Raw genomic sequence first — 57,671 nt, forward strand, 5'->3', positions numbered from 1 at the left:
TTCTCCATCACTTATTTACTCATATGTATATCATAAACCATTTACTATCTTTTTAGTTACACTCTACATTAACGAGCATTCAAGTCAACAAAGAGATGAAAAGCTTTAATTTGCTGATTTATTGAACTTCCTCTTAAAGCGCAGATTATATTTTTTTATAAAAAAAAGTGTCTTCTGTTGCTAATCCATATTTGCCTGGATTAAAGATCTGTTCGGTACTGCCTACAAAGAAAACCCCGCCAGGACGCAAGGCAGCGGCAAATTTTTGATATAATTTATCTTTTGCCTCTTCTGTAAAATAAATAAGGACATTTCGGCATACAATTAAATCATACGATTCCTGAAAAGGATCTGCTAATAAATTTTGTTTTTTAAATACAACCGATTTTTTTATTTGTTCACTAATTTCATAAAAGCTTCCGTTTTCGATGAAATATTTTTGCTTTTGCTTTGCCGGAACCTCATTTAACGCTCTTTCCACGTAAAGGCCAGCCTGTGCCTTTTTAATCGCATTTTCATCAATATCCGTAGCTAATATATCATATTTTGGGAAAGCTGAACTATTAGCAAGAATCATAGAAATCGTATACGGCTCTTCACCTGTTGAACAAGCTGCGCTCCATACTTTCAGCCTTGATTTACTTTTATTAATTAGCCCTGGGAGTATCTTTTGTTCTAATACTTCCCATCTTTTATAATTACGATAAAATTCAGATACATTGATCGTCATTCGATCCAATAATTCTTCCATTAGTTCTTTATTTTTGCAAATCGCCTGAAAATAGTCACGAAAGGACGTGAAGCCTCTTTTTACGTAAAGAGATGTTAACCTTCTTTTCATTTGTGCTTCCTTATATAAGGATAAATCAATTCCTGATGTTTTGTAAAAATTACTGACAAAATCCTCATAATCTTTTTCCATTCTTTCCCCTCACAACACAACGGTAATTTCCTTTTTTTATAGTATAAACGATAATAATAAAAAAGGGAGATATAATTCATTAAGGAAACAAGTCTAACTTTAGAAAGTTATACTTCCTTTCCTTAATGAATCCATTTATTTGTCGCTTTTTCATATTCTATCAATTCCTCATCTTTAAAAAACAAAGCAATTTCTCTGGCAGCACTTTCAAATCCATCTGATCCGTGAATGACATTTTTGCGCATTACTACTCCAAAATCACCACGAATAGTACCTGGCAGTGCTTCCAGCGGATTTGTTTTCCCCATCATTAAACGTGCTTTTGCTATCACATCTTCCCCTTGCCATACCATGGCAAAAACAGGACCAGAAGTAATAAACCCGACTAAATCAGAAAAGAATGGTTTTTCAACATGTTCTTGATAGTGTTTTTCAGCTAACTCTTGTGAGATATGCATTAGTTTAGCACCAACTAACTGAAAGCCTTTTTGTTCAAAACGTTCGATAATTTTGCCTATTAGATTCCTTTGTACACCATCTGGCTTTACCATTAAAAACGTTCTTTCCATAAACTCACTCCCTATAAGAAAAGCGCAGGCGCCTTATCCTCATGCTTGAACACCCTTCTAATATTTCCGTTTCCCAATATATTTCGCAATTTGAATTAGTGCATTTTTGGACTTGTTATTCGGCAGAGATTCAATCGATTTTAATGCCTTTTCTAAATATAAATCACTAATTTTTAAGGAGCGCTCTACCGCATCTGAATTTTTAATAAGATCAATGATTTCTTGTAGCTGTTGTTTTTCCATGTCTTCATTCACCGTTATTATTTTATCGCGAAGCGCCTTATTTTCCATCGCAAAAAGAACCGGCAATGTAATATTTCCTTGCAGTAAATCCCCTCCAGCAGGTTTTCCTAACACTTTTTCTGTTGCGACAAAATCAAGGACATCATCAATAATCTGAAAAGACATTCCCACATAATAACCAAATTGATAAAGTTTTTTCTGATACTTTTCTTCGACCCCGGAAACAATGGCACCGACTAAAGAGCTTGCAGAAATTAAAAGGGCTGTTTTTCTTTTTATTCTGCGAAAATAATCTTTGATATTTTGATCAAAACGATATTTATCTTTTATTTGCTGAATTTCTCCAATACAAACTTCTACAATAGTATTTGCCAATACTTTATGCGCAGCGGTGTTTTCCAATTCACTCATTACCTCTAATGATCTGGCAAATATATAATCTCCTGTATACATGGCGACTTTATTATCCCATTTAGCCTTTATCGTTGGTTGTCCTCTGCGCAAATCAGCGTCATCGATTACATCATCATGAACTAAAGACGCCATATGTATTAATTCAAGCGAAACAGCAGCTTTTTTTATAACAGATAAATCATAATGACCAAATTTTCCTGCCAGCAATACAAATATTGGTCTAATTCTTTTTCCCCCTGCTTGCAAAAGATGCAAGGAAGATTCACGTAATAAAGAAGAATCAGCATTGACTGTTTCTTCTAGTGTCTTTTCAATCAATTCAAGATCTGAGTTCAAAAATGAATACATCATTTTTAATTTCACAAACAACTCACCTGTCTTTTACCTTCTATACGGATTATGCTCGTACAGAAACCTTATTTTTCTTTATGTCCTATATGAACGGCTGCAACCCCTCCACTGTAAGGTTTGTATGATACGTTTATTAATCCAGCTTGTCTAAACATATTAGCAAGTTCCTTCATTCCTGGAAAATCGCGTGCTGATTCTTGCAGCCAAGAATATTCTTTATAGCTTTTGGCAAACAGCTTGCCAAATAGAGGCATCACAAACCGAAAATAAAAATAGTAGCCTTGTTTAAAAACAGGCATCGTTGGCTGAGATGTTTCTAAACACACAACCATTCCTCCTGGCTTTACCACTCTTTTCATTTCTTTTAACACTTGCAAATAGTCTGGAACATTTCGTAAACCGAAGCCAATTGTTACATAATCAAAATGATTATCAGGAAATGGAAGCTCCATCGCATTGCCATGTATTAATTGTATATTTGCATATTTTTTTGTCTTCTCTTTTCCGATACTCAGCATATTTTCACTAAAATCTAGACCGGTTACATTGCCGTTTTGGCCGACAGCATCTGCCAAGCTAATGGTCCAATCAGCAGTACCACAGCAAACATCTAAAGCAGATGAACCTTTGGACACATTCATTTTTTTCATTGTATCTTTCCGCCAAATTTTATGTTGCTGAAAGCTAATCAATGTGTTCATTTTATCATAATTACCATAAATTTTTTCAAAAACATGGTGGACTTTCTCTTCTTTTGATTGCTGTTCCTGCATGGTATTACCCTTCTTCCACATACGTTTGTTATTGTTTACATTAATAAGAAAAGTGGAGGCGCCTTGCTTAGCCCCGAAGAAAAATGTTCTTCCTTGCTCAAAAAGTGCTCTTTACTTTTAGAGCCAAGAGGTTATCTTTCACAGGGGCTAGGCGCCGGAGCTAGACAGTTATCTAACTTGAAAAATTTTATACTTTCTTATCTGCTATGAAAAGCACAGGCGCCAAGCTAGACACCTGTAGAACTTCAAAATTTTACACTTTATTATCTTTTAATATGAGCTGAACCTTATTTTTTACTAAGCTGTTAATGGATGCTGGCAGCAATTCTGCTGCTTTTTTTAATTGATCACATAGAGCAAGCAAATGCTTTTCTACTATAAAATGAACATTGGATTGCTGTTTATCTTTTGCTGTCGTATTGTCTAATAGCAATATATCAATCACATTAGACTTCCCCGTTTTTAAGTATGTATTTTTTTCTTTTATTAATTTATTGATTATTAATAAAGAACGAGAAAAAGCCTTCCACTCTTCTAATTGAAAACGGGTAAATAGTTTATCTAACAATATATACTCTACTATTTCTATACTTTTAAACAATTGAAAACTATTTTTTTGCTTTTTTTGATAAAGCATGATTTTATGTTCGTTTATTTCCTTAATAGCTTCAGCAAACATTTTGATCATAAAAGTATCCTCAGCATCAGCCAACAATTTATAATAATGGCCACTGTAATAATCTCCTGCTAATACAGTCAGCTGCCTAGTCTTTTCCATTCCTTTGCTGCTGTTATTTGTTACAAGTTCATGGGTATCAAGGGCAATTTGAATTAATATAGTCGTAGTCGCGTATATTTCTACTTCTTTATCTGACAGTTTCGATTCTTGTAAGGCCGCAACTATTAAATAAAGTTTATCCTCATCCATACTCGGTTCAGGAATATGTTGAAACAAATACGCATTAGCTATTTTTTTAAAAACTTTTTTTCTTACATTCTCCACCATTTCTTGTGTTATTGCCATGTTATCACCCTTGTTCCCCTAATAATTATATTCTATTTCTTTTTGTGTAATGCTGTTTTCGTATAGATTGTTGCTTTTAAACGCGCAGCCTGAATACACTTCGCTTTCCGCGGGCGAGCGTCGAGCCTCCTCGTCGCATACGCTCCTGCGGGGTCTCGTCTTTCTCGCATTCCCACAGGAGTCTACGTGTATGCAGACTGCTAAGAAACCTTTTCCAAATGTTTATGTAAAAAACAACAAACTTTGAGAAAACAGCCTTATATAAAGACCCGATAATTATAACATAAAAAAGTGTTTTAATTTATAATTGCTTTGAAACTGCAAAAATCCATCTAAATTAGAGGGGATCAATTAAAAAAGCTCACGTCCTGTGAGCAAAGTTGAATTCACCACACCCTGTGAAAGTCCAGAAAATAGGCTTCACTGCCTAACTTCTCTTTTTAGCTTCCTGCTTATTTTAAAAAGGATAGCACTTCTGCTCTTGCATCAGGATTAGCGGCATATTTTCCACGTACAGCAGTAGTAATTGTTTTTGTACCCGGTTTATTAACCCCTCTCATCGTCATGCACATATGCTCTGCTTCAATTACAACCATCACCCCATGAGGTTCTAGCATTTCATTAATTGTATCCGCTACTGTTGTTGTAATCCTTTCTTGCAGCTGTGGTCTTTTTGCGACCGATTCAACTGCTCTTGCTAATTTACTTAGCCCGGTCACCTTTCCGTTTCTTGGAATATACGCTACGTGAGCTAATCCATAAAAGGGAACTAAATGATGTTCACACATGCTATAAAAGGGAATATCTTTTACTAGCACCAACTCTTCATGATCTTCTCCGAAAATTGTTTGAAAATACTCTTTTGGATCTTCTTGTAATCCAGAAAAGATTTCACTGTACATTTTCGCAACCCGTGCAGGTGTATCTAGTAAACCCTCTCTATTAGGATCTTCTCCAATTGCTTCTAAAATTAATTTTACAGCATCTTCAATTTGCGCCAAGTTTACTTTAGCCATTCTTTTTCCTCCTAAAGCCTTTCATTCCGTTTTCCTCTACTCATATTAGCATAATCGACCACGTAAAACTATGAAAGGTTAACCCATAGAATAATTTTGTGTAGTCCTTTCACTTTTTATAAGGAATCTATCATTATTTCCAGTTAGCTTTCTTAAAAATACATATAATAAGGAGAGTAATCTAAAAGTGGAAGTTTGTCGACTGTTTATTTATGCTCAAGTGGTATTTTATTCGTAGGTTGTCTTTATATCCATCGGCACTAGTACATTTTTGTACATCAAAGCGAGTCAAAAAAGTAAAAGGCGCTTTAGCATTCTGTATTTTTGACCATTGAGAAAGTGGAGTATTTCCTCTTACCGCCATCTACCTTCAAACATTTTATACTTCTTATCTCTCAAACAGAAAAACCGCGAATAATCGCGGTTTTCATTTAAATACGTTGCAATAATGTATGTAATTACTTCACTGCGTCTTTAAGTGCTTTACCTGGTTTAAAAGCAGGAACTTTGCTAGCTGCAATTTCAATTTCTTCACCTGTTTGAGGATTGCGTCCTTTACGTGCTGCACGCTCACGTACCTCAAAGTTACCGAAACCGATAAGTTGTACCTTATCCCCATCTTTTAATGCATTTAAGATTGTATCGAAAACAGCATCAACTGCTTTAGTAGCATCTTTTTTTGATAATTCACTTGCTTCAGCAACTGCATTAATTAATTCTGTTTTGTTCATGCCTTTCACCTCCTCCCAAAAGTTTCAAATAAATCTTCACATTCATTTCCTATCATTATTTGTAAACAATTTTTCGGAATTATATACGTCATCCCGAACTTTTTCTTAAACATGGACTATAATAGTGCATGTATGAGAATAAATCAAGTAAAAAGCTAATACTCTACCTTTAAAAAAAGCGTTAAGTTGCTTATGTGACGCTAATTCCTTTAAAAGATTATCATAATCATTAAATCTTATCAAGAAATTTTATCTTAAATGGCGAGAAAACCCCCGTTAACCACAAAAAAGAACCCTTAATAGAGTTCTCCTAAAGTATAATAGCAATTAATCCTCCCGATCCTTCGTTAATTATTCTTTCAAGCGTTTCTTTTAACTTATATCTCGCATTTTCTGGCATTAAAGAAAGCTTTGCTTGTATACCTTCCCGTACGATGGAACTCAAGCTTCTTCCAAATATATCAGAATTCCAAATGGATAATGGATCATCTTCAAAGTCTTGCATTAAGTATCTAACAAGCTCTTCACTTTGTTTCTCTGAGCCTATAATTGGAGCAAATTCTGATTCTACATCCACTTTTATCATATGAATGGATGGAGCTACAGCTTTCAGTCTTACACCAAAACGGGATCCTTGTCGAATAATTTCCGGCTCATCTAAGCTCATATCAACTAAAGAAGGCGCTGCAATTCCGTAGCCTGTTTGCTTTACCATTTTTAATGCATCTGAAATTTGATCATATTCTGTTTTCGCATGAGCAAAATCTTGCATCAGTTCTAATAAATGATCTTTCCCTCTTATTTCTACACCAACAATCTCCTTTAAGATTTCATCATATAGTTCATCAGGTGCAAAAAGATCAATTTCTGCCACCCCTTGCCCCATTTCAATACCAGCTAATCCAGCTTTGTCAATAAACTCATAATCACTAAATTGCTGAACCACTCGATCTACATCTCTTAATCTTTTAATATCTTTTACTGTTTCTTTCACCGCATCTTGATAGTTATCGCGCAGCCAGTGATTTTCTCGCAGCACCATTACCCAACTTGGTAAATTTACATTTACTTCTAATACCGGGAATTCAAAAAGAGCCTCTCTCATTACATTTAAGACATCAGACTCTCTCATACTTTCCACACTCATCGCAATCACCGGGATATCATATTTTTCCGTCAGTTCCGCTCTCAGCGCTTCTGTATTTGGATGAAATGGTTGCGCACTATTAATGATCATAATAAACGGCTTACCAACCTCTTTTAATTCCTCTATTACACGACTTTCTGCTTCTAAATAATTACTTCTTGGAATATCTCCAATCGTACCGTCTGTTGTAATGACAACGCCAATTGTACTATGTTCTTGAATAACCTTTCTTGTACCAATTTCAGCTGCTTCATGGAATGGAATAGGCTCTTCATACCATGGTGTATTAATCATTCTCGGACCATTTTCATCCTCATAACCCTGTGCTCCAGGAACAGTATATCCAACACAATCGACAAGTCTTATGTTAACGTCTAATCCTTCATCAACGGTTACGGAGGCAGCTTGGTTTGGAACGAACTTCGGTTCTGTTGTCATGATTGTTTTTCCTGCAGCACTTTGTGGCAGCTCATCTTTGGTACGTGTACGGTCTCCTTCATTTTCCATATTAGGGATTACGACAAGTTCCATAAATTTTTTTATAAAAGTTGATTTTCCAGTTCGAACAGCACCTACTACTCCTAAATAAATATCGCCGCCCGTTCTTTCGGCAATATCTTTAAAAATATTGACCTTTTCCAAGTGATCCCCTCCTGAACTTTCCCTAGCATATGGGATGGTAAAATACTATATGACAATATATATTTATGACGTTGTCCTATCTCTTTATGACTGATTTTATAAAATTCCCTCCTCCTACATATATTTTCATTCCGTATTCCGTTAACGAAAGATCGTCATACTTATCATGTAAAGTTTTCGTTTATCATTCAAACCGGCAATGATCCGTTTTTTTACATGTCATTATTTTTGTGGCTGTTTTCGTATAGATTGTTGCTTTTAAAATCGCAGCCTGAATACACTTCGCTTTCCGCGGGCGAGCGTCGAGCCTCCTCGTCGCATACGCTCCTGCGGGGTCTCGTCTTTCTCGCATTCCCGCAGGAGTCTACGTGTATGCAGGCTGCTGAGTACTTCTTTCCCCATTTTTTCACATAAAAAAACAACAAACTTTGAGAAAACAGCCTTATTTATACTCAAGTTCATCAATTAGCCTTTAAGAGGTTTTTCAATATCTATCTAACTTGAGACTTATAAATTCTGGTAAAAATTAAAAAAACCTTCTCTTCAATATATTCTTGAAAAGAAAGGTTATGACATTTTCCTATAAAATCTAGAATAAAAAAATACCAAAATAAAGTAGGGGAAACTTTATTTTGGCAATCATTGACTATTGTACCCTAACCCTGTTCAATCCACCAGGTTGCTTCGTTGCATTGTATGCTGAGCCTTTTAAATCGCTTCATTAAAATGCCTATTTTCTTTGAAAAAATACAGTTTTTTTTTACGTTCATTCTATGTACTGGGAGGCAAGGATGTTTAAAAATCTTCCATCTCATGCGTTTTGCCTCTTTCCATTAAACTGTCAACTGCATCCTTTGCATTTCCGCCATTAAAGAGCACATTATACAAGGCAGTAGTGATCGGCATTTCAACTTGATATTTCTGTGAAAGCTGGTAGGCAGCTTTTGTTGTCCGGATTCCTTCGACAACCATTCCCATATTCTCTAATACTTCCTCAAGGGCACAGCCTTTTCCTAAAAGGTTTCCTGCCCTCCAGTTTCTTGAATGAACACTTGTACAAGTTACGATTAAATCACCAATTCCTGTTAATCCAGCAAATGTTAATGGGTTAGCACCCATTTTCGTTCCAAGCCTCGCCATTTCAGCTAACCCTCTTGTAATCAAAGCAGCTTTTGCATTGTCGCCATATCCTAAACCATCTGTAATACCTGCGCAAACAGCGATAATATTTTTTAATGCTCCGCCTATTTCTACGCCAATAATGTCAGGATTCGTATATACTCTAAAATTTGAATTAATAAATAAGTCTTGGACTTTTTCTGCTTCTTCCATGTTTTTAGACGAAACAGTAACAGTAGTTGGATGACGTAAACTAACTTCCTCTGCGTGACTTGGACCAGAAAGTACGACAATGCTTTTTATCAAGTCAGCAGGAATTTCTTCTTCCATAATTTCAGAAATTCGCAGCAATGTCTCAGGCTCAATCCCTTTGCTGACATGAATAAATGTTAGTGGTTTCTTAATAAAGCTTAGCATTTGTCCGATTACTTCACGTATTGCTTTTGTAGGTACAGATAATACAATATAGGAAACATCTTTTAACGCTGCTTCTATAGAAGTAAAGCCATGTACTTCTAGTGGAAGAATAATACCTGGCAAATACTTTTTATTTTCATGATGTTGATTTATTCCATCTATTGTTTGCTGATTTTTCCCCCATATTTGGACCGTATGTCCATTATCGGCAAGTACTAATGATAATGCGGTTCCCCAACTACCTGCACCTATCATTGCAATTTTATTTTTCCCGTCAGCCATTTTTAACACCTCTTTTTATTTTCGTTCTCTAGCAAAGATTTTAATTGGTGTCCCTTCAAAACCAAAAGCATCCCTTATTCGATTTTCTAAGAAACGTTCATAAGAGAAATGAAGCAGTTCTGGGTCATTTACAAAAACAACAAATGTTGGAGGGCCAACAGCTACTTGTGTTGCATAATAAATTTTTAATCGCTTTCCTTTGTCTGTTGGAGTTGGATTCATTGCAACCGCATCCATAATGACATCATTTAATACACTTGTTTCGACGCGGCGTGAATGATTTTCACTAGCCAAATTTATCATTGGAATAAGTGTATGAATACGTTTTTTCGTTTTTGCAGATAAAAATACAATTGGAGCATAATCTAAAAATAAGAAATGTTCGCGAATATTTTGTTCAAATGCTTTCATTGTTTTTTCATCTTTTTCGACTGCATCCCATTTATTGACAACAATAATAACCGCTCTACCTGCTTCATGAGCATAGCCAGCAATCTTTTTATCTTGCTCAATAATTCCTTCTTCACCATCGATTACAACTAATACAACATCCGATCTTTCAATGGCTCTTAATGCACGAAGCACACTGTATTTTTCAGTACTTTCGTACACCTTGCCTTTTTTTCTCATTCCTGCAGTGTCAATAATGACATAAGGATCTCCGTTCACTGTTACTTGAGAGTCAATTGCATCCCTTGTCGTTCCCGCAATATTACTTACTATCACTCGCTCTTCACCAAGAATAGCATTTACTAATGAAGATTTCCCAACATTTGGTCTTCCAATTAAAGAAAACTTGATGACGTCATCACCATATTCCTTTGTTTCTCTTTTCGGAAAATTCTTTGCTGCTTCATCTAATAAATCACCTAATCCTAAGCCATGAGAACCTGAAATAGGTACTGGTTCACCAAAACCTAACGAATAGAAATCATAAATCTGCTCTCTCATTTCAGGATTATCAATCTTATTAACAGCAAGTACAACAGGTTTTTTCGCACGATATAAAATCTTTGCTACTTCTTCATCTGCAGAGGTTACCCCTTCTCGACCATTTGTGATAAAGATAATTACATCCGCTTCCTCAATAGCAATTTCTGCCTGCAGTCTGATTTGATCTAAAAATGGCTCATCGCCTATATCAATTCCACCTGTATCAATTAAATTAAAGTCATGATTTAACCATTCTGCCGAGCTATATATACGATCCCTTGTTACTCCCGGAATATCTTCTACTATCGAAATACGTTCTCCAACAATTCTATTAAAAATAGTGGATTTGCCTACATTCGGCCTTCCAACTATTGCAATTACCGGTTTTGCCATCCTTTTCAACCCTTTCTTTTATGCTAAAATTCCTATAATACCTATTGTCAAAAGTAGAAATTAGCTCCATCCATATATCCGATTAGTTCAAACCAACAATAGGGGATGGAAGAATACCCCTGTTGGATGTTTCACTTTATCAAACGCTTAAAGGTGTCCCCCAATGGGCATCCTCCAACTTTCTGATTAGAAAGTTGGATTAGATCCCGTATACTAGGACACCCTCTAACTTATTTATTTTAACAAAGTGCTATATGACTAGCAAGAATAAACAGAATAAAAGAACAGACTTTTAATGTATTCATGATAGTTTTTGCTTTTCTTTTTCCATCATATAAATATGCTGTTCCCATTTTGCAAGATACTCTTTCACGATGTACAACGTGATAATGGAAGTAATGCTAATTAGTAAACAATCAAAAAAATGCAACGTTCCAATTGAATAAAAAACATGATACGGCTTCAAAAGCAATGCAAACAATATGTCGCCATTTATACTTCCAAAAAGGATTAACATTATTTGTTTAACAGGATTGCTATATAAAACCCTTGCTAGGATCATTAAAAAAATAGCTAACATCCAGTTTTGATTAAAAAGCATCCATACAGGGTCAAGAATTGCCAATAATTGAAACGTACAATAGGCAAGCATGGTTAAAAAAACACAAATAAAAAAGGAAAATATAGCTGTTTTTCTTAAACTTGCAGCATATATAAATAGAACTCCTAAAATTATCAATAATAACCAGGAGATAGTAAAACCCCCAACATTTAATTGATAGGGAGATATAATGATAGCTAGCAATAAACAAACAGAATAAGCAAAACGATATTTATTCTCTTTTTTCATAAAAAATGTAGTAATAATCCAAAGCACCCAAGTACACCAATAAAATGATGCCCCATCCATTTTCTCACACTCCTCCTCTTCATTATGGCTCTTTCTATAAACTTTAAACGAAAATGAATAATCTTCTGTAAATTTATCATCCTAAAAGAGGACAGACTAATAGTAGGAGGTGTTAGGAATGGGAAGAGACAGACAAGAAAAGAAGTTGAAAAATAGTAAGCGAGTGGAATCAGATCGCGATCAAGCATTGCATTATCCAGGTGCAACTAAAATGCAAAGCCCAGAAGAAGCCAGGGATTTAAACGATAATAAATAAACTTGTTTATAGCAAATTGAAACTTTGATAAACCGGGTGTGATCTTCCCCTTAAAAAAGAGAGAGCAAGCAATTCGTTCATTGCCGCTCTCTCTTTTTACATAGATTATTTCTTTAGTTTTTTAAGCTGCTCCCCAATCATATCTCCTAATTGGAAACCTTTTGACTCTTCAGGCAACTCATAAACCTCTTCATCATCTTGTTCTTTTTCTGTCAATTCTTTAATGCTTAATGAAAGACGCTGTTCTTGTTCGTTAACATCTAACACTTTCACTTGAACTTCCTGACCCTCTTTTAATACTTCATGGGGTGTACCAATATGTTTATGGGCAATTTGTGAGATATGCACAAGTCCTTCCACACCAGGGAATACTTCAATAAATGCACCATAAGATACTATTCGTTTAACTGTTCCATCAAGGATGCTTCCCACTGCTGCTTTTTGGGCAATTTGTGCCCATGGTCCTGGCAATGTATCCTTTATCGATAACGAAATGCGATCATTATTTCGATCAACACTTAATACTTTTACATTTACTTCTTGCCCTTCTGATACAACATCAGAAGGATTGGATATATGTTCATATGATAATTGAGAGATATGAACTAATCCATCAATTCCACCTAAATCGACAAATGCACCAAAATCGGTAATTCTTTGAACTACACCTGAAATCGTTTGACCGACTTCTAATGAATCAAGTAAATTTTGTTTTTGTTTGCTTTTCTCTTCTTCAATTACAGCGCGATGGGAAAGAATTAAACGATTTTTATCTTTTTCTAATTCTACAATTTTAAAAGAGATCGTTTGTCCTTTATAGTCAGAAAAATCTTCTACATAATGTGCCTCTACTAAGGAAGCAGGAACAAATCCTCGTACACCAAGATCTACTACTAACCCGCCCTTTACTACATCTTTTACTTCTGCTTCAAATATTTCACCAGATTGAAACTTTTCTTCTAAACTATCCCAAGCTTTTTCCGCATCTACTTTTCTCTTAGATAAAACAAGTGCTTCTTCTTCTACTTTGATAACTTGAAGTTCAAGTTCATCCCCTTCAGAAACAACATCACTCGCTTTTTCAATATGCAGACTAGATAGCTCACTGATCGGGATTAGTCCATCCAATTTACTATTTTGAATTGCAACAATTACTTGTTTTTCTTCCACTTTTGTAACTTGTCCAATTACGTTTTGTCCTACCTCAAAATTATTTACAACAATATCATTTAATTCTTCAGACATATGTACTCCTCCTTATGCTTCACTAAACTAAAAGTTTAAAACAATCTAGTCAGGTTTCAAACCTAAAATGGTTTATCGACAAATATTTGTTTTCTTAGCCGCTCTCCTTCTTCAGATGCCATTTACTCAATAACAAACTTGCTCATTACAAGGTTTCGGCAGGATGATGGGACAAGCATTTTCGATCATCCTTTCTATTTGCAGCTTTATACTTTGTCAATAATCTGACTAATATGTTCAAAACATAATTGTTTAGAATTTCAAATTATTTGAATACTGCAAAATATATTTCTTTTATTTAACTTCTTATAAATAGCTGCTTTTGTCAAGTAAGAAAACTTCATTAGGAATAGATGCCGAAAAAGAATTCACAAAATGTTGAAATATCATTTTCGTTGCTATTCCTATGTTGTTTTACATCAATGTGTAATTTTTTCCACAGTAAGTTCCATTATGCGGTTTACTACATCTGTAATGGAAAGAGAAGTTGTATCAATTTCCGTTGCATCTGATGCTTTTTTTAATGGAGCAACTTCCCGTTCTGAATCTAATTTATCTCTTGTTGCAATTTCTTGCTTTAATAATTCTAAATCAGAGGAATAACCTTTATTAATATTTTCCGTATGACGGCGAATTGCCCGTTCTTCAACGGATGCTAACAAAAATACTTTTACTTCAGCAGTTGGAATAACATGTGTTCCAATATCTCTGCCATCCATTACCACGCCGCCGTTTACTGCAAACAACTGCTGGCGTCGAACCATTTCTTCTCGCACTAATTTATGCTTTGCAACAGCTGAAACAGAGTTTGTTACAGTACTTGTCCTAATTTCGTCTGTTACATTATTATTATCTAAAAAAATCAATTGTCCTTTATCACTTGGAAACAGTTCAATCACGGTATTCTCCAGCATTTTTATTAATGCTTGTTCATCTTCAAGATGAAGTTGATTCGTAATTGCTTTATAAGTTAGGGCCCGATACATCGCACCAGTATCAATATAAATATAACCAAGCTTTTCCGCTACTATTTTAGCAACCGTACTTTTCCCAGCAGCAGCTGGTCCATCAATTGCAATACTAATTTTTTTACTCATAAATCCTCCTGAATTATTGGTTTCATTAGAAAAATATAAGGACTTGACAGTAGTCTACCTTAAAAAATTTTATGCTTTCTTTTAAAACCAATAAACGATTAATAATAGCTTAGAATGACGAAATGTATTCTAACACTCTCTATTTTAACATATTTTCATCCCTTTTTTCGATAAGAAAAGAAAACGTCTTTCTCTGTAAAAGATAGTAGTTGAGAAATTTTTTAATCATATAATAGAGAAAAAGACGAGGCAAATACTTTACAAAAGTTATTTGCTCGCCTGATTTGCATGATGGAACATACTTCGAATAAGGACTATTTAAATTAGGCTATGTTAAAGCTCATTGTTGTTTTTGGCACTATGTTGATCTTCGTTCCAAGCGTAAGACTCCTGCGGAAAATGCGAGTCAAAGGGAGACCCCACAGGCGCACAGCGCCGAGGAGGCTCCCGAACCGCCCGCGGAAAGCGAACGCCTGAAGCGGAAATCAACAGGAAAGTTTAACAGAGCCTTAAATTAAAAAGAATCACCTGATAGCAGCAGATATAATCAGTGTTGCTGGAATGTTTCCAATATTTTCGAAAAATTCGACTTTGAAACCCCTTCATATTGAGCCAATTCGTAAAGTTGAGGAAATATATTCCATGCATGAATCAACTGACTAATTGCCAAAAATAGCAATTGGATAACAATCACTTTAACTAACAACCGCTCAAACCTTTTCATTACAATCACTCCAACAAATTCTTGCTAAGAAAATTTTGTCCTTTACTTTCTTATTTTTATTATTAGAGCAATTTATGCAGTTTATTCAATTCTCGAGTCCTTTTTTCTTAAAGGATAATTGTACATCATAGCAAAAACGTAATATAAATTGCCGGTCACTTGGTGATACATCAAAAAATTGCAAGGAAACTTTATTATGCGTCTCATTATGTTCCCAAACTCTTATAACCGTTCCTTTTAATCTAGGATAATAGTATTCTCCATTTTGCAAGTGCAATACCATATACAATTCTAGAGCAGCACCTTCTTGTAAATAAGAAGTTTTCGGGACAATTAAAGCAGCTCCTCCTGCACTAATATCAGTAGTTACCGTTGTAAAAGGGGGAAAATCATTATTTAATGGATGGACGGCAATATCCAAACTTGCGTCAACCCGAACAAATTGTCTTCTCTGTATTTTTATTAATTGCTCTTTTGAAGGCATATGCAAAATAAGCATGGGAACATTTTCTTTTTTTCTTCCTAAAATTTCTGTTTGAAACATAAATACAGCACCTTCATTTGTAACAAAATTCACTTTTAATTGTGTGCCGTTTAATAAAAATGCTGTTTTATTTGTTTCTAAATGAATCGGATAATCTATATATAATTCTTTTTCACTTGTTTCTACAAGCTTGCATTTATATTGATCGGAGCTATCTGTATTAACCGGCTCTAGTATTAATGTATCTCCTATTTTTATCACGATAATTACCACTCTTTCTTTTGTAACAAATGACTTATAAACAGTTTTTCTACCATTTTTTCCTTTTATTATGGCATGTAACTTTCCTATTAAGCAATAGGATAGACTAAATATTCTGCGATAAGAGTCTTAATAATACGAAAAGGCTATAAGTATTTGATGGTAGCTTTTAATAAATCCAGCTTGTGCAAAGATTTATCCATAAAGTTCATCATATACTCATAGCCTTTTTTTCTGATTATTCCTTTTATTTATACTACTTCTTCATACACTGGTTCAGCATTTTTCAGTTTTTCTACTTTTTCTTCTATGCCGCTTTTAGCATTAATGTAAATTCTGTACGTATCGTTCCCAAGTGTACCAATAAATTCATAACAAAGGACTTCTTCATTTATGTCATTTATAATAATGGCTAATCCATCCTCCATTATTTTTACTTGTTTATTAATTTTTTTCTGTGCATCTGCTTTTGAGATAACAGGTTCTGCAATCTCTCTTTGTTTATGGGCCTGCAAATAATCCTCTGCAGCAAAACCAACAATATTTCCATTATCAAGAGCTACTTTCACTTTGGTGCTATCGGGATATATTTTTACCCCATCTATTTCTGTGACAAAAGAAAATACACCGATATTATTATATTGCATGCTTTCGAAAAGTGCGAGGTCTTTAAAATGATTGTCTTTTAAAAATTTCACCGCATTATTTCCTGCTTCATTTAAGCTTATCTTTTGTTTATTTACGTCTCTCGAAAGAATATACCAGATAGGATATCCACCTTTTTTTGTTATATCCATATTTGCTTCATGGTTTGAATCTTTGTCCAACAACGAAACACTATAGAAGCCATAATTAGAGCCTTTTCCATTTTCCGTTACTTTCGCTTCTATCTTTCCATTAAAATTTGCATACTTCTTAGCTGTTTTGACTGCTTCTTCTTTTGAAATGATGCTTCCTTCTAAATGTTTAAAATTTTCATCTTTTTTCTCCATATTTACATAGGTTGGTCCAAAAGAAGATTCTTTATAGCCTTCTACCTTTTGTTCTACTGTTTTTAAACCATCGACAATCGTATTGTCTTTTGCTTCATTCCCAGATGCTATTGCCATTTCCACATCCATCCATCGTAAATTATTTTTTAATACAATGTGTTGGACGTTTCGTAATTCATTTTGAATTTCTTCCGCTTGACCATATAAATTTTTTAATGAATTGTATTCTTTATCGGATAAAGGTTCTTTATTAAGATCTCTTACAGCTGTTCGATAGCTGAAATCGCCAATATTCGCTAGAAATTCTTCCGTTTTATTAAACGGTAGTAAAGTTAGGGGCAATTGACCTACATCACTATGCGCTTCAGAAGTTATTCTCCAAACATCTGCCAGCGCTGGCGATAATGAGTCTCTAGAATTCATCGCCAGAGTAGTTCCAATTTGATCATGCAATAAATCGATTTGATAGGTTAAGTCATGGAATGCTCGTTGATAACTGTTTTCTGCATTTATTAAAATAGCATTTTTTTCTTTATGTTCTTGATAGCCCCAAAATCCAACACCTGCAATTGCTATCACTAATAATGCGATTAATATTCCTCTTAACAATTTTTCCCACCTCTTTATTTACAGAAGATATGTTTTCCTATTTGTTTAATTTGTGGTCTCGTCCATATCCAACCGCTTGTTGCTGTATCTGGATTAAAATAATACAATGCACTACCAGTCGGATCCCACCCGTTAATCGCATCCAATACCGCTTCTTTCGCCGTTTCATTTGGAGTTAGCCAAATTTGTCCATCTGCTACTGCAGTAAATGCACGAGGTTCAAAAATAACACCAGAAACGGTATTCGGAAAAGATGCACTATTGACGCGATTTAAAATAACCGCAGCTACAGCAACTTGGCCAGTATATGGTTCTCCACGCGCTTCGCCATAGACAGCATTTGCCATTAATTGAATATCATTTTGCGAAAATCCATTTGGAACATTGGCAGCTGTTGGTTTATTTTTTGCTGCCCCTTCACCTGCACCTGCTGTTTTATTAGTTGTACCCTGTGTACCAGCTCCGCCAGTAGGCGCCTTTTTAGAAGTAGGAGTTTTTTGTTTATTTAAATCAACTCCACCATAATGGGAAAACTTTTTTCCTTGATTAATCTGATTCTTGACAAAATTCTCATTATATTTTGATGCATTTGCAAGCTTTAGTTTTGTTGTCCATCCTGCCAGTCCATCAATTGGTAAACCAAATTCATATTGGAAATTTCTTAATGCCCAATACGTCTGCCACCCAAAAACACCATCAATTTTCCCATTGTAAAAACCTAAATACTGAAGTCTCGCCTGCAGTTCAATTACATCATCGCCGACTGCTCCCTGTTGAATAACTTGATTAGAAAATGCATACGCTTTATGTTTTGCACCTTGTAACGGCGTCATCATTAGGCACAGAGAAAAAATGATGGTCATTTTTGCGAGTAATAATTTTTTATTCACGATTGTTACCCCCAGAAGTAAATACTATTAACATTAACCCTATTTTTTGTAGTAGTTGGTTTTTTATACAAAAAAAAAAAAAACAGAATGAGGCAGTTTCATTCTGTTTCTTTTATTCTTTTCTTCCCTTTATTTTTCAGAGTACTTAATAAACAAGAGGGTCGTGCATACTTTTCACAAAACATAATATCCCAAAGAATACAGACTGGTAATTTACTCCATCGGCATTTAGATTTCTCTTTTCTCTTTTCCCGTTGATCTTTGGTTGTTAATTCTTGTTAAAAAAGGAACACTCAGACATGAGATGGCAGCGATACGGAGGTCACGAAGCCCAGTACGCAGAAGAGGAACTATGACTGGACTGAAGAGACAACATAACGAAGATTTTCGACTGGTATGTTTGTTAGACTTTTGGAACACCCTCATTTAATTCACTTTTATATATTTTTGAAAATGTTCTTTACTTAATTCCCTTGCCATTCTTACTTTCCGCAACCCTATCCACCATAAAAAAAGCATAAACGGTGTTATAATTAGCAACCAGTTTTTTTGAATGGAAAGGATATAATCATAAATACCATGCAGCAAAACAGGAATAAACAACGAATAAAATACCCATTTACCTCTAGGCATCGTAAATTTTCCTTTTCCTAAATAGTACCCCATAATCACTCCGAATAAAGCATGGCTTGAAACTGGTAATAACGCTCTTCCTAACGCATATTCCACTCCATTTGCAATTAAATATAAAATATTTTCAACTGTGGCAAACCCTAAAGAAACAGACGCACCATAAACGATGCCATCATAAGGTTCATCAAATTCCACATGCTGATAAGCTGTATAATATAAAATAAACCATTTAAAAAACTCTTCTAATAAACTTGTTGAAAGTACGGCTCTCCAAATTCCATTGGTAAAAATCATTTCTACGTTTAAAACATATTGAATAAACATGATTGGAAAAACGAGTAACGCTCCAGAAATAAACGTTCTTAACACAAGGGAAATGGGTTCAGAATCATATTGATCTTTTAAATAAAAATAACTTAATAACGCTAAACCAGGAGCTATCCCAGCAGATACAATTGCCAACATATCCAAACCTCATTTCCCTTATTATACATTCTCATTATTGAGTTCGCTTTAAAATTTCCTCAGCTACTAACCCTCCATGAAAACGGCCATTTTCAATAAAAATTTCATTTGCATTATTACCTGCAGCTAATACACCAGCAACAAAAATACCTTTTACATTTGTTTCCATCGTTTCAGGGTTGTATATTGGTCTACCTGTTGATTCTTCCATTTCAACTCCCATTTTTTTAAGAAATTCATGATCAGGATGATAGCCTATCATGGCAAACACAAAGTCATTCTTTATTTCAAAAGATTTTCCATCCTTTTCGTAACGGAGTGTTTTCTCTGTGATTTCCATGACATTTGCATTAAATTCCATATGAATAATGCCATTTCGAACTAATGAATCAAATTCTGGAAGTATCCACGGTTTAATGCTTGTTGAATATTCACTTCCTCTATATAAAACAGTGACTCTTGCTCCTGCTTTTACAAGTTCAATCGCAGCATCGACACTTGAGTTTTTCCCTCCTACAACGACAACATCATGATCAAAATATGGATGTGCTTCCTTAAAATAATGCATAACTTTAGGAAGGTCTTCCCCAGGAACCTCCATATAGTTTGGATGATCATAATATCCTGTTGCTACGACAAGATAAGGAGTTATGTATTCGTTTTTTGTACTTTTTACGATAAATTCATCGTCTTTCGTTTTTTCTACTTCTAGTACTTCTTCATAAGCATTAATTCGCAGCTGTTTTCTTATTACGACTTCTCGATAATAGACTAAAGCTTGATTCCGGTTCGGTTTGTATTGCTCTGTTAAAAAAGGAACACCGCCAATTTCCAATTTTTCACTTGTACTAAAAAAAGTTTGGTGGGTTGGGTACCCATGTATGGCATTAACAACATTTCCTTTTTCAATAATAACCGGATTTAAATTTAATTCCTTTAAAGCAATAGCAGCAGCCAATCCACATGGCCCTCCGCCAATAATGATGGCTCCTTCTTTTTTCATAACATGTCACTCCTTACTAATTCATCCAGCCGGTAAGGGTTGGGCAAAACAAGCATTGTTTGTTTTTTCAGAAGGCACTGTTAAACGATCATGTTGTTTATGGGAAGGGAATCTGCGAAACTCCTGTGGAAAAACGGGCTGGCAAGACCCCCGAGTAGAGGTACGAGCGAGGTCATCCGCGGAAAGGGAGTGGATGACCTGACCTTTTGAAAATCAACAATAGAATTTAACAGAGCCTTTCAGAAAAAAATCTCCTAAAAATAGCATAGGAGATTTTCCGAAAATATACAATAGTTAAATAAGGATTTTAAATCCAGCCTCTGAATCTAGAAGCTTCCGCCATTTTTCTGACACCTACCATATAGGCAGCCAACCTCATGTCCACTCGTCTTATTTGAGCAGTTTCGTATATATTATTAAATGCTTTGCTCATTACCTTTTCCAATCTTTCTTCTACTTCTTCATCTGTCCAATAATAACCTTGATTATTTTGTACCCATTCAAAGTAAGAAACCGTTACACCACCAGCTGAAGCTAAAACATCTGGTACTAATAGGACTCCTTTTTCGGAAAGAATCCGTGTCGCTTCTATTGTTGTTGGACCATTCGCCGCTTCTACTACAATTTTTGCTTTAATATTATCGGCATTTTGTTCGGTAATTTGATTTTCAATAGCAGCTGGTACTAAAATATCGCATTCTAATTCTAATAGTTCTTTATTTGTAATCGTTTTGTTAAACAAATTCGTTACTGTTCCAAAGCTATCTCGTCTGTCTAATAAATAGTCGATATCCAAACCTTTTGGATCATAAAGGGCGCCATATGCATCTGATATACCAATAATTTTTGCACCAGCATCATGCATAAATTTAGCAAGAAAACTGCCCGCATTTCCAAAGCCTTGAACAACAACACGAGCTCCTTCAATAGAAATATTTTTGCGCTTAGCTGCTTCTCTGATACAAATAGTTACCCCTTTTGCTGTAGCCGTCTCTCTTCCATGAGAACCACCTAGAACAAGAGGTTTTCCCGTAATAAAACCAGGAGAATTAAACTCATCTATTCTACTATACTCATCCATCATCCATGCCATGATTTGAGAATTTGTAAACACATCCGGTGCAGGAATATCCTTCGTCGGACCAACAATTTGACTAATTGCACGAACATACCCACGACTAAGGCGCTCTAATTCACGAAAAGACATTTCTCTGGGATCACAGACAATCCCACCCTTTCCACCACCATACGGGAGATCTACAATGCCACATTTTAAACTCATCCAAATGGATAATGCTTTTACTTCAGTTTCTGTAACTTGCGGATGGAAACGAATTCCTCCTTTTGTTGGACCAACTGCATCATTATGCTGAGCCCGGTAGCCAGTAAAAATTTGAACACTTCCGTTATCCATTCGTACAGGAATCTTAACAGTCATCATCCGGACAGGTTCTTTTAATAATTCATACACTTCATCTGAATATCCTAATTTATTTAATGCTTTATGAATAATTGTTTGTGTTGATTTTAACACATTATGCTCTTCTTCCAATTGGTTTATGTCACTAGATTTTTTGGCTACCATTATTGATCCTCCTAAAAAACTACAAAATAATTATTTTTATAATCTTAGAAAAGTAGAAGCAAGTTCATAGTAAACTACTATTTTTTGTATGTTGATGTAGCTTTTTGTTATATAATGAAGATTTCGTTATGATTTTTAGACCATTTTCAAAACTAGTATACACGTTTCGATTCATAATGCAAGTATTCTATTTATTATCGAAACTGCCACTTTGTTACTATTATTAGTATGGGTAGATGTTTATTCCTCATTTATTTCATTATCGTATTTTCATCTGATAATACTCTGTTTATCCGTCATCTCCCCTATAAGTTTAATATGTAAAATGGGCTTAAACATATATCTTATCTAAGTGAATTTTATCCAATTAAAAATGGGGAAAATCTTGTTTCTATTTTAACATTTTTATAATGTTTTACCAGTAGCATGCACTTGTTTAATGTCTTTTTTCTGTAAATTTTATTTCCACCCTGTATCAAAAAAGGTGAAACTTCTATCAGTAGGGCTTTATCCTTACTAATAGAAGTTTCACCTTTCCTTTTTATATAGGCTCTGTTAAACTTGCCCGTTGATTGCAGCGAGAGGCATTCGCTTTCCGCGGGCGGTCTGGGAGCCTCCTCGGCGCTGTACGCCTGCGGGGTCTCCCTTTGACTCGCTTTTCACCGCAGGAGTCTCACGCCTTCCGCTCCAATCAACAAAGTATCAAAATCAACAATTAGCTTTAACACAGCCTTTATATAAGAACAATTATGCTGCTCTTATAAGGGAATTTGCTCCAGTTCATTTAAAAATAGGTTGTTATGATTTCAATAGCTTTGTTTTCACAAATTGTATTTCCATATTCTTGTATAAGATAAACACTAGTTAAGGAACATTCTCCATACTCCCCTAATAACGCTACCATTTGCTCTTCTCTTTTTGTCATTACATCAGCAAAACATATATAATAAATTCCATCTTTACAATAAAGGGATCCACCTTTAAAGCCTACATGGTCGAGCTGCTTGCATACTTGTATTACATCTTCTAATTCCTTAAATTCAAATAGCATATCGACTGTTTCTTCTACGGTTACCTGCATTTCCAAAAACCCTTCATTTAAGAGTTCCTCTTCGTCATTCTCTTGATCGCTCATCGTTAATATCATAACCATTCCCTGTGCTTTTAAAGAAAAAATTTCCACTGCAACAGAACCATTTATTTCTAATCCGAACTGATCATTTGCTTCCTCTAGCATTTCATGAAAAAAATACTGCCATTTCATCGAGTCTTTCCAAATATCATCCTTTGTTAAGCCACGTTCATATAAGTCATCAAAAGTCAGATGTATTTTTATTCTGTTATAATTTAATCTCTCTAAGCGCATGACATTGCCTCCTGCTCCTTGAAAAAACTCTTACTGTAGCTTATGAAGCAGAAAGAAAAGGGTGATTCGTTTTAAATGAACATGTCATGTATAAGTGTGTATTAAAAAGGAAACCAATTAGCAGCAGCCAAGAACAAAAGCGCAAGCGCCTTGAACAGCTCTGAAGAAAAATGTTCACATGACTCAAAAAGTGCTTTTTACTTTTAGAGGCATGGGGTTATTTTTCACAAGAGCTAGGCGCTGGAGCTAGATGCGGACCCAACCGCTAAGTTATCCACAACTCCGTTTCGTTTATAATTTCCTATAAAACAAAGAAATTAGAGGCTTTCATTTAATGACTTTTTGAACTTCCTTAATTAAAATTTTACTGATCTAGTGTATTTTTTATTTTAATAACATGTGTTTCTGGTTTTGCTCCCAGGCGCAGTGATACGGAGGTTGTTCCATAGCCGTTGCTGGTTAATATCGTTGTATCGCCAATAACTTTTGTTCTTCCAATCTCATATGGACCAAAACCAAAAATTCTTATTTGACCACCATGTGTATGTCCGCTTAAAACGAATGTAATTTGATCCTCTTCTTTTATTTCTTTTATAATCTTCGGATTGTGACTTAACAAAATTTTAAAATTTTCCTTCTTCACTTCTTTTAGAGTGCTTTCTAAATCATCCATTTCCATAGAATAATCTTCAATTCCAATTAAAGACCATTCTTCGCATTGTTCCGAATGAAAGGTTACTGCTTTATTGTCTAGTATGATTACCTTTTCTTCTGACAATAATTGTTTCAAATGATCTGTATTCACTTCATAATCATTATTTCCCCAAATAAAGTATACGTCTCCGATTTTTTTTAACTTTTGAATATTTTCTTTTACTTGCTGAAAACTAACTCCTTTTTCCAATAAATCTCCACCAATTATCACCATATCTACAATACCTATTACTTCCTCTATTACACTATCTGCAATACGTCTTCTATGTATATCTGAAATAAAAAACATCGAAACTTCTTTAAAAGAACGGGGAAAATTCGGAAAATAAAGCATTTCATATTTTATATTGTTTTCATGAGCCTCTTGATACATTTTCGAGACGATCCATCCTCCAACTATTATTAAGGGCATTAATAGAATAAAAATTCCCATTTATTTTTCCTCTCCTCTTGCTCGTTAGCAAATTTTCATTTTATTTTACAAACTCTCCATTAAAAACATAAAAGCTCATTAAAAAGAAAAGCATGAAATAGAAATATTTTCATATTATTTAAAGATTATAACATTTTAAAGGAGGACTTTTTTATGAGTTCGTTTTATAAACAATATCATCCTTATATAAGCCCAAATGATCCATGTCCGCCTATGAAAACAAAAACGTATTCCACTCCACCGAATTTATACATGGGTTTTCAACCACCAAATTTGCCACAATTTTCCCCAATGGAAGCTTTAAGAGCAGGGACTTTATGGAAGGCATTTTATGATCCTTATTATAGCCCCTATGAAAAAAGGGAAGGAGATAGATCATGACGAAACAACTGCCAGCAGAATATTATCAGTTGTTAGAACAGCTACAGGCAGTTGATTTTGTCCTAGTTGAATTAACCCTATACTTAGATATACACCACCATGACGAAGATGCCATCAATCAATTTAACCACTATGTACAAGAAAGAGAAAAATTTAAAAAGTTATATGAAAGCAAGTATGGTCCATTACTTCAATTTGGAAATAGTTACTCCGGAACTCCATGGGATTGGGATTCTACACCATGGCCCTGGCAAGTGTAATTAGAAAAGCGGAAGCGGCTTGAACAGCTCTGAAGAAAAATGTTCACATGACTCAAAAAGTGCTTTTATCTTTAGAAAGGAGACATATATCATATGTGGTTATATGAAAAAAAATTACAGTATCCTGTAAAAGTGAGCACCTGTAATCCAATGTTAGCAAAATTTCTCATTGAACAATATGGTGGGGCAGACGGCGAACTAGCGGCAGCTCTCCGATATATTAACCAACGCTACTCCATTCCTGATCGTGTTATTGGCCTGCTGACAGATATAGGAACAGAAGAGTTTGCTCATCTCGAAATGATTGCTACCATGATCTATAAACTAACCAAAGATGCGACTCCAGACCAATTAAAAGCAGCAGGACTTGGGGAACATTATGTTAATCATGATCATGCACTATTTTACCAAAATGCAAGCGGGGTTCCGTGGACTGCCAGCTATATTGCAGCAAAAGGCGATCCAATTGCTGATTTGTATGAAGACATTGCTGCAGAAGAAAAAGCAAGAGCAACTTATCAATGGATTATTAATATGAGTGATGATCCTGATATAAATGACAGTCTACGTTTTTTACGTGAAAGAGAAATTATCCACTCGCAGCGTTTTCGAGAAGCAGTGGAAATATTAAAAGAAGAGCGTGATCGAAAAAAATTTTTTTAATAAATTAATAAAAAGAAAGCCATCATATAGCATTCGTTTTAATGTTATATGATGGCTCTCTTCATTTCGTTTCATGAAATAAATTAATGTCATATTGCTGTTTCATCATGTTAAACACTTGATGACGATTTTTCCACGCTTCTTCTTTTTTCCATAAATCTTTACTTTTATCAATTATTTCACAGCGCAGTTCATGGAATTCTTTTTCCGCTTTCTCTTTTTTCTGTTTTAATATATTCATAAAACCGAAAGATCCAATAATAAGCAGCATTGCATATAAATGAACATTTTCTTGAACAAGAACGGAAAACATTGCTGCAAAGGAATAATTATAAGGAACAGCAACTTGTTTATAGAACCAGTATGTATAAACAAATGTTAAAAAAATAGTCAACCACATAATAAACAAATGTATTTTTTTTAATCCATCATATTTCCGCTTCTTTTCAACCAATTTTTGCAGCATCGCTTTTGTTGCTTCATCCGTATCATGATCTAACTTTTGTATATAATCTTCCATAACCTACTCTTCCTTTCCTATCCAAACCTTTTCTATTCGGCATATAAAAATATATGAGGCTATAGGACAAGTTAGAATAATATTTTGGTCTAATCAGAATTATAAGTTAGATAACTGCCTAGCTCCAACGGCGATGACCAAGGAGGCTGCGCTTTTTCTTCTTATGGAAGAGGGATTTTTAAAATTTGACCAAGTCGTATTTCATTACTTTGTAAATGATTTGCTTCTTTTATTATTTCTACACTTACATTATATTTCAACGAAATTCGATATAAATTTTCGTTCTTTTGTACGGTATGATATTTCACTTTTCCTTCCGATGCTTCGCCTACAGAAGAATTGGGTTCGGTTTTACGGTCTTTGGGTTCGGTTTTAGTTTCTTTTGGTTCCGTTTTAGTCTCAACGAATTCAGATTTAGGGTCTTGATAAGAAGGAAGCGATTCGTTTTTTGTTCCTTTCTCTTTTGCAACTTGTTTTGTCTTTTTATTTAAGGAACTTTCCTCTGATTGAACCGTTTTGCTTTCGTTCTTATCTGCTTGTTTATTCGTTATTTGATTTGCACCTTTATCTGTACGGTCAATTTCTTTCTTTTCATTTTGATGCTTGTTGTCATTATTTATTTTCTCTTCTGCTTTTTCGTTTATGCCATCTTCTTTTTTCACAGACTCTTCTGTTTTATCTCCTTCTTTTTCCTTTGCTGCTTCAATCGTCTCCGCATCTTCTTCATTTTGTTGTATATCGACTTTTTCAAATTGATCAGACGACGAATCCACTGGAACAATGTTAGAGAACCAACGCTCAGAAATAGTTTTATTAATAACTAACAAACTAATAGGCAATAAAATGAAGATAAAAACTAATAAAGTTATGATAGGTGTTTTTAATTTCTTCTTTTTTCTTTTATTACGATGAACTCTGCTTCTAGGTGGAAATTTTTCATTCTCATTTTCTGCTTCTATTGCAGCTGCCGTTTGTTCCACCGATTTATCTATACGAGAGATTCTCTTTTTTCCCTTTTCTGCCTGCACTCGATAAGGATCTTCTTTCGTCATAACATCCCTTCCCTAACTATTTATTCTTTTCTGTTTTTTCTTAAGGCTGTTTTTTCAAAGTTTGTTGTTTTCCACTAAAAAAATGGGAGAAGAAGTACTCAGCAGACTGAATACACGTAGACTCCTGTGGGAATGCGAGAAAGACGAGACCCCACAGGAGCGTATAGCGACGAGGAGGCTCGACGCTCGCTAAACGGACGAAGTGTATTCAGGCTGCGAATTTAAAAGCAACGATCTATACGAAAACAGCCTTTCTTAATTAGTACTCTTTTTATAGCCAAACAGTTTATATCTGATAATCATTCCTAGCAGGAAATCGATAGTAAAATGCATGATAATTGTAACTGAAAGATTATTCGTTATTTGAAATAAATACCCCATCAGAAAACTTAATACAATAATATTTGCAAATAAAAAACGATTAAATAAATATCGGTAGTGAATAATCGCAAAAATGACACTGCTGATTAACAAACCTAATTTTGTTTGTACTATGCCTCGAAACAAAATCTCTTCGCTAATAGCAACCACCGCTGCAATAATCATAATATGAAATGGGTTTCTGCCAGTAAAAATACGGTGATTTATCCCGCCGTCATCTTGATATTTTTCAGGTAAAATGTTCATGAAAAGAATATCTATTGCCACGATGACTACACCAGACGCTAAACCAATTAAAAAATGATTGAAATGAAACCGAAATAGTGTAAAAAACGACAGATCCAATTTAAAAACAAACATACCTAAAATGACGGATACAATCAATAATAATAGTTGTGTAAAATATAAATGCTTAACTAATTCTTTATCTGACAATTGATTGATCATGTGAAAATATCTTTCTTTATTCATTTGACCACTCACTTTTTAAAAGAATTCGCGCTAAAAGCTCTTTCCAGTTTTCTATATGGGAGTGGTTCAAATTTATTGTGCGACTCTTATCATAGTCGGACATATCTAAGCCGCATTTATCACAACATTTTTGTGAAAATGACGGTTTATTTTCTTCTGCAAAATACGTTGTAATCAATATTCTTCGACAATGTTCAGCATGAATCCAATTTAAAAAACCAGCTATTTTTTGTTTCTTGTTTTCTAAACGAATAGTGCGGTGCCGTTTATAAGCATGCAGTTTTTTTAATAACAAGGACATGTCGTGTTTTTCCGATTGAATGTACGCTTCTAACACACGCCACTGGACTTCAGAAAAATGATGCTCTAACCAGTTTTTTTCTGACTTTTCCCAATCATCATACTTATTATACTGTAACAGAGACATTTCCAGCTGTTTTATTTGCAGTTCAGAAGGCCATTCCATCTCTGCTAATTGGTAGGCAATAAATTCATCTCCAGGCGTATATAAAAGGATGGAAATGCTTTGAAGTTGGTCTCTTCCAGCACGGCCTATTTCTTGAAGATACGATTCAAACTGGGAAGGCATATGAAAATGGATGACAAAACGAATATTTTCTTTGTTAATACCCATTCCAAATGCACTAGTTGCACAAATAATGTCTAACTGTCCATGAAGAAATTGCTGTTGAATGAGGATTCTATCTTCCTGTGTCATTCCTCCATGATAGCTCGTACAATTCACTTTGCTTTTTTCGCGAAGATATGCTGCAGTTTGTTCCGCTATTTTTTTGCTGGAAAAATAAATAATTCCAGGACCTTGTAATGTTTGTACTAAATGTACTAATCGGTTCATTTTCTCTTTCAAAGAAAAGAGTTTTTCCACTGAAAGAGCAATATTTGGGCGATTAACCGAATAAACCACTTCTTTCACTTCTTGTAAAAACAATGATTCTTTTATATCGTTTCTAATTTCTTCTGTTGCCGTTGCTGTTAAAGCTAACGTAACAGGGTTGTTTAATTCCTTTCTGACAAATCCAATTTTTTGGTATTCTGGGCGGAAATCATAGCCCCATTGCGAAATACAATGTGCTTCATCAATAACAAATAAACTAATTTTTAATGATTTAAATACCGCTAATACATGGTCATTACTTATCATTTCTGGAGAGATAAACAAAAACTTATATTTCCTTATATTTTGCAGCACATCATTTTTTTCTGATTTTGACAAAAAGGAGTTTAAAGCAACCACTCTTTTTTCCCCATTCATTTTCATCTGTTCTACTTGATCCTGCATTAATGAAAGCAATGGAGAAATAATAATTACTATACCTTCCAGCAACATTCCTGGAAATTGATAGCATAGAGATTTCCCTGTTCCAGTTGGCAGCATAGCCAATGTATGATTGCTTTCTAAAATAGAAGCAATCACTTCTTCTTGCCCAGGTCTAAACGCATCAAAATGAAATAATTGTTGTAAACTTTTTTCTAAATTCACCACTTATCCCCTAACCTTGCTAAAACAACTCGTATTTCAAAATAACTTACATTCGCTAATCTTTCTTTTAACTGTTTTAATGACTTGGAGGAGGTTTGCTTCGCACAATTTTCAATCTGTTTTATTTTGTCTTCTGCAACAAATTCATTAATAAGGAATGAAGGAATATTTAATACCATTTCGACTATATGATCTTCAATGGTACTTTGTTTTAATTGACGAATACGGCAAATTTCTTCTACTGAATATCCTAATTGCAAATACTCATATGTTGTTGCAGTTGATTTTGTCAGTGATAAAAAATGAGAATTGGTATTTATCATTTTCTTCAATAAAGGGAAACGTTGCTCATTTTCGATAATTCGTTCTATCATATAATGAAGAATAGATAAAAAACATACATGATAATAGTCATGATCCATCTGTAATTGTTCTGCTGCCTGCTGAGAAGTCAATCCTACATAATCCACTCCTGTCAATCGAACGATTAAATATCGTGGATCCCCTTCTATTTTTTCCAGACATTCGATTATTTCTTTATAAAGCTGTTTACTTAACTCGTTTCGTGGAATTTTTACGGAATAAATGGTTTCCTTTAGCCAATCTTGAACGAAACGATCTCTTTGAACAGGAAGATAGCGGACTTTACTTACAGCAAGATGGGAAGTTACTTGCACAAACAAGGAAAGCCTTTCCCAGAAAACAGTTGTCAATTGATAGTATCTCCAACCTTTTAAACGGGGAATCGGGCACTTTTGCAATAAATCTTTTATCTTATTATATTTTTCTTTTTTCACGACATAATGCTGATCACTGACTTTATGTATCCACCCATTTTCTTCAAGCTTTGTTATAACTTTTTCAAAATCTGCCCGTGTTAAAGATGGAAATGTTTGAAATAATGCTGTTAATTGAAAAAGATGAATATCTTGGATCGTTTGAGATGATTTTTTTCCATTTAACATGTGTAAAATAGAATAAATCGTTCTTTCCCCATTTATTATTTGCATACAATGTAATACTAATGTCTCCATAAAGGACATATAACGCTTCTCCTTTAAATGATGGTATGACCGATATTTGTAAAAATTATACCTATATTCTATCATGAAATCGTATTTTTTCGACAATTTACACAAGGAAAATGAAAGAAAATTACCTTACTTATAAAAGAACTACTTATTTTTTATTGAAAAGTTGTAGATTCAGTTTTACAATAGGGTAATAGTGAGTAGTATCATTTGTAAACAATGAATATCACTTTACTAAAAATATTGGAGGTTTTGCGACTCATGGCAAAATATACTATCGTAGATAAAGACACATGTATTGCGTGTGGAGCTTGTGGAGCTGCTGCACCAGACATTTATGATTATGATGATGAAGGCCTTGCATTTGTTACTTTAGATGATAATGAAGGTACTGCAGAAGTTCCTGAAGTTTTATTAGATGATATGTTAGATGCTTTTGAAGGCTGCCCAACAGATTCAATTAAAGTAGCTGACGAGCCGTTTGAAGGCGACGCACTTAAATTTGAATAGTAGAAAAAAGGAAGCGGTATGAATACCAGCTTCCTTTTTCTTTATACATTTCGATATTGTATTTGTTTTTGAATCCATACACTCATTTTAGTAAAAATAAGCATAAAGATTGCAGAAATGATGACACCTTTTAATAGATTAAAAGGCAAAATACCTTTTATTACTGTTTCTCTAATATCCATCGGGAACTTCGTTAATTCTATAAATACTGGCAAAAGGACAAAATAATTAAATAAACTTAACGCCACAGTCATTGACAGCGTACTGATTATTAGTCCGACAACCATTCCTCTTTTGGACTTCATTTTTTGATAAATATAATAACTTGGAAGTATAAAGGATACACCAGCAAGAAAGTTTGCCATATGTCCAACTGGAATGCCAGTTTCGCTTCCTGTGATAAAATAATCGATGATATTTTTGATTAATTCTACTAAAATACCAGCAGCAGGTCCAAAGATTAACGCCGCAATTAATGCAGGTACATCGCTAAAATCAATGAGCAGCCAGTTTGGAAATGGCGGTATCGGAAAATTAAGCATCATTAAAACATAAGCTAAACCGCTTAACATCCCAACCGATACATAAGTTCTTACATTCATCTTTTTTCTCATTTTCCTCTTCTCCTTTTCAGGATCCATCTCACCTAAAGAAGAAAGATTCTAGCATTGTTCACACAGCCTAAATAAACCCCAAAAACCCCCAAGTCATAGTACACTTGAGGGAGAGTTATAAAGGTATGCTAAACAAACGTTCGTATATATATATTTTGAACGGTGCAGAACCTCCATCTTCTCCCATCCAGACTGTACTGTCGGTTTTGGATTTTCACCAAATCAACCTACCGAAATAGGTTCACGGACTTTGAAGGCCACCCTTCATCACCGCCGGTCGGGAATTTCACCCTGCCCCGAAGATAGATCAATATTAATTTTAAATACATATATTATTATACAAAATAAACATCATTCTGTGAAGAAGTTAGCATTAAACTCACCGGATTTATGTATAAATTATATATTCTATAATTTGTTCCTTTGCTTTTATAGTAGAAATTATTAATTTTTGTTTATTTTCTGTTATTTTTATATATTTTGGTCCAAACTTTCACATTAGGTCTTGAGAAATAAAAAATAATCAACAATAATAAAATAGGACAACTGATTTTACTCTTAAAGACATAATACTACGTTATGGCAGGTGAAGAGAAAATGTATCAAATTTTAGTAGCAGACGCAATTAGCGAAATCGGATTACAGCCTTTATTAGAAATGCAATCGGTAAACATTATTCAAAAAAAGACCGATAATCCCGATGTTGATTTAACTTTGATTGATGCTTTACTAATCAGAAGTGCAACGACCGTTACTGATGAACTTCTTCAACAAATGCCTAACCTAAAGATTATTGCTCGTGCTGGTGTTGGCGTAGATAATGTTGATATCAACGCAGCAACAAAAAGAGGGGTTATTGTCGTTAATGCACCGGACGGAAATACTATTTCCACTGCTGAGCATACTTTTGCAATGATGGCTTCCTTGATGAGAAAAATTCCACAAGCACATCAATCCGTTAAAAATCTAGAATGGAAACGAACTGCTTTTGTTGGAACTGAATTAAACGGCAAAACTCTTGGTATTATCGGTTTCGGCAGAATTGGTTCTGAATTGTCTAAACGTGCAAAAGTGTTTGGTATGAGTGTGGATGTTTATGATCCTTTCTTAACAAAAGAAAGAGCCGACCAGCAAGGAGTAAAAGCCTGTTCTTTAGATGAATTGTTAAAAAATGCGGATATTATTACCGTTCATACACCATTAACTCCCGAAACAAAAGGATTAATAAACACAGAGGCTCTACGAAAAACGAAAAAAGGGGTTTACTTCCTCAATTGTGCCCGCGGGGGCATTATTGATGAGTTAGCGCTTGCTCAATTCATTGAAAATGGCCATGTAGCAGGAGCAGCTATTGACGTATTTGAGGTGGAGCCGCCAATTGACAACCCATTAGTGAATCTAGACAACGTAGTTGTTACACCACATTTAGGTGCATCAACAAACGAAGCACAACTGAATGTAGCAACTCAAGTAGCACAGGAAGTTCGGGTATACCTAGAAGGGAAACCTGTTGCAAACTCTATTAATTTACCTGCTTTATCCAAAGATATTTTTGAAAAAATAAAACCGTTCCATCAATTAGCAAAACAAATGGGTTCTATCCTATCTCAATGTATGCAACAAGGCATTCAAGAAATTACAATTACTTATTCTGGTTCTGTTACTGACTTAGAAACTACTTATCTTTCCAAAGCAATGATCTCTGGATTCTTTGGAAACCGTGTGGATGTATACGTTAATGAAGTAAATGCATTATTAACAGCAAAAGATCGAGGCATTACAGTTGGCGAAAAAATTGCCAATAACACGTATGGCTACTCTAACTTAATCACCGTAACAGCAAAAGGAGAGCATACTAGTTTTACTGTTAAAGGAACGTATATTGAAAACTATGGGCCGCGAGTTGTTTACTTAAATGGATTCCATATTGACTTTAACCCTGAAGGAAATTTAATATATGTTCAGCATATGGATAAACCAGGCGTGATCGGAAGAGTTGGTAAAATTCTTGGAGACTGCTCTATAAATATTGCAACGATGCAAGTAGGCCGTAAAGAAGCTGGCGGAGAAGCGATCATGATTCTTTCATTTGATAAACCAATCGAAGACAGCTCTATTGCAGCTATTAATCAACTTGATGATATTACTTCTTTAATTCGTATTATTTTATAATAAGGCTGTGTTAAAGCTAATTGTTGATTTTGATACTTTGTTGATTGGATCGGAAAGCGAGTGCCTCTCGCTGCAATCATCAGGCAAGTTTAACAGAGCCTATAATAAAAAATCTTTTTTACAATGGCTGTTTTCTCAAAGTTTGTTGTTTTTTACGTAAAAAAATGGAAGACGAAGTACTCAGCAGACTGAATATACGTAGACTCCTGTCGGAATGCGAGAAAGACGAGACTTAAGCAGAGCGTATGCGACGGGAGGCTCGACGCTCGCTAAACGGACGAAGTGTATTCAGGCTGCGAGTTTAAAACAACAATCTATACGAAAACAGTCTTTACAATAAGACAGGAGCCAGCTTTTCAATTAGAAGAGCTGGCTCTTTGTAAACATATATTATTTTGATTGCTGCATTTAAAATACTTTTATTTCCCTTGGTCTAACATATACCACGTCGCCTTTTTTCACTTTTAAAGCACTGAATTGTTCATTTGTTATCTCTACCTCTAAACTTCCCTGTATATCTGTTCTCGACACTTCTAGGCGAACGACACTTCCTACTTTTTGAATATGATGTATTACTGTTTTAATAGAACTGCTATCCGAATATTTATGTTCAATAATAAAATGGTGTGGTCTGACATACCCTATTCCATCTTCTCCTGCTAAGTGAACTGGAATGTCAAACTTTGCACTTCCTGAAGATAACTTCCCTTTTTCTATATGACCTTTAAATATATTGACACTTCCTAAAAAGTCATATACAAAAGGATTAGCTGGAAATTCATATACTTCCTCCGGTGTACCAATTTGTTCAATTTTCCCTTCATTCATTATCACGACTCTGTCAGCCACATCCAACGCCTCTTCTTGGTCATGTGTTACAAATATACTCGTAATTTTATATTCATCATGCAATTTTCGCAGCCAACGTCTTAATTCTTTTCGAACCTTGGCATCTAAAGCGCCAAAAGGCTCATCCAGCAATAAAATATTCGGTTCTACTGCTAATGCTCTTGCTAGAGCAACCCGCTGCCTTTGTCCGCCAGACAATTGAGAAGGAAACCGATCAGCATATTGGTTTAATTTAACAAGCTCCAATAGTTCATTTACTTTGGCTGTTATCTCTTTTTTTGTTTTTCTATATTTTTTTGGTTTTACTTTTAAGCCATAGGCAACATTTTCAAATATAGTCATATGGCGAAATAATGCGTAATGTTGGAAAACAAAACCTACATTTCGATCTTTTACATGCGTATCTGAAAAATTCTGATTATGAACAATTATACTGCCACTATCTTGATATTCTAATCCCGCAATAATACGCAGCAAAGATGTTTTTCCTGAGCCCGATGGACCTAATAAGGCAACAAGTTCACCTGTATTGACTTGCAAATTAATATCTTGCAGGGCTTCATAACTTCCGTAGTTTTTTGAAATATTTTCGATAATAATGCTCAAATCTTCCCCTCCTAACGTGTAAACATGTTGTCCTCTTTCTTTGAATCAATAAAACTTTTAATAATCAAAGTGATAATCGCAAAAATGGACATAAGCGATGCAACGGCAAAGGATGCAGAAAATTGATATTCATTGTATAAAATTTCTATATGAAGCGGCATCGTATTGGTCATTCCTCTTATATGGCCTGAAACGACCGAAACTGCGCCAAACTCCCCTATTGCCCTTGCATTTGCCAAAATCATGCCATAAATCAAAGCCCATTTAATATTAGGAAGGGTAACATAAAAGAATGTTTTTAAACCACTTGCCCCTAAAATAATGGATGCTTCCTCTTCGGAAGTTCCTTGATTTTGCATGATAGGAATTAATTCCCTCGCAATAAATGGAACCGTAACAAAAAGTGTTGCTAAAACAATACCAGGAACAGCAAAAATAATCTTTATATTGTGTTCCAGCAAAAATGGTCCAAATAAGCCATGAAGACCGAATAATAAAACAAAGATAAGACCTGCAATAACTGGTGAGATGGCAAATGGCAAATCTATTAATGTTAGGAGAAGATTTTTTCCTTTAAACTGATACTTTGAAATCGCCCAAGCTGCAATGACACCAAAAATAGTATTTACTGGCACTGTAATAGCCACAATTAAAAGCGTAAGTTTTATGGCTGCAATAGCATCTGGATTAGAAATTGCTTCTACATACACCGAAATTCCTTTTTCAAAAGCTTTAACAAAAATAGCAGCTAACGGAACGATGAGAAAAAGACTTAAAAATACTAGAACGATAGATATTAAAATCCACTGTATAAAAACTGGATCTTTTTTTACAGCAAGATTATTTATTAAAGGTTTCGTAGAAATTTGTATATTTGCATCCATTTTTATTCTCCTCTACCTGCTTAAATATTTCCGATTGCTCCACCATTGAAGAAAATTAATACAAAACAAAATAATAAACGTAATGATCAGCATCCCTGCCGCAACAGCAGTAGCACCTTTATAATCATATTGCTCCAGCTTCGTCATGATTATTAATGGGGATATTTCTGTTTTAAACGGCATATTGCCTGATATAAAAACAACAGATCCATATTCTCCTAAAGCGCGGGCAAAAGAGAGCGCAAATCCAGTGATGATTGCCGGAATCAACTCCGGCAATATCACTCTGAAAAAAGTTTGAAATCTGTCAGCCCCCAACGCAGCGGATGCTTCCTCTACTTCTGCCTCGATATTTTCTAAAACTGGCTGTACCATCCTTACAACAAACGGCAATCCGATAAAAACTAATGCAATGATGATTCCAACAGGTGTGAATGCTATTTTGAAGTTAAAAAATTGACCAATCCAACCGTTAGCAGCATAAAGCGTTGTTAGTGTTATGCCGGCTACTGCAGTTGGCAAGGCAAATGGCAAATCAACAAGACCATCTATTATTCTTTTTCCTGGAAATTGATATCTTGTTAGCACCCAAGCTATTAATAAACCGAATATCGCATTAATAAAGGCGGCTGCAAACGCTGTTAGAAAACTTAATTTATAAGATGCCAATACCCTTCGTTCTGTAATAATGCCCCAAAATTCATCGAATCCATTTGAAAAAGAATTTAAAAATATCATCGATAATGGGATGAGAACGATTAAGGATAAATAAATCAACGTAAACCCTAACGTAAATCCAAACCCTGGAATATGTGATTTTCGTCTTGGCTTCTTATTTATGATTACTTTTTCCATACCACACCAACTTTTTTCATCTATTCTATTAAATTACGGTTGATAAATTTCATCAAATGTGCCACCATCATTAAAATGTGTTTCTGACGCTTTTTTCCAACCGCCAAATTCTCCATCTACTGTTACTAAATTAATATCTGCAAATTGATTTTTATATTTGTTTAAAACTTCTTTATTTCGAGGGCGATAGAAATTCTTAGCTGCAATTTCCTGGCCTTCCTCTGTATACAAATAGTTTAAATAAGCTTCTGCCACTTTCTTTGTACCTTTTTTGTCCACTACTTTATCTACTACTGCAACAGGCGGTTCGGCTAAAATACTGATAGAAGGATTGACGATCTCAAATTTATCGGAACCAAACTCTTTTAATGTTAAATAGGCTTCATTTTCCCATGCAATAAGAACATCGCCAATTCCGCGTTCTACAAAGGTTGTCGTAGCTCCCCGCGCCCCGGAGTCTAATACCTCTACATTTTGGTACAATTTTTTCATAAAGTCTTTTACTTTTCCTTCATCTCCACCATTTGCTTGTTTTGCATATGCCCATGCCGCTAAATAGTTCCATCTTGCACCACCAGATGTTTTTGGGTTGGGGGTAATGACAGATACATCTTTTTTAATTAAATCATTCCAATCTTTTATGCCTTTAGGATTTCCTTTTTTCACAAGAAATACAATAGAAGACGTATATGGTGTGGAATTATTCGGTAACCGTTTCTGCCAATTTTCATCTAATAGATTAGCAACTTGCGAGATTTCATCAATATCATACGCAAGAGCCAAGGTTACAACATCTGCTTCTAACCCATCTATTACAGCTCGTCCTTGCTTTCCAGATCCTCCATGCGATTGCTTAATTGTCACAGTTTGCCCAGTTTTTTCTTTCCAATTTTCAGCAAATGCTTTATTAAATTCTTGGTAAAGCTCTCTTGTTGGATCATAAGATACATTTAATAATTCCACATTTTCTTTCGATTTTTTTGTCGTTGTTTTCTCTGTTTTGCCGCAAGCAGACAAAATTCCAACTAGTAAGATAGTTGATAACAATAAAATAATGCTTTTTTTCATTTTAAATCCTCCTAATTTGATCTATGTACTTGGTTAATGCCGTAAAAAAAGGCATATTACCATCTTAGCTAATCTGGTAATATGCCTTTAGTTTGTCTAATCAGCATCTAAAGTACTATTATTTTTATTAATCCATAATAATCCTTATTATTCATAGTTGTCAACTAGGTTTTTTTATATTTTTTCATTATCCCTACATTTATTACAAATTATCTACAAAAATTTCACTACTATCGGGAACAAAAGTGAATACGTGTTTTCATCTAAGATAAAATCGATAAAACTATTTTTTGTTTGGGTGGCTTTTTTTGGGTTATGATATGCTTCCATTCTTTTTATTTCTTTTGTAGCTTGAACTACATCGTTTTCTCGTTGTTTTTGATAGGCAGCATACTTGTCCTTTTTCTGATGTGTGGCATGAACGCTTTGGCCTACCTCAACATTTCCTAATGCTAAAATAGGGTTAACTGCATTTTTTTTAGTTATCGTCCACTTTTTATTATGTAATTCAAAATGCAAATGAACTCCTGATGATTCACCTGTGTTCCCCATCATACCAATGATATCGCCTTTTTCCACTGTTTCATTTTCTTTGACTTTACGTTTATTTAAATGGGCATACACAGTCTCCATTCCATTATGATGCTTTACAAAAATAACATTGCCATATGACTTAGAAAGATAAGATTTTACAACTCTTCCATCGTCCACCACATAGATTGGAGAATCAAGCTCTCCAGCAATATCAATCCCTTTATGATGACCATTTCTTGAATTAAATAGATCTGAAATAACTCCATCACTCGGCCATATCCAATCTTTTGTACGTTCTGAAATAGAAATGGAACTTGCTTCTGATCGGCTACTCCCTAACAATAAACTAATAAATTGAAGCATAATTGCTGCTATTAGCAGTCTCCTTATGGACTCTATCATGCTTTCCTCCTTTTTCACTTTAAAAATACATCGCAGAACAACTATTTTTGTCTGCTAACCTCTTATACCCTTATTAGGCATGAAAAAAGTTATATTACAAAAGGCTGTTTTCTCAAAGTTTGTTGTTTTTTACGTAAAAAAATGGGAGAAGAAGTACTCAGCAGACTGAATACACGTAGACTCCTGTGGGAATGCGAGAAAGACGAGACCCCACAGGAGTGTATGCAACGAGGAGGCTCGACGCTCGCCCGCGGAAAGCGAAGTGTATTCAGGCTGCGAGTTTAAAAGCAACATTCTATACGAAAACAGCCTTCCAAAACAATAGTAGTGATTGATAAGAAGCAGCTTATGAAGGAACAAAGTTTATTATTTCTATTGATAGGGAATCTATACATAAAAAAGTAAAACTTCCATCAGTAGGAGTTTTCTTCCTACCCATGATGGAAGTTTTACTTTAATTAAATACCTCTTTTATTTGCAGCAACAGGAACTTTTACTTCTTTTGACAAGATAAATCTTCCTATTTGTTTTATTCTCGTATTTTCAAATTTTACAGATGAATAATGAAAATCCTTTGCGGTTAATAAAATTGCCTCAATCGCTCTTATCGTAGTAAGATTTTCTTCAAACTTACTATCTTTTGTAAAAAAAACGATTAATTGTTTTTTGGAATGGTTGCTCGTTATTTTTTCAACATGTATCGTATTAGGCAAAGATGCAGAAAGTCCTAACATTTTTTGATCATTTTGCATATCATAAAAAGCTTTCTCAATGGTGTCATATGAATCAAACGAAGGAACATAATAAATATTATTAGCTTCGCTTCCAGTATGAAGTAGAAAGTACCCTCTATTCTCCAACTCTTGGTAATGATGCGATCTTATTTCTCCCCAGTTTCCAAAAATAATCCCAGGTTTATTTTTTGTAAAAAACAATACCTTTTTGGCATCTACAGCATGTAGTTGTTCATTTAATATCGCAGAATAAAAATGATCTCCAGCAGATGTAAAGGCAGAAGGCGCTTGTTCTACATTCACTATTACCGCCTTTTTATTGGAATTAAAGGAAATATCGGCATTAATAGGATAGTACTCCTTTAAATTCCAGCTATCCTCGGATAACTTTTTCATATAATTCTTATATAAGTCAAATTTGTTTGCGTATTGCTGATTATCGACAAGAATACTTACAGGTACGACAACTTGTAAGTTTTCATCTGGGATTGGATATGTCAGAACTTCCTTGCCTTTTATATCATCTCCATAAACCGCATTTGTTTCTAACTGAACATCCTTTGTATTCGCAAGATCAAAGGTTGATCCTCGATTTTCTGCTTTTGTCATCTTTTCTTCAGATTGTATTGTTGCCAGATTACGATCTTGCAAAGCAGATTTTTTTTCACTTGATCTTGTTCCCTCATTCATGATGCTATTTATAATAACAACAAAAAGAAACAATGAGAATATTGTTGCGATAGAAGGCAGCATCCAGTTTCGGCGCCGATGCTTTTTTTGTTTTGCTATTATTTGCTGATAAACTGTTGTCGGGTGCCGTTCATCCTTTAAGCAAGGAAGTTGTTTTAAAAGGTTGGTTAGTTGTTCATCGCTCCATTTTGATTGTTTCATCATCGCTGTCCTCCTCTCTGCTGATTTTCTCCATCTGCTTTCTTAATACTTTTAATGCCCTATGTTGTGTTGTTTTCACTTTACTTTCTGTCCATCCTAGCGATTCCGCAGTTTCTGCTATAGTGTGTTCTTGAATAAATCGCATGACAATAACTAAACGTTGATCAATCGTACATTTTTTTAAAGCTTTATAAATATTCTTCACTTCTTCCGATTGCAGCATTAGTTCATCTGGCAATACATCATCTGCCTTAATTTGCTGTTTGGACCAATCAAATTTCTCCATCATTCTGCTTTTTATATTTTTATGCTTTCGAAAATGATCGATTGCAACATTACGTGCAATACTGAATAACCATGTTTTTTCTGAACTTTTCCCTTCAAACCGGTGATACGACTTTAATACACGAATATACACTTCCTGTACTAAGTCTTCCGCTGTTTCTTTATGATTTACCATATAAAATAAAAATTGAAAAACGTCATGATGATACTTATTATATATTTCATCAAAAACGGAGTTCATCTCTTTCCCTCCCCGTTCATAAAATCAGTCGTATTTAAGGTGCGATTAGTTTCATTTTAAAAAAAATAATATAAAAACTTAAGCTCAAGTTAAGCCCAATCCATTCTTTGTTAAGAAAAAACTATTTATATGACCATAATGAACAAAAGCGCAGGCGCCTTGCTCAGCGCCGGAGCTAGACTCTAAACTAGGTTTGAAATTGTATACTTTCTTATCTTTTTAAATAGGCGTAGTTCTTTCCCTTTTTACCATAATAAAAAGGAAGGGAATGATCATTTCACCTTCCTTTTTATTATGGTAAATTGTTTCTCATGAATCAAGAACAATCGGCATTTTCTCTAATTATATTCAATATTTCGAGGCAAATAAATAAAAAATGTCGTACCTTGACCGTATTTACTTTGAACAGATAGTTGTCCTTTATGCGCCTCCACGATATTCTTTGCAATAGCAAGCCCCAAACCTGTGCCAGAATTTCCTCTTGTTCTTGCTTTGTCCGCTTTGTAAAAACGTTCAAACACAAAAGGCAAGTCTTCTTCCGAAATGCCAACACCTGTATCTGTTATTTCCCAATATACTCCATTTTCATCCATTTTACATGTAATGCTGACATTTCCTTTAGCTGGAGTATGTCTAATACTATTATCAATGATGTTGGTGAGCACTTGTTCCATGCGGTCAGAATCCATTAAAAAGTACTGTTCTGACTCAATCGTATGAACAGCCAATTCAATCTCTTTTTCTTTCACAAGCGCATAAAATTTCCTGGCGATCTTTTGTAAAAAGGAACGCAACTCTACCTCTTCTGTTAATAATTCTAGGTGTCCAGCTTCCATTCGAGCTAAATCTAATAATTCATTAACAAGCCGTCCCATTCTTAATGATTCGTCATAAATTATTTGCGCCATTTCTTTTTTTTCTTCCTCTGACTCTGCAATATTATCGACGATCGCTTCACTGTAGCCTTGCAGCATGCTGATTGGTGTCCGCAATTCATGAGAAACATTGGCAATAAAGTCGATACGCAGCTTATCAAGTCGCCGTTCTTCGGTCATATCCCTGATCACAGCAATCGCTCCTCTTATATGTTCCTTGTTATATAGAGGACTAACAATAATAACCCAGTATCGTCCTTGTATTTTAATTTCATCTAGTTGTTCTTCACCCGTAGTAACAGCTAGATGAAATAAGTCTTTTACTTGTTTCGGAACTTGCTCATGCAGTTTTTGGGTACCCTGTTCATACTGCCAATCTTGTAAAAATTTTTCTGCAGGTGGATTCGTAATTAAAAGACTGCCATTTTTATTAAATGTGATGACTCCATCAGCCATTCCACTTAAAATATTTCCCAGCTGTTCCTTTTCTTCGCTTAAAGCATTCATATTAAAATTCAATCGTTTGGCCATTTCATTAAACGCTACGGATAATTCTCCAATTTCATCTTGGGTCATGATTGGTACTTTCGTATCAAAATTCCCTCTAGATAAATCAAAGGCAGCTTCTCTCATCTTTCGCAATGGCGCTGTAATTCTTGTTAATAAGAAAAAAGCAAAAATAGTGGTTAAAATGATGGCAATAACTGCTGCCAATACAATAAATTTTGTCGTCGATTTTTTCGACTCATTTAACACCTCAATAGATTGATAAATAAAAACAGCTCCAACAGCTTTCCCATTTTCTACAATAGGGACGCTGATAATCACTAATTTATCTTTATGATGATTTTGGGAATCTGTTGTTACTATTTTTGGTTTATTGTCTGTTAACACTTCTGATAATTTTTTATTTTGCAATAAATAATCGGTGGAAATTTTTTTGGAGTTGCTATTTGGTGATACAATCATTTCTTTAGATGCTGTCATAATCGTTGCACCTGTAGATTTATCAAGAAGATTCCAAGCAATTTCTACCCCAAGATTCGAGTCATGCTTTTCCATTATGTTTGCCATTTTTGTGGCAGTATTAAGCAATCCTTTTGTGGTCTGATCCGTGTGATATTGCTGAAAATATTCCAGCAACATCACCGTTAAAATAAATAATACAATGGAAATAAGCAGTAAAAAAGTAAACCACAGTTTAAATACTACACTTCTCCAAAACATCATCCATTGTTAACCTCAAACTTATACCCTACTCCCCAAACTGTTACTATCATAGCTGCCGCCTCTTCTGATACTTTGTTTAATTTTTCTCTTAAACGTTTAACATGTGTATCAACTGTTCGTAAATCACCAAAAAACTCATAATGCCAAACTTCTTTTAGTAATAACTCTCTATCAAAAACTTTATCTGGTGATTTTGCTAAAAAGAAAAGAAGTTCATATTCTTTTGGTGTTAAGCTTACTTCTTTTCCATCTGCCAATACTCGATGTGCATCATGATCAATCGTTAATGATGGAAACACAATAACGTCTTTAGAAGCATTATCATTTTGGACAAAAGTAGCAGTTGTTGATCTTCTCAGTAATGCCTTGACTCTTAAAACAACTTCCCTTGGACTAAAAGGTTTCACAATATAATCGTCTGTACCTGCTTCAAAACCTTGTACTCGATTAATTTCCTCCCCTTTAGCCGTTAACATGATAACAGGTGTTGCTTTTTTCTCTCTTAATTCCTTGCATACTTCCATTCCATCTTTTCCAGGCATCATTAAATCAAGGAGTATTACATCATATTCTGACTCGAACGCCTTCGCTAAGGCGCTGTCTCCATCTTCCGCTTCCTCTACAATAAAGTCTTCTCTTTCTAAATACATTTTTAACAATCGTCTAATTCTTTCTTCATCATCGACTACTAAAATTTTTATTTCTTTCTCCATCATCAAGACCTCCTATACAAAAAACCTATCTCTAAAATAGATATATGTTTAATGATCCAAGTAGCTTTTTATCCATCATACTAAAAAGGCTTATTGATTTCAGCAATCCTTTATATTTAAGCATAGGAATGCAAGCCAACCATTAACAAATTTACTACGATTAAATTAAACATGATAATAATAAAACCGATAACAGCAAGCCATGCAGATTTTTTCCCTTGCCAATCCTTCGTTTCTTAAATGAAGGAAAGCGGCATAAAATAACCATGTAATAAGAGCCCCTACTTCCTTTGGGTCCCAATTCAAAAATCTTGACCAAGCAATTTGTGCCCAAATCATCGCAAATATTAACGCACCTAATGTAAAAACCGGAAAACCAATCAAAAAGGAGCGGTAATTGATTTCATGTAGAAGCTCTAAAGATACATTTTTAACGACAAGCTTTAATACTGCACCAATCCTTTTTTTTGAATATCCATCGCAATAGTATACATATGATGCATCCTGCTAGGAAAGATAACAAGACACTGTTTAATTTATTGCTATTTAACGATGCAGGAACCGCCACGATTGGGTTTTTATCTCCGTTTTCGACTATCTGATTGTCATTTGGTCCAATGAAGACTGGCAAATGGTACTCCATTTCATTTCTTTGACCATCTTTTCCAATCCAATAAATGGTTTCTTTATAATCGATAGCAGAAAAAATAATCGATAAAAAATGAACCCAAGTACGGAACAAAATAAGAGAATGATCCCTTCTATTCCTCTTGTACATTTACTCGACTTTTTTTCATTTGTTGCTTTAATTAAATAGAGGAGGAAAGCGGCATATAAAAAATTACTGCTGATGCTTACCATCTTCTCCCTCCTCTCCATAGCCGTTTTTTTGATAAGTAATCGTATTATCAGAAAGAAGATCTATTTTATCACCAAATAGATGGGATAATTCCCGTTTTAATGCAAACCAATTTTTATTTGTATGGGCTGCCACCCAAATTTCATTATTTCGCCATTGCATCCAAACTCTGCGATGATTCCAATAAGAACCTTGTATCACACCAACCATAAATATAATTCCGCCGACAAAAAGAATCGGCAGCATCGGGTCTTTTCGCACCGTTAAAGCTGAAACATTTTTTGTTTGCACATCATCTAACACTAATTTCCACTGATTGCTTGCATTTGATTCTATTGTTTGATTTAGTGTAGCAAATGATCGTTCTTTTTCCTTGCTTTTTGCTGAGCTAATTTCAAAAATAAAAGCAGGATTATTTGGAATCTTTGATTTAGTTGTTGGTTTTCCGCCTTTATCAAACTGAACATCAGGGTAGTATTCCAACATTTTGACATGTAAACCGTTCTTTAATGTGTAGCTGCTGTTTGGATTATTTACATGAATCAGGATGGTGTCGAGTTTTGTTTTTGATTGCTTATCGATGATTTTATATTGAACCTTGGAGACTTCATTTAGTTTAAAATCTCCTTGATAAATGGCATAGCCAGCGAATTTTAACGGGTTATTTACTTTAATATTGGCTTCTTTTAATTTTATTTGGGAAGTTTTTTCTCCTGCAATAGCGTTTGGACTAGCTTGAAGCAATGTTACATTCGTTTGAAAGTTTTTTGCTATCACAGTCCTATTTTCTAATGCTTGCTGAAAGACCTTATCTTCTTTGTTTTTATCATATACTTCTAATATAAATTGATTATTTGTTAAATAGTATAAACCGTTTGTGCCTGGAATTTGTTTAGTTTGTTCTTCCCGTATCCACATCACTTCATTAATATATAATCCAGGTATAAACCGCAGCATCGCCCCACATAAAAAAATAAGTAATCCAAGGTGGTTAATATAAGGACCCCATCTTGAAAACCGCCCTTTTTCTGCCAATAAATGCTGCTTCTCCTTTTTCACATGATATCGTAATTGATGGAGTTTCTTCTCTAATTCCTTATCATTGTCCATAGCAGGCAATTGGAAAAAAATACGCTGATTATAATAAAAACTTTCGTGTTTACCTACTCTCTGATGCTTTAACGCACGATATAATGGAAAAAACCTGTCAATACTTGCGATTACTAATGAAAAGCTTAAACAAATAATAAGAAGTAGATACCACCAAGATTGATACAAATTAGCAAATCCTATACTATAATATACACTGCCAAACCAGCCGTATGTATCAGAATAATAATCATATGAGGAAATCTCCGTTGGAATATACATTTCCTGCGGCAATATTGTTCCTATAATGGATGCAAGCAACAGGAGGAAAATAAAGCATACCCCTACTTTAACAGAAGAAAAAAAATTCCAAACTTTATCAATGATATTTTTATTATACGTTTGCGAGCGGCGGGGAGTGCCTTCATACCTCATATCAATCTTGCCTGCATCTACTTCTTGTAAAACTCTTCCACAACTTACACATAACTTTGTTCCTAAAGGATTTTTATGTCCACATTGACAATTTACAGTATTCATATGTATGTCCACCTAAAGATCAAGGTTTTATTTTCCTCATCAATTCTTGAATCTTGCTTTCTGTTAGTTCTCCTGTGTATATATCGATAATAAATCCTTCCTTATCAATTAAAAATGTCACTGGAAGTGGATTTATTCTATACGCTTCCTGAACTAGCTCTTCAGAATCAATCATAATCGGAAAAGTTAAGTCATATTGTTCTATAAATCTATTAACAACAAATGAAGATTCTCCAACGTTTACAGATAATACTTGTACATCTTTACTTTTATCTCGTGTATATAGTTCATTGATAGTCGGTATCTCGTTTTCACAAGGTTTGCACCAAGTAGCCCAAAAGTTCAAAAATACCCCTTGCCCTTTATAGTTTGAAAGTTTTTGTTGCTCCCCATTTTGATCCAAAAGCACAAAATCAGGAGCTTTTTGGCCAATTTGAACTTTTTCAGCTTGTTTCGCTGTTATACTCTCGTAAATAGTGTAGGCAGAAGCAACTATTAACAGCAATAAAATAATCACTCGAAGCAGTAACCGTTTCTTTTTCATGTCATCCCCCTGGAACAAAAGCGTAAGCGCCTTGAACAGCTCTGAAGAAAAATGTTCTCTTGACTCAAAAAGTGTTTTTTACTTTTAGAGGGAAGAGGTTATCTTTCACAGTGGCTAGGCACCGGAGCTAGCCACTCACCTAGCTCGACTCATTTAAATGATGGAAAGACAAGTAACTTCTGCCACTATTATACCATTTATATGTTGTAGATATTGTAATCGCAAACAGGCATTCTGTGAAAGTTTTATGAATTTTTTAAATTATTCCCTATTTTTTCTTATTTGCCTCTGTCCGAAGTAACTTCACTTCATGCGCCGTCAGTTCTCTAGCATCTCCTGGTTGTAATCCGTTTAAATTTAAAAAAGCATATCTTTCCCGTTTTAACTTCATTACAGGCGTTCCAATCGCTTCAAACATCCTTCTCACTTGTCGATTTCTGCCTTCATGAATTTTCAGCTCAATAATAGACGTTCCTTTTTTCTTATCTAACGATAAAAGTTTTACTTTTGCAGGTGCCGTTTTCCCATCTTCCAAAACAATTCCTCTTTCTAATTGCTTTAACTTTTCTCTGGCAGGAATTCCTTTTACTTTTGCAACATATACTTTTTCGATTTCACCCTTAGGATGCATCATTAAATTAGCAAATTCTCCGTCATTTGTTAATAATATTAATCCCGATGTATCGTAATCAAGGCGGCCAACTGGATAAATTCTTGCTTCCATTTCAGAAAAGAAATCTGTTACTACTTTTCTTCCTTTATCATCATTAACACTCGAAATAACTCCTCTTGGTTTATACAGAATAAAATAGACAGGCTCTTCTCTTTCAACTGGTATTCCGTTCACTTCTACTTTATCAGAAGGAGTTACTTTTACCCCTAATTCTTTAACAATCACACCGTTCACTTTTACTTTTCCATCCAGTATTAATTCTTCTGCTTTTCTTCTTGATGCAATTCCTGCATGTGCAATTACTTTTTGTAACCTTTCCATCTATGTCACCTCTAAATTTTCTTTGTTTTGAGTCATTCTTTATTTATTAATTGGCTACTCTGAAAAAAGGGTTCCGCAGGTTGAATACACTTCGCTTTCCGCGGGCGAGCGCCGAGCCGCTTCGTCGCTTTGCTCCTGCAGGGTCTGTCTGTCTCGCTTTCCCACAGGAGTCTTCGTGTATTCAACCTGCTCTCTGCTATAAATAGTGGAAGCTGCTTCTTTTCATGTGCCATGGTGCAAGTTTTGTTGCATGAGTGTCCACCCTGAAAATAAGCACTTTTAAATGGGGTTTTCCGAAGCTTATCGCTCGATTTCCACGGAGCGAGCGCCGAGCCTCCTCGTCGCTTTGCTCCTGAAGGGTCTCGCCTGTCTCGCTAATCCCGCAGGAGTCTCACGCCTTCCGCTCCAATCAACAAAGCATCAAAATCAACAATTAGCTTTAACACAGCCTTTAATTAAGTAAGCTTATGCCTTATGGCTACCTTAAATCGTTTGAATAAAAAACAAATAATATCATTACCCTTTTGAATTATGACATAAATTAATGAATTTTCAAAGAAAGTCTTAAAATAAAAAAACACTACTGTGTTAGTAGTGTTGCCAAAAAACGATCATTTGGAGTTGAATTTTGTTTGTAATTTAGGTAAAGATTATTTCCCAAAAAACATCGTGACAACGATAATCGCCACAATAAAACCGACAAGATCTGCTAATAAACCTACTTTTAAGGCATCCCCCATTTTTTTTATGCCAACCGCGCCAAAATAAACAGTAAGCACGTAAAATGTTGTATCTGTACTGCCTTGAATAGTGGCAGCAAGTCTGCCAATATAAGAGTCTGGACCATATGTTGCAATTAAATCACTTGTCATGCCAAGCGCCGCATTTCCAGAAATCGGGCGAATAATCGCAAGTGGAGCTACTTCTGAAGGAATGCCAATACTATGTAACACCGGTTTTAAAAAGCCCATAAAAAATTCTAATGCACCAGAAGCTCGGAAGACTGAAATTGCAACAAGCATGCCAATTAAAAAAGGAATGATCGAAAAAGCAATGCTAATTCCTTCTTTTCCTCCTTCTACAAAGCTTTCATATGTAGGAATTTTCTTGTATGTTCCATATAATAAAATAAAACCGATAAGGGAAGGAATCATCCATAATGATATTAAAGAAACAAATTCCATTATCATTCCTCCTTTTTTAATCTTCTATAATAAAAATATCGATCTATTAATATACCGCTGATGGCAGAAAAAATAGTTGCAATTAATGTTGGACCTACAATATCCGTTGGACTTGCAGCATGATAATTCATTCTTATCGCAATCACGGTTGTCGGTATTAATGTGATACTTGACGTATTCACCGCAAGAAAAGTAATCATGCTATTGCTTGCCGTATTTTTCCCGCCATTTAATTTTTTCAACTCTTCCATCGCTTTAATGCCAAGCGGTGTTGCCGCATTTCCGAGCCCAAATAAGTTTGCCATCATATTAGACAATATATACCCCATTGCCGGATGGTCTTTTGGAACTTCAGGAAATAATTTTACAACAAAAGGTCTAAATAGATTGGTCAGTTTTTTTAATAATCCTGCCTGCTCGGCAATCTTCATCATTCCTAGCCAAAATACTAATACACTAATCAAACCAATACATATCGTTACAGCTTCTTTTGCACCAGAAAATACGGCCTTATTCACTTCATCCATCGTGCCATTAACCATGGCAAACACAATTCCAATAACGGTAAGCAGTACCCAGATAATATTAACCATCACTGCCCACTCCCGTCAGGCTAATAAACATTTGTTTAAAATACCCAAAAAATGATTTGGATTGTTTTTTCTGATGCTGATAGTAGATAGGAATCGTATCAATTATTTTGTGGTCAAAATAAATTTGCACTTCCCCTACAATATTCGGTACTTTATTTTCATCTTTTTTCCATGCTTTATTTACATTTGACAATTTATATTCAATTTGAAATAAATCCTCTTCATCTGAAGTAATCGGATATTCGTAGCCTTGTTTTATATATAATTTATTTTTATAGAAAGCATTGTTGATATCTTTTAATTTTCCATTCTCGATTACTTGTGCCAATTTATATTTTTTAAAGGAAGTTTCAAACATATTAATATGGTCGTCCCAATCATCTGGATCATTTAATGTCACGGCAATTAGCTCTAATCCATCCTTTTCAGCCGTACTGACAAGCGTTCTTTTTGCCCTTTTTGTATATCCTGTTTTTCCCCCTGTGGAATAGTCATAAAGCTCTGTTAATAATCGGTTTTTATTGTTCCAGACACGGTCCCATTCTCCTGAAGGATCCTCTGATCTATATTTTTTTGTTCCTGCAATTTTTTTATATGTATCATTGTTCATCGCATAACGGGTTAATAATGCCATGTCATAGGCTGTAGAATAATGGTTTTCATGGTCATCAAGGCCATGCGGATTAGCAAAATGCGTATTGCTCATGCCAATTTCTTCTGCTTTTTGATTCATTAAGTAAACAAACCCGTCTAAACTTCCTCCAACGGATTCGGCAATCGCAACAGCCGCATCGTTCCCAGAACGAAGCATTAAACCATATACTAAATCTTTCAGTGGAATTTTTTCACCCACTTTTAAATAAACAGAAGAACCTTCCGCTTTTACCGCATTTTCACTTATCGTCACTTTTTCATCTAAATTTCCAGATTCAATGGCTAGAATAGCAGTCATTATCTTTGTAATACTTGCTATTCTTCTTTTTGTGTTAGCGTCCTTTTCATATAGAACCCGTCCTGATTTTTGTTCCATTAATACCGCACTATTAGCACTTACATACATCGCCGCATTTGTATTATGAGGAATCGCTAATATTAAAATGGAAGTGATAAGGGAAAATATAATGGTTTTATATAGTTTCATTTAACACTACCTCATCTCATTAAGTCATTTGTACATGTTTATGCAGGACAAGTAGCCTTATGACAATAAAGCAAAAACTTCTTTAAAAATCGAGGTAACCAACGAAACAAAAAATGCCGATACTCTTGATTGGAATATCAGCACGAATCTATAAAACATTTTTGTATAACGATTATTAAATTAATACTTAAATTATTAATCTATATTGATATTTCCTGATGATGAATGAAGTGATAAAGTTGGACCTTCTGAACCTATTTCTGATTTTAATTTGCTGCCAGCATCCTTTGTTATAATCTCTTTTGAAGAAAAAAGAGATGTCTTGATTTTACCTGATTCTGTAGCTGCATCAATTTGCAGAGAATTAGGTTTATCTTCTAGCTTTGCTTCAATTTCACCTGAATTGGAACTGATACTACTATCGTTCTTAAACGTTCCTTTGTGAGACACACTAACGTTGCCAGTATCATTTTCGATCGACAAATCTCCCATAATATTGACTAGTTTCACATTACCAGACACAACCTCCCCTTTTACCTTATCGCCTTCAAAGCCATTGATATTAATCTCTCCAGAATCGGCTGTTAGAATTAATTTTTCTGCTTTCAGGTCTTCCCCTGTAATGTTCCCAGAAGTCGTTACGAGATTTATTTTTTTATACGTATCTTTCGGTATATCAACATACAAAGTTTCTGTCTTAAAATGAATAAAATCTGATGAATCTTCAATAACAACAGATAAGACATTGTCTTCAACCTTTGCTGGTAATTCCTTTTCTGCTTTCATTTTAACCGTTACTTCTTTTCCATTAGATGGACGAAATTCGATGTTTTGTCCTCCTGTCTTAATATTAATTTCTTCTATCTTCTGTCCTTCAAAAGATTTTGTTTCATTTTTAGAAAGAGAATTTGATCCACATCCTGAAATTATAGAACAAATAATTCCCACATTTAATATTAAAACGAGTTTACTGCTTAAATTTTTCATTGTATGCTCCTTTATGTTTGATTGTTCTTTTAGCACCTATGATACGGTGATTTCCAGCCTGTAGCTGTTGTACTACTATAGCAATACTTAATAAGATGACTGTCAAAATCGCATAGAAATTCGGATAACCCGTTGACACTCCCAAGAAATCTAGATATGGCATGTTATTGACTGGACCAAGATACCACCACAGCATATAGATAACTTCGAATAATTTCCTTGATCCACTAAAACTACCAAGTGCTAATCCCAATGTCGGAATAAAGAAAATGCCAGTAATCCAAGAGTGGAGGAATAATAACTGTCCTTCCATTAGGAAATGAATCAAAACACCTAAAGACATTAGCAATGCGATAAGAACTCCTGATATCCAAACTGCAATAAACTTATAGAGCGGTGGACAACTGGATAAAATAATCTCTCGCATAAAATAATGCTTTTCTCTGTTCCCCATCTGTGACCAGATAGCAATAGGCAATACCATGACTAACGGCAGCCAGCTCCTAATTTTGTCGAGAGAGATTAAAAGACTAGCAGCAATTACACCTATAACAAACAGATACCACCAGATGGAAAAGCCTTTTATCATGATAAGAAGTTCCACTTTAACTAATCTTGAAAGATGGATTCGTTTTTCTTTTTCAACTGGTGATAAACGAAAGCTTTGGATTAAATTACTCTTCACTAACAGCTTCTTGTTTGTTTCAAAAATTGATAGCTTTCCTGACTGTTTACCTTTTCCTTGATTTTTAAATCGATCAAAGACTATAGACGAAAGTAAAATAATAATCCCTGCAATAAAAACCCAAATCACTCGTAGTGTTAGTAGACGAGGATTCCAATCAACCCCTTGCCATTCAAACGTAGAAATTTTTCCTTCTACTGGATAATATCCAAAGCTCCCACCCTCTTGACTATCTGCAATGAAATCATATTTCATTGCTGCTTCCTGAACCATATCTGAACGGATGACATCAAGTCCATATACATCCCAGAAACTATTGGGACTGGCAATAGAAATTACGCTAAAAAATATCCAAAGTCCAAAAAAAATAATGTTTCCAATCACACCCTTTACCCCCGGAAAGACATCAAAAAAAACACTTAATGCTGCCAATACGAATAGAGACGGAAGAGCAATGAACAAGAACGGTGCAAAATAATCCCATACTTCCAGTTGATACTCTTCTCCACGCAAGAGCTGCATGCTCATAAAGGCTAGAATCATCATTAGCTCCATTACAACAAGCACAAAAAAATTTGAAATTACCTTACTTGAAACATATCGAAAGTTACTGATAGGAGTAGATGCAATGATTTGTCCGACTTTCAGACGTTGATCTTCTAAGATCTGGCTTCTCAACATGTAAAAACCAAACAACCATAATAGAAGCGTGGAAAGCATCGCTGCCATGCCACCTAGCCAAGCAGAATTATATATTCCTCTAACTCCGCCAATATAAAAAACTTCATAGCCTGAGGATAACGAAGGTACACATGCGTATCCTAGGAACAAGGATATTCCAATAACAAGTAAGAAAGAATAGCTCCTCATTTGTTTGACTAAATTATTTTTTATTAAGTAAATATTAGATTCAAGTGTATTATTCATGCTTTCACTCCCAGTGACGCCACGTAATATAGATAGGCATCTTCCAATGAAGACGGCAGAGGGGTAGCGTTGAGGTTTGGCCTAAGATCAGATACGATTCGCGCATGCACACCGTCACTACGGTGAATTGCACTGCTGATCGAGTATTTCTCCTGCATATCTTGTAAACCGGTAGACGGTATCACACAGTTCCAAACTTTATTATCTACAGTTTGTATTAGGTGTTCCGGAGTTGTATAAGTGACAAGTTGGCCTTTTGATAGTATCGCAATATTAGGTGCTATTGACTCAATGTCTGTTACGATATGGGTTGAGAGAATAACGATTCGATTGGATGACAAGGTTGAAAGTAAATTACGGAATCTGATTCGTTCCTGCGGATCTAATCCTACTGTTGGTTCATCAACTATTAACAGAGATGGGTCATTTAACAGTGCTTGTGCAATCCCCACACGTTGTTTCATTCCTCCAGAGAATCCTCCTAAAAGTCTTTTTCGATCATTTGATAGATTCAAAATCTCCATTAATTCTTCTATTCGTTTCCTTGAAGATCTAATGGACAATCCTTTAATCGCTGCCATATATTCAAGAAATTCAATAGGATTCATGTTAGGGTATACACCAAAGTCTTGAGGTAAATACCCCAGTTCTCTTCTTAAGAGGTCAGGATTCTTTGTAATATCTGTTCCGTTCCACATAATCGTCCCACTTGAAGGTTTCTCAATCGTAGCTAACATCCTCATTAACGTAGATTTCCCTGCCCCATTTGGTCCTAATAACCCCATTACTCCTGATTTTAAATTTAAAGTCAAATTCTTGAGTGCCTGTTTAGATCCATAACTTTTTGTGACCTTCTGTATGCTAAGTTCCATTTATATTCCTCCACTGCACAAAATTCTTGTTATTTACATGTTTGAAGTGTAAATATTACTTTCTTACTTTCAATATAACGAACTAAAGTAAAATCAAAGTAAAATGAAGGGAAAATATAAGTAATACTTATTTTTCAAGTTCTCCAAATTCTATAAGGGTTTTGACGATTTTCCTCCTAAAAACAAACAATTTCCTATTTGATGATTAAACTTATGGTAAGATTAGTAAATAAATGATTTAATTTTATGCTATTGGGAGGGAGCATAATTGCTTGAGTCTGAAAACATCCTTTTGGTTGATGACGAAAAAGGAATTCTAACATTACTGGAAATAACTTTGAAGAAGGAACGGTTTGATAATATTACCTGCTGTATGACAGGTCAAGAAACATTGGAATTAGTCAAACAAAATACATACGACTTAATTTTGTTAGATGTTATGCTTCCTGATTTTAATGGATTTGACCTTTGTAGAGAAATACGGAAGCATACGAATACACCCATTATTTTCATTACATCCTGTTCCACAGATTTTGATAAATTAACTGGCTTTGGAATCGGAGGGGATGATTATATCACTAAACCTTTTAACCCTCTTGAAGTAATCGCGAGAGTGAAAGCATTGCTAAGAAGAAAGAATATGTATGAGTCATCATCAGACGTAGCTACAGAGGATGGAAAAGAGTATAATTTTGGACGCTTTTCATTAAAACCTGATGATGCTCTGCTTATAGTAAATAATGAAAAAATTGAGTGTACAGCAAAGGAATTAGATCTTCTACAGTTCTTCTGCAGGAATCCAAATCGCATTTATACTACATCTCAAATTTACGAGCATGTATGGGGGAATCAGGGATATGGGGTAGAAAAAACAGTCACAATCCATATCTCAAAGATAAGAAAAAAATTAGGCGATGATCCAAAATGTCCTAAAATCATCTTGAACTTAAGAGGTATTGGGTATAAATTTATTCCTCCATCTATGGAGGAAGCATGAAAATAAAATTTCGTTTTAGCGCTCATTTTATCATCGGATTATTTATATGGATCATTGGCATGGGTCTCACCGCTATGTTTACTATTGACGTCATCTTTCCATCGATTGGGGTCATTGAAGAAAACAAAGGATATGACCTTTTAGTATTAATGGTGTTTCTCTTAAACATTACTTTATGCAGCATGCTTTTTGCTTGGTATTTCGGCAGCCCCTTATGGTTTATGATGTCTTGGATACAACTACTGACCCAAGGTAAATACGAAGCACCTTTTAACAAAAGTAAAATTTATACGAGAAAAGGTAAGTTACGCAAGCCTTATCGACTTTATGAAGAAGTAATCATCAATATTCATTCCTTAGCTGAACATCTAAAGCAGGCGGAACAAGAGCGAATGAAAATGGAGGAACTAAAAAAAGACTGGATGGCAGGAATTTCCCATGATCTAAAAACGCCTTTGACATACATTACTGGATATTCAGCTTTATTGCTAAATAAAGAGTACGTATGGACAGAAGAAGAAAAAAACACCTTTATTAAAACGATCGCACAAAAAGGTGAACACATGGAAGCCCTTATTCAAGACCTTAATCTTTCCTTTCAGATAAATAGTGTTCAATCTCCTTTACCGCTAAACTTGAGTAAAACAAACATTGTTGAATTCATCCAAAACTTGATTGCTGATATTGGAAATGACCCGAAAGCTTTCGAATATAATCTAAGTTTCCATTCAGATGAAAAAATAATCAAAAGTGAATTTGATGCACAATTAATGTATCGTGCTTTGCAGAATCTACTGATTAATGCCATCATTCACAATCCTTCAGGAACAAGCATCCATGTGGAGATAGTGAATGAAAAGGACAGATTTGTTACAATCACAATCTCTGATGATGGAGTTGGAATGGATCAAGATACGATAGACAACCTCTTCAAGAAATATTACCGAGGCACTGCCACTAATTCCTCCGATTTAGGAACTGGTTTAGGGATGGCAATTGTCAAGAATTTAATTTTAGCACATGGTGGCCATATCAAAGTTAATAGCGAATTATCTTTAGGAACAAAGATTAACATTACCTTGCCACATACACATTGTAATAATTAAAAAATGAATACTAATTTATCATTCATATAAATTCATCTAGAAAATTAGCCATAGAATAACCATGACTAATTTTCTAGACTTAAGAGGATGGTATCCTGTTTAGCAACTCGACATTTCTCGACTAATTCCATATATAATCCATCTTAATATGGTCTCCACTTTAATTCACTTGCTTTCGCAAATCTTTGTTCTACATCCTTCCAGTTGACAATATTCCACCAATTATTAATATAATCTGCTCTATTATTTTTATATTGCAGATAATATGCATGTTCCCAAACATCCAGCACTAATAAAGGAATCGTATCCCATTGTGTAAGCAGATTATGTCTTTCTGATTGAAGAATCTCTAAATGGCGTGCCCGCGGCGACCACACAAGGATTGCCCAGCCTACTCCTTCCACCGCTTTGGCCGCCTCCGTAAAATGTTGTTTAAAAGCTTCAAAACTGCCAAAATATTTTCTTATTTCTTCTAATAAAGCACCACTCGGCTTCCCTCCGCCTTTTGGACTCATATTATTCCAAAAAATAGTGTGTAAATAATGACCAGAACCGTGAAATGAAAGTTCTCGAGACCAATGTTTTACCAGTTCATAATTCCCAGCTTTTCTTGCTTCTGCTAATTTTAATTCTGCTTTATTTAATCCGTCGACATACGATTGATGATGTTTCGTATGATGCAGCTCCATAATTTCTTTTTGAATATAAGGTTCTAACGCATTATAGGCATACGGCAATTTTGGTAAAACATGCTGCCCTGCTTTTACAATCGGCTCATTCATATAAA

57 protein-coding genes and 1 riboswitch (1 of these 58 cut by a window edge) are annotated in these 57,671 nt (G+C 34.8%); of the genes, 8 read left to right on the forward strand and 49 right to left on the reverse strand.

Going from position 1 to position 57,671, the window contains the following annotated elements:
* Positions 1-145: 145 nt before the first annotated feature.
* From ACTXGU_RS02770 to ACTXGU_RS02820, 11 genes are all read right to left on the reverse strand, one after another.
* Entirely contained in the window at positions 146-922 is a 777-nt protein-coding gene (locus ACTXGU_RS02770; RefSeq protein ID WP_443479968.1) for a CheR family methyltransferase, read from the reverse strand.
* A 122-nt stretch (positions 923-1,044) separates the two neighbouring features.
* On the reverse strand, positions 1,045-1,491 hold the full coding sequence (ndk, locus tag ACTXGU_RS02775; RefSeq protein ID WP_443479969.1) for a nucleoside-diphosphate kinase: 447 nt from the start codon (positions 1,489-1,491) through the stop codon (positions 1,045-1,047).
* A gap of 57 nt (positions 1,492-1,548) precedes the next feature.
* Positions 1,549-2,511, reverse strand: coding sequence for a heptaprenyl diphosphate synthase component II (gene hepT / locus ACTXGU_RS02780; RefSeq protein WP_443479970.1), 963 nt, complete (start codon positions 2,509-2,511; stop codon positions 1,549-1,551).
* Positions 2,512-2,564: 53 nt separating this feature from the next.
* Positions 2,565-3,272, reverse strand: a complete 708-nt coding sequence (locus ACTXGU_RS02785) for a demethylmenaquinone methyltransferase (RefSeq protein ID WP_443479971.1) — start codon at positions 3,270-3,272, stop codon at positions 2,565-2,567.
* Positions 3,273-3,525: 253 nt separating this feature from the next.
* Positions 3,526-4,296: a heptaprenyl diphosphate synthase component 1 gene (locus ACTXGU_RS02790; RefSeq protein WP_443479972.1), complete on the reverse strand. Its 771-nt coding sequence runs from the start codon at positions 4,294-4,296 to the stop codon at positions 3,526-3,528.
* A gap of 452 nt (positions 4,297-4,748) precedes the next feature.
* Complete coding sequence (gene folE / locus ACTXGU_RS02795; RefSeq protein WP_443479973.1) at positions 4,749-5,312, reverse strand: GTP cyclohydrolase I FolE; 564 nt, start codon at positions 5,310-5,312, stop codon at positions 4,749-4,751.
* A 458-nt stretch (positions 5,313-5,770) separates the two neighbouring features.
* Complete coding sequence (locus ACTXGU_RS02800) at positions 5,771-6,043, reverse strand: HU family DNA-binding protein (RefSeq protein ID WP_016203034.1); 273 nt, start codon at positions 6,041-6,043, stop codon at positions 5,771-5,773.
* 310 nt (positions 6,044-6,353) lie between these two features.
* On the reverse strand, positions 6,354-7,832 hold the full coding sequence (gene spoIVA, locus ACTXGU_RS02805; protein WP_443479974.1) for a stage IV sporulation protein A: 1,479 nt from the start codon (positions 7,830-7,832) through the stop codon (positions 6,354-6,356).
* Between the two features lie 795 nt (positions 7,833-8,627).
* Positions 8,628-9,650: an NAD(P)H-dependent glycerol-3-phosphate dehydrogenase gene (locus tag ACTXGU_RS02810; RefSeq protein WP_443479975.1), complete on the reverse strand. Its 1,023-nt coding sequence runs from the start codon at positions 9,648-9,650 to the stop codon at positions 8,628-8,630.
* A 15-nt stretch (positions 9,651-9,665) separates the two neighbouring features.
* A complete protein-coding gene (gene der / locus ACTXGU_RS02815) occupies positions 9,666-10,976 on the reverse strand; it encodes a ribosome biogenesis GTPase Der (RefSeq protein WP_443479976.1) in 1,311 nt (436 codons plus the stop codon).
* Positions 10,977-11,277: 301 nt separating this feature from the next.
* Entirely contained in the window at positions 11,278-11,886 is a 609-nt protein-coding gene (locus ACTXGU_RS02820) for a YphA family membrane protein (protein WP_443479977.1), read from the reverse strand.
* A gap of 118 nt (positions 11,887-12,004) precedes the next feature.
* Here ACTXGU_RS02820 and ACTXGU_RS02825 point away from each other — a divergent pair, with 118 nt between their 5' ends.
* On the forward strand, positions 12,005-12,142 hold the full coding sequence (locus tag ACTXGU_RS02825; RefSeq protein WP_443479978.1) for a YpzI family protein: 138 nt from the start codon (positions 12,005-12,007) through the stop codon (positions 12,140-12,142).
* A 105-nt stretch (positions 12,143-12,247) separates the two neighbouring features.
* Here the strand turns inward: ACTXGU_RS02825 and rpsA are convergent, their stop codons facing one another.
* From rpsA to ACTXGU_RS02880, 11 genes are all read right to left on the reverse strand, one after another.
* Positions 12,248-13,387 (reverse strand): 30S ribosomal protein S1, encoded by a 1,140-nt coding sequence (gene rpsA / locus ACTXGU_RS02830; protein ID WP_443479979.1) that lies wholly within the window; start codon positions 13,385-13,387, stop codon positions 12,248-12,250.
* A 419-nt stretch (positions 13,388-13,806) separates the two neighbouring features.
* A complete protein-coding gene (gene cmk / locus ACTXGU_RS02835; protein WP_443479980.1) occupies positions 13,807-14,484 on the reverse strand; it encodes a (d)CMP kinase in 678 nt (225 codons plus the stop codon).
* Between the two features lie 547 nt (positions 14,485-15,031).
* On the reverse strand, positions 15,032-15,208 hold the full coding sequence (locus tag ACTXGU_RS02840; RefSeq protein ID WP_443479981.1) for a YpfB family protein: 177 nt from the start codon (positions 15,206-15,208) through the stop codon (positions 15,032-15,034).
* Between the two features lie 85 nt (positions 15,209-15,293).
* On the reverse strand, positions 15,294-15,953 hold the full coding sequence (locus ACTXGU_RS02845; RefSeq protein WP_443479982.1) for a flagellar brake protein: 660 nt from the start codon (positions 15,951-15,953) through the stop codon (positions 15,294-15,296).
* 251 nt (positions 15,954-16,204) lie between these two features.
* Positions 16,205-17,554, reverse strand: a complete 1,350-nt coding sequence (gene ypeB, locus ACTXGU_RS02850) for a germination protein YpeB (RefSeq protein WP_443479983.1) — start codon at positions 17,552-17,554, stop codon at positions 16,205-16,207.
* A gap of 14 nt (positions 17,555-17,568) precedes the next feature.
* Entirely contained in the window at positions 17,569-18,444 is an 876-nt protein-coding gene (sleB, locus tag ACTXGU_RS02855; RefSeq protein ID WP_443479984.1) for a spore cortex-lytic enzyme, read from the reverse strand.
* Between the two features lie 426 nt (positions 18,445-18,870).
* A complete protein-coding gene (gene prsW, locus ACTXGU_RS02860) occupies positions 18,871-19,542 on the reverse strand; it encodes a glutamic-type intramembrane protease PrsW (RefSeq protein ID WP_443479985.1) in 672 nt (223 codons plus the stop codon).
* A gap of 34 nt (positions 19,543-19,576) precedes the next feature.
* A complete protein-coding gene (locus ACTXGU_RS02865) occupies positions 19,577-20,545 on the reverse strand; it encodes a YpdA family putative bacillithiol disulfide reductase (protein WP_443479986.1) in 969 nt (322 codons plus the stop codon).
* Between the two features lie 307 nt (positions 20,546-20,852).
* On the reverse strand, positions 20,853-22,130 hold the full coding sequence (locus ACTXGU_RS02870; RefSeq protein WP_443479987.1) for a Glu/Leu/Phe/Val family dehydrogenase: 1,278 nt from the start codon (positions 22,128-22,130) through the stop codon (positions 20,853-20,855).
* A 784-nt stretch (positions 22,131-22,914) separates the two neighbouring features.
* Positions 22,915-23,496, reverse strand: coding sequence for a genetic competence negative regulator (locus ACTXGU_RS02875; RefSeq protein WP_443479988.1), 582 nt, complete (start codon positions 23,494-23,496; stop codon positions 22,915-22,917).
* 364 nt (positions 23,497-23,860) lie between these two features.
* Positions 23,861-24,643 carry a metallophosphoesterase gene (locus tag ACTXGU_RS02880; RefSeq protein WP_443479989.1) on the reverse strand — a complete coding sequence of 261 codons (783 nt, stop codon included), beginning with the start codon at positions 24,641-24,643 and terminating at the stop codon, positions 23,861-23,863.
* 153 nt (positions 24,644-24,796) lie between these two features.
* Here ACTXGU_RS02880 and ACTXGU_RS02885 point away from each other — a divergent pair, with 153 nt between their 5' ends.
* From ACTXGU_RS02885 to ACTXGU_RS02895, 3 genes are all read left to right on the forward strand, one after another.
* Positions 24,797-25,024: a spore coat associated protein CotJA gene (locus ACTXGU_RS02885; protein ID WP_443479990.1), complete on the forward strand. Its 228-nt coding sequence runs from the start codon at positions 24,797-24,799 to the stop codon at positions 25,022-25,024.
* Positions 25,021-25,284, forward strand: coding sequence for a spore coat protein CotJB (locus ACTXGU_RS02890; RefSeq protein WP_443479991.1), 264 nt, complete (start codon positions 25,021-25,023; stop codon positions 25,282-25,284). The genes ACTXGU_RS02885 and ACTXGU_RS02890 overlap by 4 nt, the downstream gene beginning before the upstream one ends.
* A gap of 93 nt (positions 25,285-25,377) precedes the next feature.
* A complete protein-coding gene (locus ACTXGU_RS02895) occupies positions 25,378-25,947 on the forward strand; it encodes a manganese catalase family protein (protein ID WP_443479992.1) in 570 nt (189 codons plus the stop codon).
* 61 nt (positions 25,948-26,008) lie between these two features.
* Here ACTXGU_RS02895 and ACTXGU_RS02900 read toward each other — a convergent pair whose 3' ends face one another.
* The 5 genes from ACTXGU_RS02900 to ACTXGU_RS02920 all read right to left on the reverse strand — a co-directional run bounded on the left by ACTXGU_RS02900 (position 26,009) and on the right by ACTXGU_RS02920 (position 30,915).
* A complete protein-coding gene (locus ACTXGU_RS02900; protein WP_443479993.1) occupies positions 26,009-26,467 on the reverse strand; it encodes a DUF2663 family protein in 459 nt (152 codons plus the stop codon).
* Positions 26,468-26,628: 161 nt separating this feature from the next.
* Positions 26,629-27,519 carry a LysM peptidoglycan-binding domain-containing protein gene (locus ACTXGU_RS02905; protein WP_443479994.1) on the reverse strand — a complete coding sequence of 297 codons (891 nt, stop codon included), beginning with the start codon at positions 27,517-27,519 and terminating at the stop codon, positions 26,629-26,631.
* A gap of 255 nt (positions 27,520-27,774) precedes the next feature.
* The gene (locus ACTXGU_RS02910; RefSeq protein ID WP_443479995.1) at positions 27,775-28,371 is read right to left on the reverse strand and encodes a lysostaphin resistance A-like protein; all 597 of its coding nucleotides are present in this window, start codon (positions 28,369-28,371) and stop codon (positions 27,775-27,777) included.
* Positions 28,364-29,872: a RecQ family ATP-dependent DNA helicase gene (locus ACTXGU_RS02915; RefSeq protein ID WP_443479996.1), complete on the reverse strand. Its 1,509-nt coding sequence runs from the start codon at positions 29,870-29,872 to the stop codon at positions 28,364-28,366. Before ACTXGU_RS02915 ends, ACTXGU_RS02910 begins: the two co-directional genes overlap by 8 nt.
* Entirely contained in the window at positions 29,869-30,915 is a 1,047-nt protein-coding gene (locus tag ACTXGU_RS02920; protein WP_443479997.1) for a helix-turn-helix domain-containing protein, read from the reverse strand. Before ACTXGU_RS02920 ends, ACTXGU_RS02915 begins: the two co-directional genes overlap by 4 nt.
* Before the next feature lie 249 nt (positions 30,916-31,164).
* Here ACTXGU_RS02920 and ACTXGU_RS02925 point away from each other — a divergent pair, with 249 nt between their 5' ends.
* Positions 31,165-31,413: a ferredoxin gene (locus tag ACTXGU_RS02925; RefSeq protein WP_443479998.1), complete on the forward strand. Its 249-nt coding sequence runs from the start codon at positions 31,165-31,167 to the stop codon at positions 31,411-31,413.
* Positions 31,414-31,454: 41 nt separating this feature from the next.
* On the opposite strand, the gene ACTXGU_RS02930 is transcribed toward ACTXGU_RS02925, so the two are convergent.
* Entirely contained in the window at positions 31,455-32,027 is a 573-nt protein-coding gene (locus tag ACTXGU_RS02930) for an ECF transporter S component (protein WP_443479999.1), read from the reverse strand.
* Positions 32,028-32,198: 171 nt separating this feature from the next.
* A riboswitch (FMN riboswitch) is annotated at positions 32,199-32,335 on the reverse strand.
* A gap of 289 nt (positions 32,336-32,624) precedes the next feature.
* Between ACTXGU_RS02930 and serA the strand changes: the two genes are divergently transcribed.
* Positions 32,625-34,199 carry a phosphoglycerate dehydrogenase gene (gene serA / locus ACTXGU_RS02935; RefSeq protein WP_443480000.1) on the forward strand — a complete coding sequence of 525 codons (1,575 nt, stop codon included), beginning with the start codon at positions 32,625-32,627 and terminating at the stop codon, positions 34,197-34,199.
* 408 nt (positions 34,200-34,607) lie between these two features.
* Here serA and ACTXGU_RS02940 read toward each other — a convergent pair whose 3' ends face one another.
* From ACTXGU_RS02940 to ACTXGU_RS03035, 20 genes are all read right to left on the reverse strand, one after another.
* The gene (locus tag ACTXGU_RS02940; RefSeq protein ID WP_443480001.1) at positions 34,608-35,654 is read right to left on the reverse strand and encodes a sulfate/molybdate ABC transporter ATP-binding protein; all 1,047 of its coding nucleotides are present in this window, start codon (positions 35,652-35,654) and stop codon (positions 34,608-34,610) included.
* An 11-nt stretch (positions 35,655-35,665) separates the two neighbouring features.
* A complete protein-coding gene (gene cysW, locus ACTXGU_RS02945) occupies positions 35,666-36,538 on the reverse strand; it encodes a sulfate ABC transporter permease subunit CysW (protein ID WP_443480002.1) in 873 nt (290 codons plus the stop codon).
* Positions 36,539-36,550: 12 nt separating this feature from the next.
* Positions 36,551-37,393, reverse strand: coding sequence for a sulfate ABC transporter permease subunit CysT (gene cysT / locus ACTXGU_RS02950; protein ID WP_443480003.1), 843 nt, complete (start codon positions 37,391-37,393; stop codon positions 36,551-36,553).
* Between the two features lie 33 nt (positions 37,394-37,426).
* Positions 37,427-38,461: a sulfate ABC transporter substrate-binding protein gene (locus tag ACTXGU_RS02955; protein ID WP_443480004.1), complete on the reverse strand. Its 1,035-nt coding sequence runs from the start codon at positions 38,459-38,461 to the stop codon at positions 37,427-37,429.
* A gap of 213 nt (positions 38,462-38,674) precedes the next feature.
* Positions 38,675-39,397 (reverse strand): M23 family metallopeptidase, encoded by a 723-nt coding sequence (locus tag ACTXGU_RS02960; RefSeq protein WP_443480005.1) that lies wholly within the window; start codon positions 39,395-39,397, stop codon positions 38,675-38,677.
* Positions 39,398-39,855: 458 nt separating this feature from the next.
* On the reverse strand, positions 39,856-41,025 hold the full coding sequence (locus ACTXGU_RS02965; protein ID WP_443480006.1) for a hypothetical protein: 1,170 nt from the start codon (positions 41,023-41,025) through the stop codon (positions 39,856-39,858).
* Positions 40,997-41,548 (reverse strand): RNA polymerase sigma factor SigX, encoded by a 552-nt coding sequence (gene sigX / locus ACTXGU_RS02970; RefSeq protein WP_443480007.1) that lies wholly within the window; start codon positions 41,546-41,548, stop codon positions 40,997-40,999. The genes ACTXGU_RS02965 and sigX overlap by 29 nt, the downstream gene beginning before the upstream one ends.
* A 338-nt stretch (positions 41,549-41,886) precedes the next feature.
* Positions 41,887-43,653 carry an ATP-binding protein gene (locus tag ACTXGU_RS02975; RefSeq protein WP_443480008.1) on the reverse strand — a complete coding sequence of 589 codons (1,767 nt, stop codon included), beginning with the start codon at positions 43,651-43,653 and terminating at the stop codon, positions 41,887-41,889.
* Positions 43,650-44,366, reverse strand: a complete 717-nt coding sequence (locus ACTXGU_RS02980) for a response regulator transcription factor (RefSeq protein WP_443480009.1) — start codon at positions 44,364-44,366, stop codon at positions 43,650-43,652. The genes ACTXGU_RS02975 and ACTXGU_RS02980 overlap by 4 nt, the downstream gene beginning before the upstream one ends.
* A gap of 165 nt (positions 44,367-44,531) precedes the next feature.
* Positions 44,532-44,750: a cytochrome c biogenesis protein CcsA gene (gene ccsA / locus ACTXGU_RS02985; protein ID WP_443480010.1), complete on the reverse strand. Its 219-nt coding sequence runs from the start codon at positions 44,748-44,750 to the stop codon at positions 44,532-44,534.
* Between the two features lie 46 nt (positions 44,751-44,796).
* On the reverse strand, positions 44,797-45,144 hold the full coding sequence (locus ACTXGU_RS02990) for a hypothetical protein (RefSeq protein ID WP_443480011.1): 348 nt from the start codon (positions 45,142-45,144) through the stop codon (positions 44,797-44,799).
* A gap of 63 nt (positions 45,145-45,207) precedes the next feature.
* The gene (gene resB / locus ACTXGU_RS02995) at positions 45,208-46,854 is read right to left on the reverse strand and encodes a cytochrome c biogenesis protein ResB (RefSeq protein WP_443480012.1); all 1,647 of its coding nucleotides are present in this window, start codon (positions 46,852-46,854) and stop codon (positions 45,208-45,210) included.
* Between the two features lie 19 nt (positions 46,855-46,873).
* Positions 46,874-47,398 carry a thiol-disulfide oxidoreductase ResA gene (gene resA / locus ACTXGU_RS03000; protein ID WP_443480013.1) on the reverse strand — a complete coding sequence of 175 codons (525 nt, stop codon included), beginning with the start codon at positions 47,396-47,398 and terminating at the stop codon, positions 46,874-46,876.
* A gap of 268 nt (positions 47,399-47,666) precedes the next feature.
* Positions 47,667-48,392, reverse strand: a complete 726-nt coding sequence (rluB, locus tag ACTXGU_RS03005) for a 23S rRNA pseudouridine(2605) synthase RluB (protein WP_443480014.1) — start codon at positions 48,390-48,392, stop codon at positions 47,667-47,669.
* A gap of 650 nt (positions 48,393-49,042) precedes the next feature.
* Complete coding sequence (locus ACTXGU_RS03010; RefSeq protein ID WP_443480015.1) at positions 49,043-49,576, reverse strand: spore maturation protein; 534 nt, start codon at positions 49,574-49,576, stop codon at positions 49,043-49,045.
* A gap of 2 nt (positions 49,577-49,578) precedes the next feature.
* A complete protein-coding gene (locus ACTXGU_RS03015) occupies positions 49,579-50,169 on the reverse strand; it encodes a nucleoside recognition domain-containing protein (protein WP_443480016.1) in 591 nt (196 codons plus the stop codon).
* Positions 50,162-51,310 carry a D-alanyl-D-alanine carboxypeptidase family protein gene (locus ACTXGU_RS03020; RefSeq protein ID WP_443480017.1) on the reverse strand — a complete coding sequence of 383 codons (1,149 nt, stop codon included), beginning with the start codon at positions 51,308-51,310 and terminating at the stop codon, positions 50,162-50,164. Before ACTXGU_RS03020 ends, ACTXGU_RS03015 begins: the two co-directional genes overlap by 8 nt.
* Before the next feature lie 195 nt (positions 51,311-51,505).
* Entirely contained in the window at positions 51,506-52,297 is a 792-nt protein-coding gene (locus ACTXGU_RS03025) for a DUF4097 family beta strand repeat-containing protein (protein WP_443480018.1), read from the reverse strand.
* A complete protein-coding gene (locus tag ACTXGU_RS03030) occupies positions 52,278-53,909 on the reverse strand; it encodes a hypothetical protein (protein WP_443480019.1) in 1,632 nt (543 codons plus the stop codon). Before ACTXGU_RS03030 ends, ACTXGU_RS03025 begins: the two co-directional genes overlap by 20 nt.
* Positions 53,906-54,781, reverse strand: coding sequence for an ABC transporter ATP-binding protein (locus ACTXGU_RS03035; RefSeq protein ID WP_443480020.1), 876 nt, complete (start codon positions 54,779-54,781; stop codon positions 53,906-53,908). The genes ACTXGU_RS03030 and ACTXGU_RS03035 overlap by 4 nt, the downstream gene beginning before the upstream one ends.
* A 268-nt stretch (positions 54,782-55,049) precedes the next feature.
* On the opposite strand from ACTXGU_RS03035, the gene ACTXGU_RS03040 reads away from it, so the two are divergent.
* Both ACTXGU_RS03040 and ACTXGU_RS03045 read left to right on the forward strand, forming a co-directional pair.
* Complete coding sequence (locus ACTXGU_RS03040; protein WP_443480021.1) at positions 55,050-55,778, forward strand: response regulator transcription factor; 729 nt, start codon at positions 55,050-55,052, stop codon at positions 55,776-55,778.
* On the forward strand, positions 55,775-56,884 hold the full coding sequence (locus tag ACTXGU_RS03045; RefSeq protein WP_443480022.1) for a sensor histidine kinase: 1,110 nt from the start codon (positions 55,775-55,777) through the stop codon (positions 56,882-56,884). Before ACTXGU_RS03040 ends, ACTXGU_RS03045 begins: the two co-directional genes overlap by 4 nt.
* A gap of 143 nt (positions 56,885-57,027) precedes the next feature.
* On the opposite strand, the gene ACTXGU_RS03050 is transcribed toward ACTXGU_RS03045, so the two are convergent.
* Positions 57,028-57,671: the 3' portion of a superoxide dismutase gene (locus ACTXGU_RS03050; RefSeq protein ID WP_443480023.1), read on the reverse strand. The gene runs 250 nt beyond the window's last position; only the last 644 of its 894 coding nucleotides appear in the window; the start codon falls outside the window, past its right edge; it ends in the stop codon at positions 57,028-57,030.

It is taken from the genome of Niallia sp. 01092, assembly GCF_052318935.1.
Lineage (GTDB): Bacteria > Bacillota > Bacilli > Bacillales > Cytobacillaceae > Niallia.

Coding starts and splice junctions, on each gene's coding strand:
- ACTXGU_RS02770 (WP_443479968.1), bottom strand. CDS start 922: ATGGAAAAAGATTATGAGGATTTTGTCAGTAATTTTTACAAAACATCA.
- ndk (WP_443479969.1), bottom strand. CDS start 1,491: ATGGAAAGAACGTTTTTAATGGTAAAGCCAGATGGTGTACAAAGGAAT.
- ACTXGU_RS02785 (WP_443479971.1), bottom strand. CDS start 3,272: ATGCAGGAACAGCAATCAAAAGAAGAGAAAGTCCACCATGTTTTTGAA.
- ACTXGU_RS02790 (WP_443479972.1), bottom strand. CDS start 4,296: ATGGCAATAACACAAGAAATGGTGGAGAATGTAAGAAAAAAAGTTTTT.
- folE (WP_443479973.1), bottom strand. CDS start 5,312: ATGGCTAAAGTAAACTTGGCGCAAATTGAAGATGCTGTAAAATTAATT.
- ACTXGU_RS02800 (WP_016203034.1), bottom strand. CDS start 6,043: ATGAACAAAACAGAATTAATTAATGCAGTTGCTGAAGCAAGTGAATTA.
- ACTXGU_RS02810 (WP_443479975.1), bottom strand. CDS start 9,650: ATGGCTGACGGGAAAAATAAAATTGCAATGATAGGTGCAGGTAGTTGG.
- der (WP_443479976.1), bottom strand. CDS start 10,976: ATGGCAAAACCGGTAATTGCAATAGTTGGAAGGCCGAATGTAGGCAAA.
- ACTXGU_RS02820 (WP_443479977.1), bottom strand. CDS start 11,886: ATGGATGGGGCATCATTTTATTGGTGTACTTGGGTGCTTTGGATTATT.
- ACTXGU_RS02825 (WP_443479978.1), top strand. CDS start 12,005: ATGGGAAGAGACAGACAAGAAAAGAAGTTGAAAAATAGTAAGCGAGTG.
- rpsA (WP_443479979.1), bottom strand. CDS start 13,387: ATGTCTGAAGAATTAAATGATATTGTTGTAAATAATTTTGAGGTAGGA.
- cmk (WP_443479980.1), bottom strand. CDS start 14,484: ATGAGTAAAAAAATTAGTATTGCAATTGATGGACCAGCTGCTGCTGGG.
- ACTXGU_RS02840 (WP_443479981.1), bottom strand. CDS start 15,208: ATGAAAAGGTTTGAGCGGTTGTTAGTTAAAGTGATTGTTATCCAATTG.
- prsW (WP_443479985.1), bottom strand. CDS start 19,542: ATGTTGGCAATTGTATCTGCTGGGATAGCTCCTGGTTTAGCGTTATTA.
- ACTXGU_RS02865 (WP_443479986.1), bottom strand. CDS start 20,545: ATGAAAAAAGAAGGAGCCATCATTATTGGCGGAGGGCCATGTGGATTG.
- ACTXGU_RS02870 (WP_443479987.1), bottom strand. CDS start 22,130: ATGGTAGCCAAAAAATCTAGTGACATAAACCAATTGGAAGAAGAGCAT.
- ACTXGU_RS02875 (WP_443479988.1), bottom strand. CDS start 23,496: ATGCGCTTAGAGAGATTAAATTATAACAGAATAAAAATACATCTGACT.
- ACTXGU_RS02880 (WP_443479989.1), bottom strand. CDS start 24,643: ATGGGAATTTTTATTCTATTAATGCCCTTAATAATAGTTGGAGGATGG.
- ACTXGU_RS02885 (WP_443479990.1), top strand. CDS start 24,797: ATGAGTTCGTTTTATAAACAATATCATCCTTATATAAGCCCAAATGAT.
- ACTXGU_RS02890 (WP_443479991.1), top strand. CDS start 25,021: ATGACGAAACAACTGCCAGCAGAATATTATCAGTTGTTAGAACAGCTA.
- ACTXGU_RS02895 (WP_443479992.1), top strand. CDS start 25,378: ATGTGGTTATATGAAAAAAAATTACAGTATCCTGTAAAAGTGAGCACC.
- ACTXGU_RS02900 (WP_443479993.1), bottom strand. CDS start 26,467: ATGGAAGATTATATACAAAAGTTAGATCATGATACGGATGAAGCAACA.
- ACTXGU_RS02905 (WP_443479994.1), bottom strand. CDS start 27,519: ATGACGAAAGAAGATCCTTATCGAGTGCAGGCAGAAAAGGGAAAAAAG.
- ACTXGU_RS02910 (WP_443479995.1), bottom strand. CDS start 28,371: ATGAATAAAGAAAGATATTTTCACATGATCAATCAATTGTCAGATAAA.
- ACTXGU_RS02920 (WP_443479997.1), bottom strand. CDS start 30,915: ATGTCCTTTATGGAGACATTAGTATTACATTGTATGCAAATAATAAAT.
- ACTXGU_RS02925 (WP_443479998.1), top strand. CDS start 31,165: ATGGCAAAATATACTATCGTAGATAAAGACACATGTATTGCGTGTGGA.
- ACTXGU_RS02930 (WP_443479999.1), bottom strand. CDS start 32,027: ATGAGAAAAAAGATGAATGTAAGAACTTATGTATCGGTTGGGATGTTA.
- serA (WP_443480000.1), top strand. CDS start 32,625: ATGTATCAAATTTTAGTAGCAGACGCAATTAGCGAAATCGGATTACAG.
- cysW (WP_443480002.1), bottom strand. CDS start 36,538: ATGGATGCAAATATACAAATTTCTACGAAACCTTTAATAAATAATCTT.
- cysT (WP_443480003.1), bottom strand. CDS start 37,393: ATGGAAAAAGTAATCATAAATAAGAAGCCAAGACGAAAATCACATATT.
- ACTXGU_RS02955 (WP_443480004.1), bottom strand. CDS start 38,461: ATGAAAAAAAGCATTATTTTATTGTTATCAACTATCTTACTAGTTGGA.
- ACTXGU_RS02960 (WP_443480005.1), bottom strand. CDS start 39,397: ATGATAGAGTCCATAAGGAGACTGCTAATAGCAGCAATTATGCTTCAA.
- ACTXGU_RS02965 (WP_443480006.1), bottom strand. CDS start 41,025: ATGATGAAACAATCAAAATGGAGCGATGAACAACTAACCAACCTTTTA.
- sigX (WP_443480007.1), bottom strand. CDS start 41,548: ATGAACTCCGTTTTTGATGAAATATATAATAAGTATCATCATGACGTT.
- ACTXGU_RS02975 (WP_443480008.1), bottom strand. CDS start 43,653: ATGATGTTTTGGAGAAGTGTAGTATTTAAACTGTGGTTTACTTTTTTA.
- ACTXGU_RS02980 (WP_443480009.1), bottom strand. CDS start 44,366: ATGGAGAAAGAAATAAAAATTTTAGTAGTCGATGATGAAGAAAGAATT.
- ACTXGU_RS02990 (WP_443480011.1), bottom strand. CDS start 45,144: ATGTACAAGAGGAATAGAAGGGATCATTCTCTTATTTTGTTCCGTACT.
- resB (WP_443480012.1), bottom strand. CDS start 46,854: ATGAATACTGTAAATTGTCAATGTGGACATAAAAATCCTTTAGGAACA.
- resA (WP_443480013.1), bottom strand. CDS start 47,398: ATGAAAAAGAAACGGTTACTGCTTCGAGTGATTATTTTATTGCTGTTA.
- rluB (WP_443480014.1), bottom strand. CDS start 48,392: ATGGAAAGGTTACAAAAAGTAATTGCACATGCAGGAATTGCATCAAGA.
- ACTXGU_RS03010 (WP_443480015.1), bottom strand. CDS start 49,576: ATGGAATTTGTTTCTTTAATATCATTATGGATGATTCCTTCCCTTATC.
- ACTXGU_RS03015 (WP_443480016.1), bottom strand. CDS start 50,169: ATGGTTAATATTATCTGGGTACTGCTTACCGTTATTGGAATTGTGTTT.
- ACTXGU_RS03020 (WP_443480017.1), bottom strand. CDS start 51,310: ATGAAACTATATAAAACCATTATATTTTCCCTTATCACTTCCATTTTA.
- ACTXGU_RS03025 (WP_443480018.1), bottom strand. CDS start 52,297: ATGAAAAATTTAAGCAGTAAACTCGTTTTAATATTAAATGTGGGAATT.
- ACTXGU_RS03030 (WP_443480019.1), bottom strand. CDS start 53,909: ATGAATAATACACTTGAATCTAATATTTACTTAATAAAAAATAATTTA.
- ACTXGU_RS03035 (WP_443480020.1), bottom strand. CDS start 54,781: ATGGAACTTAGCATACAGAAGGTCACAAAAAGTTATGGATCTAAACAG.
- ACTXGU_RS03045 (WP_443480022.1), top strand. CDS start 55,775: ATGAAAATAAAATTTCGTTTTAGCGCTCATTTTATCATCGGATTATTT.